The following is a 44,546-nucleotide window of genomic DNA, read 5'->3' on the forward strand; positions in this document are numbered from 1 at the left end:
GGTGAGCTGGCTGCTGCGCATGTGGCCGGGCTGTGGTCGCTGGAGGATGCGGCTCTGCTGGTGGCTGCTCGTGGTCGGCTGATGCAGGCGCTGCCCGCCGGTGGTGCGATGGCCGCCGTGCAGGCCACCGAGGACGAGGTCCGTGCGGTGCTCGGCGACGGTGTCGGTATCGCTGCCGTCAATGGGCCGACGTCGGTCGTCGTGTCGGGTGCCGAGGCTGCCGTCGAGGCCGTCGTTGCGCACTTCGCGGAGGCCGGTCGGAAGACCAAGCGGCTGGTGGTGAGCCACGCGTTCCATTCGCCGCTGATGGAGCCGATGCTCGCCGAGTTCCGGCAGTTCGCCCAGCTCCTGGACTACGGGCCGCTGCGGATCCCCGTCGTCTCCACGTTGACCGGGCAGTCGGCCTCGTACGAGGAGCTGTCCGACCCCGAGTACTGGGTGCGGCACGTGCGGGAGGCCGTGCGGTTCGCCGACGCCGTCACCGTCCTGGAAGACCAGGGCCACACCACCTTCCTCGAACTCGGCCCCGACGCGGTGCTCACCGCCATGGCCGCCGAGTCCGCCGCCGACGCGGTGGCGCTGCCCGCGCTGCGCCGGGGCCACGAGGAGCCCCGTACGCTCCTCACCGCGCTCGCCACCCTGCACACGCGGGGCGTCCCGGTCGACTGGGCCGCGCTGCTCGGCGGGCCGGGCGCTGTCGTCGACCTGCCCACGTACCCCTTCCAGCGCAAGCGCTACTGGATCGACGCCGGCACCGCAGGCGTGGACGCCGACTCCCTCGGCATCACCGCCGCCGCGCACCCGCTGCTCGGCGCGGCCGTGTCCGTGGCCGGGTCGGAGCGGCTCGTCCTGACCGGCCGGCTGTCGCTGCGCACCCACCCCTGGCTCGCCGACCACGCCGTGGGCGACACCGTCATCCTGCCGGGCACCGGCTTCGTCGAACTGGCCCTGGCCGCCGGTGAGCAGGCGGGCTGCGAGGTGCTTGAGGAGCTGACGCTCCAGGCGCCGTTGGTGGTGGACCGCACCGCCAGCACCGAGTTCCAGATCGTGGTGGAGGGCCCGGAGGCCGACGGCCGCCGTACCCTGACCGTCCACTCGCGGACCGTGGACGCCGACTGGACCCGGCACGCCGAGGGCGTCCTGCGCTCCGGCGCACCGGCCGGCGCCACGGCCGACCCGGTGTGGCCGCCGCAGGGCGCCACCGCCCTGCCGGTCGACGCCGAGAGCGCGTACGCCCGTATGCGGGACCGGGGCTACGGCTACGGGCCCGCCTTCCAGGGCCTGCGGGCCGCCTGGCGGCGCGGGGCCGAGCTGTTCGCCGAGGTCGCCCTGCCGGAGGGCGTCGAGCCCGCCGGGTACGGGCTGCACCCGGCCCTGCTGGACGCCGCCCTGCACGTCATCGGCCTGGACGAGGACGCCGCCGGCCCCGAACTGCCCTTCGCCTGGGGCGAGGTCGCCCTGCACGCCACCGGTGCCACCGCGCTGCGGGTCCGCGTCACCCCCACCGCCTCGGGCGTCACGCTGAACCTCAGCGACCCCGCCGGCAGCCCGGTCGCCACCGTGGGCTCGCTCGTCCTGCGGCCGCTCGCGGGCGGCCGGGTCGCCGCAGCCGCGGGGCTGCCGCTGCACCACGTCGAGTGGGCCGGGCTGCCCGGGAGCGGGAGCGAGGCCGCGGGTGTGGCTGCCGGTGCCGTGTACGACGTACCGCAAGCCGATGCGGCCTTGGCGGTGCTCGGTCGGATCCGGGAGTGGCTGGCGGACGAGTCCGCGTCGCACGGGGCCGGGCCGCTGGTGGTCCGGACCCGGGGTGCGGTGGCGGTGCGGGCCGGTGAGGACATCGCCGAGCCGGAGACCGCTGCGGTGTGGGGCCTGGTGCGTTCCGCGCAGGCCGAGCACCCGGGGCACTTCGTCCTCCTCGACGCCGACGCCGACGACGATGCCGATGCCGATGCCGATGAGCTTCCCCTGCTGCCCGCCGACGAACCCGAACTCGCCCTCCGGGGCGGTGTCTTCTACGGGGCACGGCTGACGCGTACCGCGCCGGCCGAGGTCGAGAGGGCTACGGCGCCGGTGTTCCGGGAGGGCGGGACCGTCCTGATCACCGGTGGTACCGGTGGGCTGGGTGCGCTGACCGCGCGGCACCTGGTGGCCGAGCACGGGGTGCGGAGCCTGGTGCTGGTCGGGCGTCGGGGCGCCGAGGCTCCGGGGGCCCGTGAGCTGGCTGCGGAGCTCGAGGCCGCGGGGGCGTCGTCCGTGGTGCTGGCGGCCTGTGACGTGGCCGACCGGGATGCCGTCGCGGCGCTGCTCGCGCAGTATCCGGTGACGGCGGTCGTCCACACCGCCGGTGTCCTCGCCGATGCGACCGTGGAGTCGTTGACCGCGGAGCAGCTGGCGGCCGTATGGGCTCCGAAGGCTGCGGCGGCGCGGCACCTGCACGAGCTGACCGCCGGGCAGGAGCTCGACGCGTTCGTGCTCTACTCCTCCGCCGCCGGCACCTTCGACGGCATCGGCCAGGCCAACTACGCCGCCGCCAACGCCTACCTCGACGCCCTCGCCACCCACCGCCGCGCCCACGGCCTGCCCGGGCTGTCCCTGGCCTGGGGCCTGTGGCACCCCGACGCGGGCGGCATGGGCGCCGGCCTCACCACCGCCGACGTGCAGCGCACCGCCCGCGCCGGCACCCCCGCCCACACCGCCGAGCAGGGCCTCGCCTTCCTCGACGCCGCCCTGCGCGCGGAGCGCCCGCACCTGCTCGCGCTGCGCCTGGACTCCGCGGCCCTCGGCCGCCGGGCCCGCGCCGAGGGCGTACCGGCCCTGCTGCGCTCCCTGGTCCGGGTCCCGGCCCGGCGCGCCGCCGCGGGCTCCGCCGGCGGCGGGGACACCCTGGGCGCGCAGTTGGCGGCCCTCTCCCCCGCCGACCAGGACCGCCACCTGCTGACGCTGGTCCGCACCCACGTCGCGACCGCCCTCGGCCACAACGGCCCCGAGGCCGTCGACCCGACACGCGGCTTCGGCAGCCTCGGCTTCGACTCGCTGGCCGCCGTCGACCTGCGCAACCGGCTCGGCGCCGCGACCGGCCTGCGCCTGCCGGCCACGCTCACCTTCGACTACCCCGACGCCCAGTCCCTGGCCCGCTACCTGCGGGACCAGCTCGTCGGCGACACCACCGCCGCGGCGAACGCCGCCCCGGGTACCGGGGTTGCGGGCGCAGGCGCGGGTGCGGCCGATGCGGACGAGCCGATCGCCATCGTCGGCATGGCCTGCCGGTTCCCCGGCGGAGTCACCTCCCCCGAGGGCCTGTGGGAGCTACTGGCCGGCGGCCGCGACGCCATCGGACCCTTCCCCGACAACCGCGGACCGATCTGGGCCGCCTCGTACGACCCCGACCCGGACGCGGTGGGCATGTCGTACTCCGACCAGGGCGCCTTCCTGTACGACGCGGACCGCTTCGACGCCGACTTCTTCGGCATCAGCCCGCGCGAGGCCCTCGCCACCGACCCGCAGCAGCGCCTGCTCCTGGAGACCTCCTGGGAGGCCTTCGAGCGCGCGGGCATCGACCCCTCGGCGCTGCGCGGCGCTCCCGTGGGCGTGTTCGCGGGCGTCATGTACCACGACTTCGCGCCGCGGCTGCGCGAGGTGCCCGAGGAGCTCGCCGGGTACCTCGGCAACGGCGGCCTGGGCAGTGTCGTGTCCGGCCGGGTCTCGTACGCCCTGGGCCTCGAGGGCCCGGCACTGACGGTCGACACCGCGTGCTCCTCGTCGCTCGTGGCCGTGCACCTGGCCGGGCAGGCGCTGCGCAACGGTGAGTGCTCGCTCGCCCTGGCGGGCGGTGTGACCGTGATGTCGACTCCGGACACGTTCGTGGACTTCAGCCGGCAGCGGGGCCTTGCCGCCGACGGCCGCTGCAAGCCGTACGCGGAGGCCGCGGACGGCACCGGCTGGGGCGAAGGCGTCGGTGTCCTCGTCCTTGAGAAGCTCTCCGACGCCCGGAGGAACGGCCACCGCGTGCTGGCGCTCGTCAGCGGCTCCGCCATCAACCAGGACGGCGCCAGCAGCCAGCTCACCGCGCCCAACGGGCCCGCGCAGCAGCGGGTCATCCGGCAGGCTCTGGCCTCCGCCCACCTCACCGCGGCCGATGTGGACGCGGTGGAGGGCCACGGCACCGGTACGCGGCTCGGTGACCCGATCGAGGCGCAGGCGCTGCTCGCCACGTACGGCCAGGACCGGCCGGAAGGCGGCCAGCCGCTGTGGCTCGGGTCGGTGAAGTCCAACCTGGGCCACACCCAGGCAGCCGCCGGTGTCGCGGGCATCATCAAGATGGTCGAGGCCCTGCGCCACGAGACCCTGCCGATGACCCTCGGCGTCGACGCCCCCAGCAGCCACGTCGACTGGAGCGAGGGCGAGGTCTCCCTGCTGACCGAGGCCCGGCCCTGGCCGGCCGGTGAGCGGACCCGCCGCGCGGGCATCTCCTCCTTCGGCATCAGCGGTACGAACGCCCACGTCATCGTGGAGGAAGCCCCGGCCGAGGAGCCCATCGAGCCGGTGCAGGCGCTGCCGGTGGTCCCACTGCTGGTGTCGGCCAAGACGGCGGACGGCGTACGCGACCAGGCGGCCCGCCTGCGGGAGTTCCTCGCCGCGCACCCGGAGGCGGACCTGACCACGGTCGCGTTCGCCCTGGCCACGCAGCGGTCCGCGTTCGCCCACCGGGCGGCCGTGGTGGCCGCCGACCGCGACGGCGCACTGACCGGCCTGGAGGCTCCGGCCCTGACGGGCACGGCCGCGGGCGGCCTGACGGCCTTCCTGTTCACGGGGCAGGGCAGCCAGCGGGCGGGCATGGGGCGCGAGCTGTACACCCAGTCCCCCACTTTTGCCGCCGCCCTGGACGAGGTCTGCGCGGCCTTCGACGAGCACCTTGAGCGGCCGCTCAAGGACGTGCTGTTCGACGAGGACCCGGCTGATCTGAACCGGACCGAGTACACCCAGCCTGCGCTGTTCGCCATCGAAGTCGCCCTGTACCGGCTGGTCGAGGCCTGGGGTGTGCGTGCTGACGCGCTTGCCGGGCACTCCATCGGTGAGCTGGCTGCTGCGCACGTGGCCGGGCTGTGGTCCCTTGAGGACGCGGCTCTGCTGGTGGCTGCTCGTGGTCGGCTGATGCAGGCGCTGCCCGCCGGTGGGGCCATGGCCGCCGTCCAGGCCACCGAGGAGGAAGTGCGCGCCGTCCTGACCGACGGAGTCGGGATCGCCGCCGTCAACGGGCCGACCTCGCTCGTCGTCTCCGGTACGGAGGCCGCCGTTGAGACGGTCGTCGCCCACTTCGCAGAGGCCGGTCGGAAGACCAAGCGGCTCGTCGTCAGCCACGCCTTCCACTCGCCGCTGATGGAGCCGATGCTCGCCGAGTTCGGGGAGATCGCCGCCGGACTCGCCTACGACGAGCCCCGGCTGCCGATCGTGTCCACGCTGACCGGCAAGCCGGCCTCGTACGAGGAGCTCTCCGACCCGCAGTACTGGGTGCGGCACGTCCGCGAGGCCGTCCGCTTCGCCGATGCCGTGAACACACTGCAGGGCCAGGGCGTCACCACCTTCTTCGAGCTCGGCCCGGACGCGGTCCTCACCGCAATGGCCGCCGAGTCCCTCGACGCGGAGTCCGTGGCGATCCCCGCGGTCCGCCGCGACCGGCCCGAGGCGCAGGCCCTGACCGAGGCCGTCGCCCGGCTCCACCTGCACGGCACCGCCGTCGACTGGGCCGCGTTCTTCGGCGCGGCCCGTACCGGAGTCGTGGACCTGCCCACGTACGCCTTCCAGCACGCGGGCTACTGGCTCGCGGACCGGACCCTCGCGGGCTCCGGCCGGGCCGAGGAGTTCGGGCAGCAGGACACCGGGCATGCGGTCCTGGGTGCCGCGGTCGAGCTGCCCGAGGGCGACGGGGTGCTGTTCACGGGCCGGCTGTCGCTGCGCAGCCACCCCTGGCTCGCCGACCACGCCGTCGCCGGGACCGTCATCGTCCCCGGCGCCGCCCTCGTGGACATCGCCGTCCGCGCCGGCGACCACCTCGGCGCGGGGGTCCTCCAGGACCTCACCCTGCACGCCCCGCTGGTCGTGCCGGCCGAAGGCGCCGTGGACCTGCGCGTGCAGGTCGGCGGCGGGGAGCCGTACGCCCTCACCGTGTTCTCGCGGGCCGAGGGCGCCGAGGACGAGCCGTGGGTGCGGCACGCCGACGGGGTGCTCGTCGCGCAGGACGCGGTGGCCGGGACCTCGCTGGAGGTCTGGCCTCCGGCCGGGGCGGAGCCCGTCGACGTCAGCTCGCTGTACGAGGACCTCGCGGCGAGCGGGCTGGAGTACGGGCCGGTGTTCCAGGGCCTGCACGCCGCCTGGCGACTCGGCGAGGACGTGTACGCCGAAGTCGCCCTGCCCGAGGGCAGCGACACCGGCGGCTTCGGCCTCCACCCGGCCCTGCTCGACGCCGCCCTGCACGCCATCGGGCTGGGCGCGGCGGCGAAGGACACGGCCGAAATGCCGTTCGCGTGGAGCGACGTCGTGCTGCACGCCGTCGGCGCCACCGCCCTGCGCGTCCGGGTGACCCCGGCCGCCTCCGGGTACGGGCTGCACCTCGCGGATGCCGCGGGTGCGCCGGTGGCCACGGTCGGCGCTCTCGCGCTGCGGCCGGTGGCTGCGGACGACCTGCGGTCCTCGGCCGCGGTGCGGGACCTGTACGAGGTGCGGTGGAGCGAGCCGGCCCCGGAGGCGGCCGGTGCCGCCTTCGAGGAGGCGCCGGTGGTGCTGGAGGTGCCGGCGGGCGGCGAGCCGGGCCCGGTGCTGGACGGCGTACTGGAGTGGCTGCGGGCGCAGCTGCCGGGGACCGCGCCGCTGCTGGTCGTGACGCGGGGGGCCGTGGCCGCCTCGGACGGCGAGGACGTGGCCGACCTGGCGCAGGCCGCCGTGTGGGGGCTGGTGCGCGCGGCGCAGGCCGAGCACCCAGGGCGGATCGTGCTGCTGGACGCCGACACCGAAGCCCCTGACCTGTCGGCGATCGGCGAGGCGGAGCCGGAGCTGCTGCTGCGCGACGGCCGGCTGCGCGTGCCGCGGCTGGCGCCGGCCTCGGCTCCGGCCGGGGACGCCGCCGGGGCGCCGGTGTTCCGGGAGGGCGGCACCGTCCTCGTCACCGGCGGCACCGGCGGGCTGGGCGCGCTGACCGCCCGGCACCTGGTCGCGGAGCACGGCGTACGGAGCCTGGTGCTGACCAGCCGCCGCGGGGCCGAGGCGCCGGGTGCGGCCGAGTTGGCCGCGGAGCTCCAGGCCGCGGGCGCCTCCGTGGTACTGGTCGCCTGCGACGTCGCCGACCGGGATGCGGTGGCGGCGCTGCTGGCCGCGCATCCGGTGACGGCCGTCATCCACACCGCCGGTGTGCTGGCCGACGCCACCGTGGAGTCGTTGACCGCCGAGCAGCTGCGCACCGTATGGGCTCCCAAGGCCGAAGCGGCGCGCCACCTGCACGAACTGACCGCCGGGCAGGGGGATCTGGACGCCTTCGTCCTGTTCTCCTCCACGGCCGCCACGTTCGACGGCTCCGGCCAGGGCAACTACGCCGCCGCCAACGCCTACCTCGACGCTCTCGCGGCGCACCGCCGGGCCCAGGGGCTGCCCGCCATCTCCCTGGCGTGGGGCCTGTGGCACCCGGAGGCCGGCGGCATGAGCAGCACCCTCAGCCAGGCCGACGTGGACCGGGTGGCCCGGACCGGCCCGGCGGCGCTCGGCCGCGAGCACGGGCTCGCGCTGTTCGACGCGGCGCTGGCGAGCGGGGCGGCGCGGCTGCTGCCGGTGCCGTTCGATGCGAAGGCGCTGGCCGAGCGGGCGCGGGTGCAGGGCCTGCCGGCCGTGCTGCGCTCCCTGGTCCGGCCGGTCGGCGTACGGCGCTCCGTCGCCGGGGCGGCGGGTGCGGCCGGGGCCGGGGCGGCCGGGCAGAGCCTCAAGGAGCGGCTGCTCGCGCTGCCCGCGGGTCAGCGCGAGGAGCTCGTACTGGACCTGGTGCGCTCCCAGGCGGCCGCCGTCCTGGGGCACGCGGGAGCGGATGCGGTCGACCCCGAGCGCGGCTTCGGCCAGCTCGGCTTCGACTCGCTCGCGGCGGTCGAGTTCCGCAACCGGCTCGCGCCGGCGACCGGACTGCGGCTGCCGGCCACCTTGACCTTCGACTACCCGACGTCGCGGGCGCTGGCGGGCTACATCCGCGAGGAGCTCGCCCCGGACGAGACCGGAGCCGCCGCCCTGCGGGCGGTGGAGGGCGAACTGGCCCTGCTGGAGGACCGGCTGATGCTGGCCGCCGGCGAGGTCGTGGACGGTACGGACCACAGCCGGGTCGGTGAGCGGCTGCGGGCGCTGGCCGCCCGCTGGGCGGCGCTGAACGCGCCGGCCGGCATCGAGGAGGAGGCCGCCGCGCTCGCGGACGCCGACGCCGACGAACTCTTCGGGATCCTCGACGGCGAATTCGAACTGGGCTGACACAGGCGGGCAGCCACCCGCAGGCACGCATTGACGCATGCACGCACGCAAAGACGACGACGCACGCACGACACGTACGGCACGTACGAGACGTATGAGGAGATCCGATCATGGTTGCTGCTCTGGATACGGCCACGGCCACGGCTCCGGCCACGGCTCCGGCTCCGGCTCCCGCCAGACGCAAGGAGACCGACCTGTGGCTGCTGGAACGGCTGGTCCCTGGGGCGGGCGTCAACAACCTCTCCCTGACCTTCGACGTGGACGGCCCGCTGGACCGGGCCGCCCTCGGGCGGGCGCTGACCCTGGTCGTGCGCAAGCACGACATCCTGCGGACGGTCTTCCGGGCCGGTGAGACCGAGCTGGTCCGCGAGGTGCTGGACCCCGCGGCGGTCACCGTGGAGGTGGAGGAGTTCCGGCCGGACCCGGCCCCGGAGCGGGTGCAGGCGGAGGTCGAGGCGTTCGTCGCAGCGCCGTTCGCCCTCGACGGCTCGCCGCTGCTGCGCGCGGCGCTGTTCACCACGGGCAGCGGAGGCTCGGTGGTCAGCGTGGCGCTGCACCACCTGGTCTTCGACGCGATGTCGACGGTCACCCTGCTGGGCGAGCTGATCAGCGCGTACGAGGCGCCCGACGGCTACGCCACACTGCCGGCGGTCGCCGCGGCCGAGGAGCCCGAGCCGGGCGCGGCCAGTGTGGAGTTCTGGCGCGAGCAGCTGCGCGGCTACCGGGCGCCCGAGGGCGGCCTGTGGTTCGGCAACCCGCCGTCGGAGGCGCCCGACCTGGCGGGCGGCAGCACCTGGTACGCGCTGTCGGCCGAGGCCCGCGCCGTGGTGGCCCGGCTGCAGCGCGAGCTGCGGGCGCCGCAGGCGGTGGTCCTGCTGGCCGCGTACGCGCTGCTGCTGTCGCGGCACGGCGCCGGGCAGGACATCGTCGTCGGCTCGCCGGTCAGCGTCCGCCCGGCCGGGCAGGAGGGCGCGATGGGCTACCACGTCAACGTGCTGCCGCTGCGGGTGAAGGTGGATCCGGCGAAGCCGTTCAAGCGGCTGGTCAACCGGGCGCGTTCGGTGTTCCTGGAGGGCCTCGGCCATTCGGGCGTGCCGGCCGAGTCGGTCCTGGACGAGGTCCGCGACAGCGGCGGCTCCGGCTGGCGCAACTCGCTGTGCACGCACCTGTTCAACTACGTGCCCGGCGGTACGTCCGCCGAGTTCGCGGTGGCCGGGCACCCGGCCCGGATCCGCGGCGTGGAGAACGGTTTCAGCAAGTTCGACCTCGAGTTCTTCTTCATGCCGGAGGGCGAGGACGAGCACGCCGAGACCCGGATCCGCGCCGTCTACCGCACCCAGGCGTTCGGCCCGCACGAGGTGGACCTGCTGCTGGCCCGCTACGACGCCCTGCTGGTCCGGCTCGGCGAGGCCGCGCCCACCACGGCGGTCGGCGAGATCGCCGCCTGGGGCGCCGAGGACACCGCGGCCGTGGAGGCCGGCCACCGCGGCGGACTCCCGCAGGCGTACGCGGCCTCCCCCGCGGTGGCCCGGTTCTCCCGGTACGCCCGCGGTGAGCTGAGCGGCGTACGGGCGTACGTGGCGGGCCCGGACGGCCAGGAGCTCCCCCTCCTCGTCCGCGGCGAACTGCACCTGACGGGCCCGGACGGCGAGCCGGCCCCCACGGCCGAGCTGGCCCGCTGGCTGCCCGACGGCCGCCTCGAGCTCCTGGGCCGCAAGGACCGCCGGGTCACCGTCCAGGGCACGACGGTGCCGCTGGACGACATCGACGGGGTGCTGCTGGCCCACCCGGACGTCGTGAACGCCGCGACGGTCGCGGTACCGGCGGCGGCCGGCGCCGATCCCGTCCTGGTCTCCTTCGTGGCCACGACGGCGGCCGCGGACCTGGCGGACCGGCTCCTGAAGCAGATCCGCGCGGACCTGCCCGGCGCCGCCGAACCGCACCAGGTGGTGATCACGGACGCCCTGCCCGAGGTCGCGGGCCTGCCCGACCTGGAGGGCCTGGCCCTGCGCGCCGAACGCCTCCTGCGCGAGGAGCCGGCCGCGCCGGAGGCCGACGGCATGGACGCCGAGGAGCTCGCCGACCGCCTGCTGCTGCTGTGGCGCGAGTACCTCAAGCGGGACGACCTGACGGTCCGCTCCGGCTTCTTCGCCAGCGGCGGCCACTCCCTGCTGGGCATCCAGCTCCTGCAGCGGGTGAAGCGCAACATGCACCTGACGGTCCGGGTGAAGCTGGCGGACCTGTTCGCCCACCCGACCCCGGAAAAGCTGGCCACCCACATAGCCCGCACGGCGGCCTGAGGCAGCGCAGCCCAGCACAGCACAGCAGCAGCACAGCACACGAACCGAACGCACGAACCGAACGGGAGACGGCCGGTGGGCCGGGGCACCAGCCCCGGCCCACCGGCCGTTCCGCATCCCCCCGGCCGGGCCCCGTGGGCCGATTGGCGGCATGGAGGTGCGGCGCCGCGACACCGTGGTGAGCATGGGACGGGCGCTCCTTCCGGCCCGTTGCCGGCGCAACACCGGTCTGGTCGACCGGCGGCCGGTACGAAACCCGCGGAACGCCCTTCCCAGACCCCACCGCCCAGACGTACCCGCCTCCCCGAGCCGCGGCCGAGTCGAGCACGCGGCTCCGGTGCGCCGTGCACCTGGGCGCCGTCCGACCCCGAGGAGAAGACATGCGCGTCCTCATCCAGATGCGGCCCGAGCGCGATCTCGTGGAGGCCGTGGTGAACCCGCAGCTCACCGCGACGACCGAAGACGTCGCAGGGCGTCTGTCCGGCATCGAGCTGGACCAATCGTTCACCCCGGTGGCGGTGCCCAGACCGGTACCGACCATGACGGACGGGGATCCACTGTCCCTGGACCAGCCACTCAGGTTCTCCATGGAGCCACAGGACGCCACCGTTCTGGTCCGCGGGGAGATCCACGACTACGACACCGCCGACCGGATCGCGATGCTCTCCCTCGCCCACCCGGAGATCGTCGGGATCTCCGCCGACCCGGTCATCGAGGGGGTGCCCACGTGTGGCGGGGACTCCCCCGTCGGCGACTGGCAGGACGTGCGGGACCTCCTCGCCGAGCTGGGGGCGGACAACCTCGACGGCAGCGGCGTCGCCCTGGCGATCACCGACACCGGCATCAACACCCAGCACCTGAGCGACGAACTGGACCGCCCGATCACGGTCGACGCGGCACGCAGCTGGAACCCCCCGGGCGTGGTCGGCCAACCGGGGAAGTTCCCGGTCCACCACGGCACCATGTGCGCGTTCGACGCCCTCATCGCCGCGCCGAAGGCGACCCTGCTCGACATCCCCGTGCTGCTCTCCCGGCGCCCCGGGCCGACCGTCATGAGCGGGCTGCTCTCGGACGCGGTCGCCGCCTACGCCCACCTGCTGGGCGTGCTCGCGGCGATGCCGCAGGACAAGAGGGCGCTCGTGGTCAGCAACAGCTGGGGCTCCTTCTCGCCCCGGTGGGACTTCCCGCCCGGCCACCCCGGCAACTACTCGGACAACCGCGCCCACCCCTTCAACCTGATGGTGACCGCCCTGGAGGCCGCGGGCGCGGACATCCTGTTCGCGGCCGGCAACTGCGGCCGCGACTGCCCGGACGGGCGGTGCGAGTTCACCAGCCGTCCCATCTGCGGCGCCAACTCCCACCCGCGTGTCCTGTCGATCGGCGGCGTCGACACCCGGGGAGACCGGGTCGGCTACTCCTCCCAGGGCCCCGGACGGCTCAGCAGCGACAAGCCGGACCTCTGCGCGTACACGCACTTCGAGGGCTCGCACGCCTTCGGCGCGCACAAGCCGGACTCCGGTACCTCGGCGGCCTGCCCGGTCGCCGCGGGCGTCGTCGCCGCCATCCGCACGCACTGGCCGGTCAGCGCCATCAAGCCGGCCGAGCTCCGTACGCTGCTGCGCCGCACCGCCGACGACCTCGGCACCGCGGGGTTCGACTTCGACACCGGCTTCGGCGTGATCAACCCGTCGGCCATCATGGACGCGCTGCGCCGCCGCCAGAAGAACGGCCACCGCAGCCGCAGCCGCAGCCGCAGGTAGTCGGCGATGGCCCCCGACACGCCCACCACCCTCATCACGGTCGAGCTCCCGCCGGGGGCCACACTCGACGACGCCGTACAGAAGCTCGGCCTCACCCCCGAGGAGGTCGACACCGCCTACGGCCTCATCGACCTGCACAACGGCACGTACGCCCTCCTCGTCACCGAAGCAGCGGCCGAACGCGTAAGCGGCACACCGGGCATGAAGGGCCCGTACGCCAACCCGAAGATCGAACCCTTCGGCCCGCCCCAACCCGCCCCTGACGAGAAGTAGCGCAGAACAGCACACGGGCCGGCCCGCCACCGTGGCGGGCCGGCCCTTTCGGGGCCTCAGCCCGCCTTCGCACATGCGGCACGCAGTGCGGCACCCCGCGTAAGGAACGCAACGCGAATGACGGGCACCATGCAGACGACCTGCATCAAGGCGTACCAGGGCGGACACACCCCGGGGATCACATCAACGCCGATGATGGCGATCGGCATGACGACGGCGAGGCCGCGCAACCGCTCGAAGGCCCGTCGCGACCCCCGGGAAGCGGACACGACCACCCGGTGCACCACCAGGGCGACCACGGGCAGCAGAACCGCCCGCACCCACATGAACCCGTTGACCATGTGCCCGCTGCCCGCCACCGCAATGACGGCGAGCAGTCCGAGGACGCTGAGTGCGCCGTACGCTGTGATGCTTTTCCTCGCCGTGTCGAAGGCCCGTCGGATGTCGGTTTCCCTGCTGGTTTCCATGCCACCGACGCTACGGAGCGACCGCCGTCCCCCCTATCCGTCTGGCCCCACACTCGGGTGGGTCCAGCCCCACTACCACCCTGACCAGGGCGTCGGCGGCAACGGCAGGGGTGCACAGTAGGAGCACCAAGGGGAAAGAAGACCGAGGGGGGACCATGAGACATCTGGGTCTATGGCTGAAGCGGGCCGGCACGGGGGCCTTACGGGCGTGCACCGTGGCGGCGGTCACCATGGCGGTTCCGGCGGTGTGGGCCGCCGCCGTGGCGCTCGGCATCCGGTGGGGCGCGGGCAACCCGTGGTCGTGGCTGGGCCCGTTCGTCCTCACCACCGTGGGCACGCTCGCCCTGCCCCGCCCGGTCTGCCGGACGGTCCGCTTCCTCGTCGCGAGGTGGACGGACACAGTGATCCCCGCGGGCTACCGCCAGGCCCCACCCGTCACCCAACTCTCCACCGGCTACTGGTGGAACGGCTTCGGCTACGAACGCACCCGTCGCGACGCGCTCATGGACCAGCGGCGGCGGATCCGCTGGAACGATCCCGCGAACTGGCGCGACCTCCGTTTCACGGCCATCGCCCCCTTCACCGCGGGCCTGGTCGCGTGCGTCCCGCCGGCGGGGGCAGCCGCAGCCGTCCTCGGCCTCACCCGGCCGGAGCTCCTGGGCCGCGCCGTGGGCGTCCTGGCCCTGATGGTGGCCGTAGCCTCGTCCCCGTACGCCTGGCGCTGTCTGGTCCCGGTAGCCGTCCACTTCTTGCGCCCCTCGCCCTCGATGGTGCTGGCGGACCGGGTGGAGGAGCTGACCGCCCAGCGCGCGGAGGCAACGGTCGCCCAGGCCGCCGAGATCCGCCGCATCGAGCGGGACCTGCACGACGGCGCACAGGCCCGCCTGGTCTCCCTGGGCCTCTCCCTCGCAATCGCCGAAAAGCTGATGGAAACCGACCCCGACCAGGCCAGAACCCTCATGCGGGAAGCCCGCGCCGGCGCCACCGCCTCCCTCACCGAACTCCGCGAACTGGTCAGGGGCATCAACCCGCCCGTCCTGAACGACCGAGGCCTGGTCGACGCCGTCCGCGCCCTGGCCCTGGACAGCCCCCTGGAAACAACAGTCACCGCAGCCCTCGACGACTGCGCCCTCGACCCCCCGATCGAGTCCGCCCTGTACTTCGCCACGGCCGAACTCCTCACGAACGCAACGAAGCACGCCCACGCAACCCAGGCCCGCATCTCCCTCACCCGCACCACCACCTCCGTGCTCATCCAGGTGGAGGACAACGGCCGGGGCGGCGCCGACATCACCCCCGGCGGCGGCCTTGCAGGCCTCCGCCGCCGCTTGTCCGCCTTCGACGGCACCCTGGAGCTCACGAGCCCGACGGGCGGCCCGACCCTCGCAACCCTGGTGGTGCCATGCGCATAGTCGTAGCCGAAGACCTCTACCTCCTCCGAGACGGAATGGTCCGCCTCCTCGAGGCGTACGGCCACCAGGTAGTAGCCACGGCAACAACCGGCCCCGAAACCCTGGAGGCCCTCCTCACCCACCACCCGGACGTCGCCGTCGTCGACGTCCGCATGCCCCCGACCCAATCGGACGAAGGCCTCCAGGCGGCCCTGGCAGCCCGCCGTGCACACCCGGGCCTGCCGATCCTGATCCTGTCCCAGTACGTGGAGCAGCTCTACGCCCGCGAACTCCTGGCCGACGGCTCCGGCGGCATCGGCTACTTCCTCAAGGACAGCGTGTTCGACGCGGACCAGTTCAACGACGCCCTGGAACGCGTGGCCGCCGGCGGAACCGCAATGGACCCCACGGTCATCGCGAAGCTCCTCTCCAACGGCCCTTCAACCCGCCGCCTGGACCACCTCACCGACCGCGAACACCAGGTCCTCACCCTGATGGCCGAAGGCCTCTCCAACCAGGCGATAGCCCAACGCCTCTTCCTGAGCGAGGGCGCCATCAGCAAGTACACGACGTCCCTCTTCACGAAGCTGGACATCACCACCTCCGACCACACCAACCGCCGCGTCCTGGCCGTCCTCACGTACCTCAACAACCCGTAAAAGCGGGGCTGTTACCGTGACCAAATGCCCTCGATCAAGCAGTTCCAGGTCACCTTCGACTGCGCGGAACCCGAGCGCCTCGCCCGCTTCTGGTGCGAGGTGCTGGGCTACGTCATACCGCCGCCGCCGAAGGGCTTCGCCACCTGGGACGCATACAAGCACGCGCAGCCACCCGAGGAACAGGATTCCTGGTTCGCCTGCGTCGACCCCTCAGGCGTGGGCCCGCGCCTGTACTTCCAGCGCGTCCCGGAAGGCAAGGCCGCCAAGAACCGGCTGCACCTCGACGTACGGGTCGCCACGGGCCTCGTGGGCGAAGAACGCCTCGCCGCCCTCGAGGCCGAATGCGCCCGCCTACTCCCCCTCGGAGCCGTACACGTCCAAACCCTGTACGACGGCAACGACGCCTGCATCCCCATGCAGGACATAGAAGGCAACGATTTCTGCCTCGACTGACCGCCGCCAAGCCATGCCGCCCGACCCGCGTCAGTTGGATCGCCTTGAAGAGGTAGAGAAAGCTTGGGCGCATCCCGCTTCGGCGATACGCCGTGCCTGTCGGCTGGTCGTCCGGCTGGAGTGTGGTCGGAGCCTCGGGCTGGCAGGTGGTGGCCGGTGGCCATCGGGGGCCATCACCGTTCGGCTGATGCTGGGCGGCGTGGTGGGGGTACCGTCTGAGTGTCGCCGCAGAACGGAGTTCGCCGTGCCGGAGAGCATCGAGGAGCACGCCGGCGCCCGGATCGCCCGCATCCGGAAACAGCGCGGCCTGACTCAGCAGGGGCTGGCAATGCGGGCTCACCTGTCGAAGTCGCTGTTGTCCAAGGTGGAGTGCGGGCAGAAGCCCGCCTCTCCGGCCCTTGTTGCTGCTTGTGCCCGCGCGCTGGGGGTTTCCACATCGGACCTGTTGGGGCAGCCGTACGCCGAGGAGCTGCGTCGGGACCGGATGGACGCGTTGATCCAACCGATTCGTGAGGGGCTGGAGAACTGGGACATCGCTCTGGACTGGGAGACGGGGCCCCGTCCGGTTGCCTTGATTCAGGCCGATGTTCAGCGTGCCCTCGTACAGCGTCGTCAGGCGCAGTACACGGACATGGTGCGCGACCTTCCTGCGCTGATCGACGAGTCGGTACAGGCAGTGCACACCAGCACTGGGGAGGAGCAGCGGCTGGCGCACGAATGCCTGGCGGGGGCCTTCCGGTGTGTGTTCACCGTGGCGTGGAACTTCGGCTACATCGACCTGGCGACTGTCGCGCTGGACCGTCTGGCGTGGGCCGCGCCGCGCGCAGACGAGCCGGGCCTGGCCGCCATGCACGCTTACCTCCGTGCGCAGACCACGATGTCGTCGGGCCGGTATGACGTGGGCATCCGCGTGATCGACCGGGCGCTGCGCGATCTCGACGGTCAGGATGCGCGCCATCCGTCAGGTGTGGAGGCGATGCGGGGCGTGATGCAGTTGCGGGCTGCGGTGATCGCGGGCCGGATGAAGGACCGGTACCATGCCGACGCCCGCCTGGCCGAAGCCCGGGCCCTCGCGCGGACCACGGGTGAACTGCCCGACTTCGGCGTCACCTGGGGGCCGACCAACGTCGGTGTGCACGCGGTGGCCATCGCCTCCGAGATGGACGACTTCGGGCGTGCGATCGAGCTCGCCGAGGACGTACGCATTCCGCGGGGCTGGACCCGTTCCAGAGCCGGGCACCACTGGATGGACCTCGGCCGGGCCCACGCTTGGGCGAGCCATCCGGAGCAGGCGCTGGACTGCCTGCTCCAGGCCCGGCGTATCGCCCCCCAGCAGACTCGCTACCACCCAACCGTGCGAGAGACGGTACTCGCATTGAGACGGCAGGAGCGGATGCGTAGCAATGCGCTGGCGCAATACGCGGAGTGGGTCGGGATATAGCAGATCCCGGCCAAGGGACGTTGCACATCTTGGTGCAACCTCCGCGCATCGCCGATCGGCAGGCTGACCTCTCGTCAGGACCTCCGCGACCGGGTGAACGGTCCGGGGGCATGGCCAACGCTGACAAGGAGCGTCGACGTGCCGCACTGTACCGTCCGCATCTTCGAGCCGCTGCTGCGGCTGCTGTGGCCCGTATCGGGCTGCCATCGCGGACCAGATCAGCGATCCGCCGGCCACTGCGTGAAGGCGCCGATCGCGTGTCCCTCCCGCGCATCGGCTAGCCCGGTATTGCGCGGTGCGGAGACCGAGCTGGTTCGCCCGTACCTGGTCACGCACGAGCGCCGGAGGCAACAGCGCCAGTGGGCACGGCCACGCGTGGTCCGGCGGGCCGTGCACGGCCTCAATGCACCGCTGGTCAGCGGAGTGGCGGTACAAGCATGGTGAGCCCGGCGGGTCAGCTGCGTCTGCTGCCCTGGGCCGGGCAAGACGGCAAGCCGTCCTATCTCGCGGGCGACGGAACCGGGTACCTGTCACGGCTCGCGGACAACATGGAGTCCGCCCAGCTCGGTCTGGCCGGTGAACTCCTCCGTGAAGCGAAGCGCGTTCTGGACAGCCGCCAGTGGACGCAAGGTGAATTGCACCTGCTGGCGCTCCAGTTGACCGAAGCACTGACCAATGTGCAGCGGATCGCGGTCAGCCGAGGCGAACGCCTGTCCACACCCGCCGACGACGATCTCGACACTGTGGATGACCTGGAGGACGACGAAGACGAGTAGCACCTCGCCCCCAGCCGTCTGCTGCTGACTACTGGCGTCAGGCGCCCCCGTACACGCGAGCGGCCCCACCAAAATGATCCCATTGGGGCCGCTCGCTTTCCATTCCTGTTCAGCATCAGGCGGCTGATGCAACACCACGGTAGTAATCGGCGGCTTGCTTCAGCGCGAGAGCCAACGACGGCAATCCTTCAGAGTGGCGCCACTCACGAGTTCCCTCTTGGCAAGCTCTCCACACACGGACATATTCGTCATCGAGTTCTGATGACCGAACGATCATTTCATCGAACTCGGAATCCGAGAATTTCCGCTATATTCGATCCAGAAAACGCTCGTTAAGCTCTTCGCGCGCCACGAGAAGTTCACCAACTCGACGAAGGTGCAAACCACCAACAATCGGGCTGGTAATAATCTCCGCCAACACTCTGGTGTACTGCGACGGGCCGCCCACCTGACTCACCCTCTGTTCATCCTTCCTCGTAGCACGGCCATTCAACGACGCCTTCAGGGAGGTCGACCCCGCCAGCCCGCAGGATGTCGACACAATAGGTCACACAGCTATTATCAAACCCGTCATACCCGCCAAGGTTCGCACCAATGGCACTCTCCGAGCCTCGCGGCAGCTTCTGCGTCGGGGAAGTCGAAAGTGAGCTACCTTGCGTTAGGGCCAAGATCACCATCGATCGCATCCGAGCATGTGGTCGCGCAGCCACTAAGCCCCCCTGCCTGGCGGGAGGCCCGTTGATAAACTGCTCAGTGAGTTCGCGGCGCGTCCAGTAGGCGGAGCATCGGGATCGTAGAAAACGGTAGTGGCACCAATGCAGTGGTGAACTAGGACCGGCGTGGCCCCCACCAGCACATGGTACGCGTACGTACTGAAGTGCTGTCATCATGCTCTCGCAGGTCGGCAGAATTCTGCTAGTCCGCGGACATGAGGGGGAGTGCCCTGCTGTCCTCCACTGTTCCGTCGGGGTTGCCGTCAGACGGCACGCACGCGAGGGGCCCTGTTCGGGTTGGGTCGAACAGGGTCAGGGGGCCGTGTGCTGGCTTGCCCTGAAGCCCCCGTCAAGGCTCGCTTGACGGGGGCTTCAGTTCGCTATCCTGAGCAGTTTCCAGCAGGTAAAACCTTGAGGAATTCGCGCAGGAACAGCGTGCTAGTGGTCACCCTAGAAACCTGTCTAGCTCGATCTAGCCGCTAATGCTATCACTCTACCCTATTTCCCCCTGGGGCTCGACAGTCGCAGGCGGCAGATTGCACTCGTCTTGCTGGATTTCATCCCAACGCCTAACCGAGTGCCACCTCTCTTGGTCGTACTCTTGATGCCCCCACCACGGAGAAACCAACGAACAGAGCGAGTTCCACGAGAGAATTACCTTCCAGCGGACTAGCTCCTGAGGCCCAGCATCCGCCTCAGGGAAGGACAGGCAATGCTGGAGTGTAACAACGTGATGCTGAAGGGCATTCTCGACAGAGCGCACCATTTTACGCTCAGCAGATCCCCGATCAGCCCGCGGGAGCCGGTCGGTTTGGGCCTTCATGAATGCCTCGAGGCGCTCCACATCGCGAAGGGTGACCTCCTTGCCGTAGCGAAGAACCTGCGCCTCCTGGGCCACCTCATTCTCACCCTGCGAATGTGTCACAACCTCTCCCAAATCGGCTCATCCCAATCAAAGTCGATATCCCCCGTCTCGGCGTCTCTCTTCCAGATGCGAGTCACATGCTCCCAGGGGATTCCCCCCTCAAATACCACTTCAGCTTCATGGGCATTCGGATTCACTCCCGGCCCGAGCCTAGCGTTCACGTCGATACCGCCCGGAGCTTTAATCTCGTACACGTATAGTCCGCGGTCAGGGCCGGCAGGAAAAGTTTGCGCCGTGTTGGCATGCTTGGAAGCACCGACGAAATTACTGGGGGTGTTGTTGACCACATAGTCCCAGAGGGTGGTATTCGAACCAGGGGCCTTGGGCGCAAAACCTCCGGCTGCCTCGATTACATCAGGCGCCCGCGAGTCGCCCCGATAGACCGTATCGCAGTTGTGAACGAGGACAGGAGCCGACCCGGCCAGCACATAGTACGTGTGGAAGTTGTTGATGGTGAGGTTGTGGGTGGTGACGGCGTAGGGGTAGTTGTGCTTGGTTTTGACGGTGAGGGTGGTGCCGTCGAGGCGGCGGAGTTGGTCGCCCGAGTTGAATTCGCCCGCGTCGACCCACTGGCGGCGGGTCTCGTTCCAGTGCGGGTGGTGGAGGGTGGAAGTGAGCTGGACGGGCGGGGCGCGGGGGTTGGAGTCGTCGGTGAGGGTGAGGTCCGTGAAGTCCTTGTCGTCCGGGGTGGTGATGGTGGCCGTCACCTGCTGGGGACGGGTCTCGCCGGTCTGGGGGTCGGTGGCCAGGACGGTGTCACCGACGCGGACGTCTTGGATCTCCTTGGTGGTGCCATCGGCCATCTGGACGCGGGTGCCGGTCGGGAAGCTGTTGCGCTTGAGGCACGCCGTCCCCGCGCCTGCCTCCCCACCGCCGCTGCTGTGGGATTCGGAAGAGCCTGCGCTGGTTTCGGCGTCGGATGTCTCTCGGGTGCTTCTCGCTTCCGTGCCGGCGCTGTCCGTTGCGGTTTCCTTGCCGGCTTTCTCCGCTCCTGACTGGACTGCCTTGACTTCGGCGTCGCGGGCTTCCTTGACGGCCGTCTTGGCCTTGGTCATGGCCGCGGCCGCGCGGGAGACTCCGCGTTCGGCTTCGTGGACGGCGTCGTAGGCCTTGTTGATTTCCTTGTAGATCTTGAAGGCCTTGATGCCGACCTTGATGGCCTTGGCGATCTTGCCCCACGGGACGGCGCTCAGGGCCGTGTTGATGCAGGCCATGACGTCGCCCTTGGTGAAGCAGTCGCGGGCGTCGTTGTAGCCGATCAGGTCGCCGATGAGGTCCACGACCTCGTGGATGAGGTGGTCCCGCCTCTGCTTGGCCTGGTGGAGTCGGGTCTTGGCCGGCTCGAGATCGTCGTCGACCCTCCCCTTGTGGTCCTCCATGGTCTGGGTCTTGATCCAGCTGCTTCCGCCGCATTCACCCTGCTCGCACTTGTACGCGAGGCCGCTGGGGTCCGACTTGTTGATCGGGTCGTTGTTGGAGTACGCGTACGCGTTCCACTGCTGAGGGTCGCCTGCGTCGAGGATCGGGTCCGGGCTGATGAAGCGGCCCGTCGTCGGGTCGTACTCCCGTGCTCCCAGGAGCGTGAAGCCGGTGGCGTTCTCCTTCGTGCCGCCGACGAAGCCCTTGTCGCCGGCCCAGGATCCGGGGGTCGGCGGGGTGCCGCGGTCGTTGCCGAAGGGGTCCGAGGCGCGGCGTACGTGGGCGAGGTCGGCGGCGTTGAACTGGACGCCGCCCGTGCCGTGGTGGTCGGAGCTCTGGTACGTGAGGTTGCTGGAGGTGCTGCTGGTGGTGGTGCGGGTGATGGACAGGCCGCCGGGGGCCGCGTAGGTGCGGACGTCGGTCACCTTGCCGGTGGTGGCGTTGAGGGTGATCTGGTCGGTGCCGAGGTTGAGGGTGGTGCCGTCCGGGTCGCGGCGGATGAGCTGGTTGCCGCCGGTGTCGTACAGGTAGCTGGTGCCGGCGCTCTCGCCGGTGCCGGTGATCTTGTCGAGCTTGCCCTGGTCGTTCCAGGTCAGGGTCCTGGTGCCCGGTGTGCTGGTGATGCTTGTGGTGTTGCCGCCCGCGTCGTACGTGTACGACACAGCCTTGGTGCCGGACGGGCCGGTTTCCGTGGAGGTCATCAGGGCGTGCGGGCCGCCCGTGCCGCCGCCGGTCTTCGGGTCCGTGGACGGGGTGTTCTGGCGGCCGCCGAAGGTCTGGGTGACCGTCGTGTCCTTGGCCGCGTCGCCCGTGACGTCCTTGCGGACCAGCTTCTTGCGGTTGCCGAGCAGGTCGTACTCGTACTGCTGCCAGTACGGCGCCGGCCCGCCCACGCTGGGCTTGCCCGCGGCGTCGACCGCCGGACCGCCGGCGTTGGCGCAGCCGCCGAGGCCGCGGACGCTGGGCTGCGGGGCGGTGGTCTGCGTGCCGGTGTCGGTCCAGGCTTGGGTCAGCCGGCCCAGGTAGTCGTGCGTGAAGCACTGCAGGTCGCGCTTGGCTCCGTCCTGCGTGTCGCCGATCGAGGTCAGCTGCCCGACCTGGTTGTAGGTGTAGTCGACCACGTCGACGCTCGCCGTCGCCGCGGTCTGCTTGTCGAGCGTGGAGCGGATCTGCCGCCCCGTTGCGACGTCGTAGTCGACGGTCGAGACGATCTGCTTGCCGGTCTTGCCGACCGTCGAGCGGATGACTTGGCCGTAGGGGTCACGCTGCAGATCGACGACGTACGGGGATCGCGTCGTGCCGATCATGCCGTCGAAGGCCACCAGGTTGCCCGCGGTGTCCGTGGAGAACGTCAGCGTCTCCGCGCCCAGGCCCGACTGCGGGACGGCCGGCAGGACGGTGGTGGCCAGTCGCCCCTGGGTGTCATAGGTGTTCTTGGACTCGTAGGTGCCCGCGAGCCCCTTCTCGACCGCGGGGATCGTGATTTTCGTGCCGAGAGGGCGGTAGCCGGCGTCGTAACCCGTGACTTCGGAGACGTAAGCGCTGCCGCCGGCTCCGCCGACGTAGCGGGTGCTCGAGGCCGGCTTGCCCAGGGCCTTGGTGTCGTAGGTGAAGCCGCCCACCTGCTTGGCCGGGTCGACGGCCTTGCCCTCGTACGTGGCGACGGCGCGGCCGAGGAGGTCGGTGACGGTGGTGGCGCTCTTGTTCCTGCCGTCGGTGACCGTCGTGAGGTTCTTGCTGTCGTCGTAGACGGTGGTGCTGCTACCGGCGTCCGGGTCCGTGGTCTGCACCACGCGGCCGAGGAGGTCGTAGGCGAACGTCCACTCGTTGCCCGCGGCGTCCTTGCGCCGCAGTTCCTTGCCCTGCGTGTTCCTCTCGTACGTCGTCTCGTCATACGGGCCCGTGGGGGTGTTCGACTTGTACTGGCGCAGCAGCGAGGTGGTCCCGTTGGTGATGGCCGCCGTCGCGTAGCCGCCGTTGGGCGGGATGGTGCGGGTCTCGTCGGCGCCCGGGTACTCCGTCCGCGTGCGCCACTGCTCCACGCCGTAGGACTGGAAGACGGACGCCGTGGTCCGGCCCAGGCCGTCGAAGACCGAGACGGTCTGCGCGGGGAGCTTGCTGTCGGGGTTGACCCCGCCGTTGGGCAGGAAGAGGGCCCCCGAGGGGCTTCCCTCGTCGTTGTAGTACGCGGCGCTGGTTTTCACCTGCCAGCCGTGCGAGTCGAACAGGGCGTCCGTGATCAGTCGCCCGGTGGTCCCGGAGGCCGGGTTGGCCTGCGTCTGGCGGATGCGGCCCAGGCCGTCGTAGATGGTGTAGCTGGTCGTGTACGAGTCGTCGTTCATGAGCGCCTGGCTCAGAACGCTGGACGCCGCATTGGTGCCGTTCATCGCGTACGAGTACTTGCGCACCGGCAGGGCGCCGTTGGCCCGTTCCTGCCCGGGCTGCCAGATGGAGACGACACGGCCGAAGGCGTCGTACTCGCGTTCGGCGACGTGCTTGTTCTCGTCGGTGGTCTTCAGCGGCAGCGAGCGGCCGGTGTCGAGGGTGGTGGTGGTCTTCCAACCCAGCGGGTTGGTGTGGGTGACCTCGGAGGGCAGGGCGCCGGTGGCCGGGTTGTACTCCGTGGTGGTCACCGCACCGTCGGGGTGGGCGGCGTCCTTGCGGGTCTTGTTGGTGTTGCTGGTGACGCGGCCGTACGCGTCGTACGTCGAGGTGGCGTTGAGGCGGTAGACCGGCTTGCCGGCGTCGTCGTACTTCTCCAGGACCGCCACACCGGTCTGGTCCGCGGTGGCGCCGGTCCGGCCGGCCGGCTGGTTGTCGAAGTACGCGAGGGTGTCGCCGACGGTGTTCGCGGCCGTGGGCGTCTGCCCGCAGGCTGCCGAGAGGATCAGGGTGCGGGAGACCAGCTGGGTCAGGGCGCCGCCGGGACCGGCCGCGTACTCGAAGGCGGTGCACAGCCGCTGCTCCGGGCGCGCCAGGTCCTTCTTGTCGTCGACCTTGGTCGGGCGCGACAGCAGGGTGTCGTCGTACTCGGAGGTGCGCTCGCTGGTGCGCCAGGTGCCGTCCGCCAGCTTGGCCCGGCTCGTGACCTGGGCCGTGTTCTGGGCGCGGGCGGTGATGGCGGGCATGCCGCCGGACTGGGCGCGGGTGGCGGTGACGTTCTTGCCGAGCCACGGGGTGGTGACCTCGTCGGCGACGACGGTGCCGCCGTCGCGGTCGTAGGTCTCGGTCTGGCGGACCCGTCCGGCCAGCACGTTCTCGTCCTTGATGTGGCCGCCCTGCGCGTCGTCGATCGTGACGCTGCGCGTGCTGCCGTTGGCGAGGACGTCTCCGTCCATGCCGCGCAGGTACGTGGCGACGCTCTTGGTGCGCGGGGCCTCGGCGGCATTGCCGTTGCCGGTGCGGGTGGTGACCGTGGCGAAGCCGCGGAACTGGTCCCAGGTGCGGGTCTTGGGGTCGGTGAACTCGGAGTCGTTGCGGTGCCAGGCGATGCCGCCGCCGTACTCGTACTCGGTGACGGTGGAGACCTGGCCGGCGACCATGTCCTGCTGGGTGACGGACTGGACGACGACCTTGTTGAACCAGTCGTTGACCGGGTCCGCGTAGGACTGCTTGGGCAGGTACCACTTGACCGGCATGCAGGCCATCGTGTTGGCGTCCTCGGAGGACGGCATCGTGCCCTTGACCCGGGAGCACTCCGGTGCCTTGTAGACGACGTTGATCAGGCCGCCGGTCTCGGTGGTGATCTTCTGGATGCGCGGGCGGTTGTAGCGGGGGGCGGAGGCCTCCGTACCGTCCGGGCGCTTGACGATGCCGTCGACGCGGTTGGGGATCTGCAGGGGCTCGAACGAGACGAGCGGGAGTTTCAGCTCCGGCTTGCCGTTGGACGCCCGGCGCTCGATGGAGTCGAGCCAGAGGGTGGGTGACGATCCGTCGCCCGGGTCCTGGAAGGACTGGTTGAGGACGTAGGTGTCCACCGGGCGGTAGCTGCTTCCCGCCAGCACCTCAGTTTTGATCCTGGTGATGCGCTTGGTGCTGAAGTACGTCGGGGAGAGGTTCAGGCACTGGCCGGTGGCCGCGCACTCCTGGTCGACGGGCGTGTCGGGCCAGGACTTCGCGTTGGTCTTGGTGCGCTGGGACGGGTCACAGGTGATGGTGCCGGCGGCGAAGCAGCGCTCCGCCGTGTCCAGCCACACTTGGGCGGCGGGCTTGAGCGTGCCCTTCGCGGCGATCTGCTCGGGCAGGCGCTGGCCGTAGCCGATCCAGACCGGGTAGCTGTCACGCTGGTAGCGCGTGGAGGTGCCGGTGCCGTTGTTCTGGCCGCCGCCGCGCCCGTAGTAGTTGTCCTCCTGCTCGTAGCGGTAGCTGGTGAGGTTCTGGTGCGGGTCGACGACGTAGTCGAGGTTCCACTGCCAGCCCAGCTGCTGCCAGGTGCCGTTGGCCGGGGTCTGCGCGCCCAGGCACTTGTCCTGGCCGCTGTTGAAGTAGACCGGCACCGTCGAGACGGACTTGGCCTCGGGGTCGGTTCCGTCACCGCCGGGCAGGCGGTTGGCGCCGAAGTAGTACTGCGTGCCGTCCGTGGTGGTGACCTTGAAGGCCTCGCCCTTCCAAGCAGCATTGCGCTGGCCCGTCAGCCGCTCGACCGTCGTGCCGTCGTCGTTCTGCAGGCGGTACACGCAGGTGGCGTCGTCGCGGACGATCTGGCCGGAATGCCCGGCCAGGTTCAGCGAGAGGATGTCGCCGGCCCAGCACTCGTCGCCCGAGTCCTTGATGCCGGCGTCCTTGCAGCCCTTGTACGAGCGGGAGATCGAGCCGGGGCTCCAGTCCCAGCCCTCACCGAAGGGGCCCGCCTGCGCGTTCGTGGACGCCGTGCGGCCGTCCACGGAGGACGAGTCGTAGCCGAGCGAGATGCCCGGACCCGCGCCGGCGATGCCGTTGGGCACCTCGACGGTGTAGCCGTAGGTGAAGTTGGCGGCGTTGGCCCCGGCCTGCCACGAGGCGGACGGCTGCAACGGGGTGGCCGTGTAGTCGCCGCTGGCGCCGTTCGGGCCCGCCTCGACGGCGATCGCCACGTCCTGGGCGGCCAGCATCTTCGGGACTGATGCAGAGCCCGCCTTGGCTCCGCCGGACCGATCCTTCCCGGACAGCACGGACGCAGCAGGGCTCGCGGGCAGGTCGACCTGCGCGACCAGACGTCCGGAAGCGTCCCGGTGCGAGGCCAGGGGTGTACGGGTCGTGCAACCGGCAGCGCCGGGAGTGGTCAGAGCACAGGTGGGCAGCCGCACCAGATAAGCGCGGTCGGCCCAGTTGGCGCCGGCCGACTTGGCCCACGGCGAGATGTCGAGAGCGACCTCGACCTTGCCCGGCGTGCCAGTGCCAGCCGCCGCATCGCCGAGGGCGACGAGCGCGCCGTTGACCCCCGCAGCGCGGGCTTTGGCAGCGTCCTTGACCTCGACCCGCAGGGTGCTGTCCTGGCCGGAACTGCTCGCCGAACCACCGGTGGCGCGGCTGGAAAACTCCCCTGATTGATTCACGCCATTTACAGGTGCGATCCAGACAGGAAGTTTACCGGCCTGGATCGCACCTGCTCCATCAGCCTTACGGGCGCCGCTTTCGAGGCCCACGGCGATCTCCGCCGCGCCCGACGGGATCTTGTTGTTCGAATCCAGGACCCATTTCCGGCCAGACGCCGCCTGTTTCGCCGAGCGTTTCGCGTCAGCACCCTTCACGGGTTTCGCATCAGGCAGCGGTGTATTGGGTGGGACCCATACCTTGGGTGGTTTCTCCGCCGCCTGCACAGCAGGTAGACCCAGGCCAGATAAGACAACCGCGAACGCCGCGACGACCGCGACGCGCGAGCGCCCGGGGCGCGAGCGCACGAAGAAACCACGCCTACGAGACAACCGAATCCCCCCACAGGACACAGGAAAAACGCCAACTCGGGCCACCGGGCCCAGAACAAGCGCACCCTACGAAGCGTTCGTTCGATTTATCACCGGAGTCTCAGATTCCCCTCGCGTGACTCATGTCACGCGACGGACAGCTCGGACGTTCGCCGCCCAAAACGGACACCAACTTGCCATAAAACGTTGACACGATTGCAGTCGTGAATAAAGAGTGCCGTTGACTTCTGTCCGTCTCACAGCTCAGGGGGGCCATACGTGAGGCCGTACTTCCTTGCACCGCGGACACCAAGGCCGGGGGGCCGCAGACGAGGTGCGCTGCGCGCCTCGATGCTGCCCGTCGCCAGTGCCGCCGTGCTCTCGTTCGGAGCAGGCCTCATCGCGGCTCCGCCGGCCGTGGCCGATGGCGGCGCCCGTGGTCACGGACCCGGGCAGAGCGCCTGGCCCGCGCCACCGCCCAAACCCGCCCCGAGCGCAGAGGCGACGGCCGTCAGCAAGGCTCTCGCCGAGGCCAGGAGCAGCGGGAAGCGGGTGGCTATCGCCGACCTGACGACCGCTGCCTCACAAACCTTCGCCAATCCGGGCGGCACGCTCACCACGGACACGGCTCCGGTACCGGAGCGCCTCAAGGGGCCGGACGGGCAGTGGCGCCCGCTCGACGCCACGCTGCGCACGGCACCGGACGGAAGCATCGTCCCTGCTGCGGTCCCCTCGAAGCTCAGTTTCTCGGGCGGCGGTACCGGCCCCATGGCTGCCATGGCCACCGCCGACGGCAAGAAGCTGGCCTTCAAGGCCCCGTTCGCGCTGCCCAAGCCGACCCTTCTGGGGGACAGCGCCCTCTACCGTGAGGTGCTCCCGAACGTGGACCTGCGGCTGACCGCCAACCGGCAGGGCGGCTGGAGCCAGGTCCTGATCGTGCGCACCGCGCAGGCGGCCGCCAACCCGGTGGTCAGGAAGCTACGGCTGGACGTGGAGGCCGACGGCCTGACCGTCACCGGCGACTCGGCCGGCAACCTCGACGTCAAGGACGCCCAGGGCAGAACCCGCTTCACCAGCCCGACTTCGTTCATGTGGGATTCGGCCGGCACCGCAGCTGCGCCCGCAGCCTCCGCCTCCCGCCTGGGGAAGTCGGCCGGCGCCGACGCCCCGCACTCCGCCCCGGCCGCCGAGCAGCCGCCCGCGGCCTCCACCGCGGACGGCCCGGGCGCGGGCGCGGCCGTCAAGCCGGTGCGGACGGCCGCCGACGCCAAGGGCATCGAGCTCGTTCCCGACCCGGAGCTGCTGAGCAAGGGAACCGGACCCTGGTTCATCGACCCGGGGTACAACCCCACGATCAACAACGGCAACCAGGCCTGGGCCCAGGTCCAGGAGGCCTACCCGAGCACCAACGAGTTCAACGGCACCGAGAACGGCCAGGACAAGCCGGCCACCGGCTACTGCGGCTACAACGTCGGCAACCCGCCCTGCACCGGCATCGGCCGCACGCGCGCCTACTTCCAGATCGGCGTCGACTCCAGGCTGTACAACACCGAGATCATCAACGCGACGTTCTCCGCCACCGTGATCTCCTCCTCCAGCCCCAGCACGCCCACACCGATGGGCCTGTACTCCACCAACCCCATCGGCAGCCCGACCAGCTGGAACAGGCAGCCCTGCGGCACCGGCTCCACCATGCAGGGCTGCAGCCAGGTCGGACACACCAGCATGTCGGGGACCGGCCAGATCGACTTCAACGTCACCGACCTCGTGAAGAACGCCGCCCGGTACCAGTGGCCGACCATCACCGTCGGCCTCGCACCGGATGACGAGTACAACAAGTACTACCGCCAGCGCTACGACAACGCCCCGCACATCAGCGTCGAGTACGACATCACGCCCACCGTCTGGTGGCCCCGTACCCGGCCCACACCCGGCTTCGCCGACACCGCCTCGTACGCCGACTGCCGCACGCCCGGCGCCGCCAACCCCTGGGACAACCCGGGCTGGGTCGGCGCCAACACCAACACCACCCTGACCACCGCCACCTACTCGGCCACCAAGCGCCAGCTCCAGACCACCTTCCAGTACTGGGACGACGACACCGGCAAGACCGAGTACGCCCAGACCGGCTGGAACGGCGACTACGGCGACGCGACCGTCGACATCGGCCTGCTGACCGACGGCCACCAGTACGGCTGGACGGCCCGCACCACGGACAGCACCCTGACCAGCACTGCCACCGACTGGTGCTTCTTCCGGGTCGACCGCACTCCGCCCACCGCGGCCGTCGCCTCCACCGACTTCCCCGCCTCCGGCACCCTCGACGCCCACCCCAAGCGCGCGGGCGAGGAGGGCACCTTCACCCTCAGCGGTACGGACCCCGCCCCGCCCGGCGGCGGCCGCAGCTCCGGGATGGCCTGCGCCCGCTGGACGACCGACCCCGTCAAGGCGACGGCCGTCAACTGGAAGTGCACGGACACCGAAGCCGGCATCACCAAGCTCACCGACGGCAAGGCCACCATCAAGATCACCCCGCAGCACTGGGGCACCAACCACCTCTTCCTGCAGACCCAGGACAACGCCGGCAACCTCTCCCAGCCCGTCGCCTACAGCTACTACGCCCCCGCCGACCCCAACAGCCCGGCACCGGTCTTCGGTGACGTCACCGGCGACCGGAAGGCCGACGTCCTCCTGCCCGACAGCTCGGGCGCGCTGCGTGTGATCGGCGGCGGCACCGACCCGGCCGCCGCGCCGAACGCACGCCCGCAGCTCGCCCCCGGGTGGAACGGCTGGAACGGCATCCAGACCACCCACCGCGGCAGCCTCGGCGACAAGAACGTCGACGATCTCTTCGCCCACCAGCCGGGCCAGCCCAACCTGTACCTCTACATCAACAACGCAGCCGGCGGCCGCCTGGACGGCGCAGCGCCCGCCAAGGTGGCCAAACCCGGCACCTGCGTGACGGCTTCCAGCACGCCGATCGACTGCACTGCCTACGGATACGGAGCCGACTGGTCCAAGACGACCCAGATCGCAGCGTTCGGTTCCCTGGGCGGGGACAGTGCCAAGGAGGGGGCGCTCGAGCGCACCTCCCTGCTGTTCGTCGAGAACGGACGGCTCTGGCTCGCCGTGGCGGGCACGGCCAACCAGCTCGCTCCCCAGGCGATGCTGCTCTCCGCCAACGACACCCGCTGGGACGGCTACGACCTGATCACCCCCGGCCACGCCCAGGGAACGGACTTCCCCACCCTGTGGGCACGCTCGAAGGCCGACGGCAGCCTGCACGCCTTCTCCGTCAAGGGCACCGCCCAGGCACCCGACCTCACCGGATTCACCGACCCCGCAGCGGGCCTGATCTCCGGCAAGGTGGACCCGAAGGCGTACCCGCGGGTCGGATCCGACGGCGACCTCACGGGTGACGGCATCCCCGACCTGTGGGCCGTCGACACCCGTCAGCAGCTCGTCGCCTTCAACGGCACCGGCACCGCCCCCAACGGCTCCACCGTCCCTTACCCGACCGCCACCGGCATCGCCCCGGCCACCGTCGCCCTCGGCAACCTCACCGTGCCCACGGCTCGCTGGCCCCTGGCCGGCGCGAACGGCACCACCACCCCCGACGCGGTAGGCACCAACCACGCCACGACCGCGAACATCACGTTCCCCGCGAACGAGACCGTCGACGGCCGCCCCACCCCGTACGCCGCGTTCAACGGCCCCGGCTCCACCATCACCGCCACCGGCCCGGCCGTGGACACCCGCAAGAGCTTCACGCTCAGCACGTGGGCCAAGCCCGACGCCAACGGCGGCATCATCGCCAGCCAGGACGGCAACCGGGCCAGCTCCTTCATCCTCTTCGCCGACCCCGACACGACACGCTGGCACTTCGCCGTCGCCTACGCCGACGTCGACGGCTGGCCGCTCGACGCCACCGGCATCACCAACGACAGCGCCCGGTTCACGCCCGGTGCCTGGACCCACCTCACCGCCGTCTACAACGCCGACTCCGGACTCATGAGCCTCTACGTCAACGGCGTCCTCGCGGGCAGCGGCCACCACCAGGCGTCCACGAGTCCCGCCCCCACCGGTCCCCTCGTCCTCGGCCGCTTCCGGGCCGAAGCAGGCAACCGCGGCCAGCTCAAGGGCGGCATCAGCAACTTCACCGTCTACCCGTACGCAGTCTCCCCCACGGCCCCGGACGCCGTGAGCCCGATCTCCCTGACCTCTTCGGCCGCCAACTGCATCGACAACGACTTCAACCGCCCCGACGACGGCAACAGGATCCAGATCGCCGGCTGCAACGGCACCGACGCCCAGAAGTTCCAGATCCGCGGCGACGGCACCATCCGCACCCAGGGCAAGTGCCTGAACGCAGCCAACGGCGGCACCGCGAACACCACCCCCATCGAGCTCCGGACCTGCGACGGGGCAGCCCCGAGCCAGCGCTTCCTGCCCCGGGCTGACGGCAGCATCCACCACCCCGTCTCCGGCCGCTGCCTCGACCTCGGCAACCTGAACACCGCCCCCGGGACCCAGCTCTGGCTGTGGGACTGCAACAGCGGCCCCGCCCAGCGCTGGACCGTCCCCACCCTCGCCACCGCCCCGCTCCCCGTCCCCCAACCCTCCTCCTAGCCCAGGACCCCGAACACAGCGGCGGCCGCCACCTCCAAGGGCGAGGTGGCGGCCGTTCGTGCGATGTGGGGGATGCGCCGATCCCCGCGCCGGCGGGGGACGTCCGGGCGGGGATCGGCGGGGTGCGGGGGGTCAGGAGTGTTCGGTGAGCCAGGTCCGCATGACGTGGTCGAAGCGGGCGGGCTCCTCCACGTGCGGCATGTGGCTGGACTCCTCGAACAGCTCCCAGCGCACCTGGGGGATGTGGTCCAGGAAGGGCTGCACCGTGAGCGGTGTCGCCTCGTCGTACGCGCCCGAGATGACGAGGGTGGGGGCCTCGATGGCGCTCAGGCGGTCGACGATGCTCCAGTCCTTCAGCGTCCCGATGACGTGGAAGTCCGTCGGGCCGTTCATGGTGCCGTAGACCGTGGGGTCGCTCTCCAGCGCCAGGAAGGTCGTGGCGACCTCCGCCGGCGGCGGGTCGACCCGGCAGACGTGGCGCCGGTAGAACTCCAGCGCCGCCTGCTGGTACTCGGGGTGGTGGAAGTCGCCGGTCGCCTCGTGGCGGCGCAGCGCGTCGCGCACCTCGGCCGGCGCCTCGTCCTTGAGCCGTTCGCACTCGGCCCGCCACAGCGGCATCGCGGCCGGCGAGTTGGCGATGACCAGCCCCCGCAGCCCGGCCGGCCGGCGCACCGCGTGCTCGGCGCCGAGCATGCCGCCCCAGGACTGGCCGAAGAGCAGGTAGTCGTCGGCGATGCCGAGGTGGGCGAGGAGGTTGTCGAGCTCGTCCAGGAAGAGCTCGACGGTCCAGAAGTCCGCCCCGGCGTCCGGCAGGCGGGTGGAGTTGCCGTTGCCGAGCTGGTCGTAGTGGACGACGGGGCGTCCGTCCGCGGCCAGCTCGGTCATCCGCAGCAGGTAGTCGTGCGTGGACCCGGGGCCGCCGTGGGCGACGACCAGGGGGGTCAGGCCGCTGTGCAGGTCGCCGGTGACCCGGTACCAGGTGTGGTGCCCCCTGAACGGGGCGAGTGCCTTGCGGCTGGGTGACAGGAACATGGCCCCCCTTTCTCCTCCCTCGGCCTCAGGCGCGGACGGCCTCGCGCCGGTAGCTGCGGACGACGGCGCCCGACAGCAGCAGCGTCCACGCGAGCAGCACGGCGCCGGCGATCCAGGCCCGGGTGTCGTGGAGCAGCGCCCCGTGGCCGATGTCGGCGAGCCAGTAGCTCGGCATGATCTTCACGATGGCGACGAGCCAGTCGGGGAACCCGGTGGTCGGCAGGAGCAGGCCGCCGAGGAAGCCGAACAGGATGATCAGGCCCTGGAGGTACATCTGCTGCTGCTCGGGGGCCACATACAGGCCGATGACGAGGCCGAGGACGGCGCAGGGCAGCGAGGCGATCCAGATGCCGAGGGTGATCTGCAGCCAGCCCGAGGTGGACATGTGCACGTCCTGCACGAGCCAGCCGAAGAGGGCGACGAACGCCGGGCCGGGCAGCGCCACGATCATCGCGACGAGCACCTTGGTGAGCAGGTACGTACGCGGCAGCAGCGGCGTCAGCCGCAGCTGGCGGTGCCAGCCGACGGCCCGCTCGTGGGAGACACGGGCGGTGGTGTGCATGGAGGAGGTGAACGCGCTGTACGCGGCGAGGCTGCACATCAGCCAGGCGCTGTAGGTGATGCCGTTCGACCCGGGGATGGTCTGGTTCTTGTAGAGCATGCACTCCAGCAGGTACATGACGACGGGAACGACGAACGCGAAGATCAGGAAGCGGGGGCCGCGCAGCATCCGCTTGATCTCGATGGCCAGGTAGCCGGTCATGCAGCTTCCTCCAGGGTGTCGGCCGCGTCCGCCGTGTCGGCGGCGGTCAGGGAGAGGAAGGCCTCTTCCAGGCCGGTGGCGCTGATCTCGATGTCGTGGGCCTCGGGGAAGGAGGCGATGAGGGCGCGGACGGCCTGGTCGGAGTCCTCGCAGTGCAGTTCGGCCTGGCCCAGGCGCAGGGTGGCGCCGTTCACGCCGGGGAGCTTCGCCAGCTCCTCGGCGGTCGCGCCGGGCACGGCGGCGCGCAGCATGCGGCCGGCGACGAGGGCGCGGATCTGGGCGACGGTGCCGTCGGCGGCGATCTGCCCGGAGCGCATCAGGACGACGCGGTCGGCGAACTCCTCGGCCTCGTCCAGGTAGTGGGTGGCGAAAACGACGGTGCGGCCGGTGTCGGTGAACTGGCGCATCGACTCCCAGAACTTGCGCCGGCTGCCCACGTCCATGGCGGAGGTCGGCTCGTCGAGCAGCAGCAGCTGCGGGTTGCCGATCAGGGCGCAGGCGAAGCGGGCGCGCTGGCGCTGGCCGCCGGAGAGCTTGGTGCCGCGGCGGTCGACGATGTCCTCGATGTTGGCGCGGCGCAGCACCTCGTCCATCGGGAGCGGGTTCTTGTACAGCGAGGAGATCATCCCGAGGGTCTCGCGCACCGACAGGTCGTCGATGAGGGAGCCCTCCTGCAGGACGGCGCTCGCCAGGCCCTCGCGGACGGCGATGTACGGGTCCTTGCCGAACAGGGTGACGGAGCCCGAGGTCGGCTTCGACAGGCCCAGGATCATGTCGACGGTGGTGGACTTGCCGGCCCCGTTGGGGCCGAGGAGGGCGACGACCTCGCCGGGGGCGATGGTCAGGTCGAGCCCCTTGACGGCCTGGACCTCGCCGTAGCTCTTGCGCAGTCCGGTCAGCCGGATGGCGGCCTCGGCGGCCGGGACGGCTGCCGCAGCAGGCGCTGCAGCAGGAGCCGCACCGGGGGCCGCAGCGGCAGTCGCAGCGGCAGCCGGAGCGGCGGTCCGCACGGCCGCGGGGGCCGGGGACGCGGTCTTCTCTCGGGTCTTCATGTCACATCCGGATGTGTCGGGCGAGGTCCTGGGCGGTCAGCAGCTCGGCGAGGGCCCGTGCGGCGCTCTCGTCGCGCAGGAGGTCCTTGTGCTCGCAGTCGAAGCGAAGTTCGCGGGCGACCAGGTCGCGGGCCGCCTCCTCCTGGCCGGCGTTGCGCAGCCGGTTCAGGCCGCTGTGCGGGCTCGCCGAGCTGAAGGCGACGGCGCGGGCCCAGCCGTCGGTGGAGCGGAACTCCCCGGCGGCCACCACGTACGCGACGAACGCGGTGAAGGAGTCGGTGAACTCCGCGCGGGTCTCCTCGTCGAGGTCGAGGATGTCGAAGGCGGCACCGCTGACCTCGCGGAACAGCGAGATCAGGGCCGCGCCCAGGACCTCGAGGTCCTCGGTGGACTCCAGCACCTCGTGTCCGGCGGCCGTGGCCCGGCCGATCTCCTCGGCGCCCACGATCGACTCGAACAGGTTGAGGGAGAGGTGGAACTGCCAGTAGAGCCCCAGTGCGTTGGCCTGCTCGGGGTCGAACAGGATCAGTTGCGGGGCGTGCTCCTGCCACTGCGTGATGCGGTCCGCCAGCGCGGTGGCGTAGGTGGCGCCGGCGCAGAAGCCGAGGACGGCGCTGACGGGACGGCCGCTGGCGCGGACCGTCTCGAACCAGCGGTCCAGGTAGGTGGCGGATCCGGTCCCGAGGTCCGTGGCAATGGCCTGGGGAAGCGTCTCCCATGCCGGGCGGCCGGTCGCGGCCAGCTCCAGCAGGTCGGCGAACCGGGCGTCGGGACGGCCGGTGGCCGTGAAGTCGACGGCGAGCACCAGTCCTTGCGAGCTGTTCCCGCCGATGTCGAGCCACGCGTCGTTCGTCTGCACCGGCTTCCCCTGTCTTTCCTGGCTGCGGGCGTCTGGGCGATTTGATGCTAGGAGCGGGCCCAAGTCCTGGGATCCCCTACGTCCACCCCTAGCGCCCCTTGTCCCAGGGCCCCTTGCGCCCCTCCCGTCACACGGTTCGCACCACGCACGGAAGGGGCGCCCCGGTGGTCCGGGACGCCCCTTTGCCGTCCTTTGCCGCGGCCCAACCGTGCCGCAAGCGGCAGGTGGTAAGGCGCGCAGCCGGGCGGTACTACGCGGCGTCGGCAGCCGCCTCCGCAGCCGCCTCCGCAGCCTCGGCCGCTTCGTCGAGTTCCTCCTCCAGGAACTCCACGACCTCCTCCGGCGTGGCGTACTCGTACACGAGCGCCGCCGGCAGCTTCAGCCCCAGCGCCCGCCCGATCCGGTCCCGGAACTCCACCGCGACCAGCGAGGAGAAGCCCTGGTCGATGAAGTCCCCGTCCGCCGGGACCTCCTCCGCCGAGTCGTGGCCGAGGACGGCCGCGGCCTCGCTGCGGACCAGCTCCAGCAGCAGCGCGGCGCGCTCCGCCCCGGCAGCCGTGCGCAGCGCCGCCCGCAGCACCTCCCCGGCGTCGGCGGCGGCGTCCTCCTCCTCACCGGGTACGGACACGGGTACGTGTACGGAGTCGGCCGCCCCCGGTGCGGTGCGCCCGGCCGCCGCCAGCCAGTAGTGCCGGTGCCGGAACGCGTACAGCGGCAGCGGGATCCGCCGGGCGCCGGGCAGCAGCCCCGCCCAGTCGACCGGCGCACCGCGCAACGCGAGCCGGGCCAGCGCCTCGACGGCGGCGAGCGGGCCGCTGCGGTCGGCGCGCTGGGCCGGGATGACGGCGGCGCGCTCGGGGGCGGCGAGGCAGTCGGCGAGGAGCCCGGACAGGACCGCGTCGGGGCCGAGTTCCACGAAGGTGTCCGCGCCCTCGGCCTCCAGGGCGGCGACCGCGTCGGCGAAGCGGACGGTCTCGCGGACGTGGCGCACCCAGTAGCGCGGGTCGGCGAGCTCCTCCGGGGCCGCGGCCTTCCCGGTCAGGGTGGACACCACGGGGATGCGGGTCGGCCCGTACGAGAGGGAGGCGGCGACCCGGTGGAACTCCTCCAGCATCGGGTCGAGGAGGGAGGAGTGGAAGGCGTGGCTGACGGCCAGCAGCTTCGTCTTGTGGCCCTGCTCCTTGAAGCGGGCGGCGAGCTCCTCGACCGCGGCGGCCGGCCCGGAGACGACCACGGCCCGCGGCCCGTTGACGGCGGCGAGGTCGAGCCCGTCCCCCAGGTGCGGCCGTACGTCGTCCTCGGCGGCGGCGATCGCGGCCATGGCCCCGCCGGCCGGCAGGGCCTGCATGAGCCGGCCGCGGGCGGCCACCAGGCGGGCCGCGTCGGGCAGCGACCACAGGCCGGCGACGTGGGCTGCGGCCAGCTCGCCGATGGAGTGCCCGGCCAGCAGGTCGGGAGCGGCGCCCCAGGACTCCAGCAGCCGGAAGAGGGCCACTTCGAGGGCGAACAGGGCGGGCTGGGCGTACCCGGTGGTGTCGAGGGCGGCGGCGTCCTCGGCGGTGTCGCCGAAGAGCACCTCGCGCAGCGGGCGCGCCGGGGCCAGGTGCTCGTCGAGGGCGGCGCACACCTCGTCCAGCGCGGCGGCGAACACCGGCTGGGCGGCGTACAGTTCGCGGCCCATGCCGGGGCGCTGGCTGCCCTGCCCGGTGAACAGGAACGCGGTCCGGCCGCCGCCCGGGGCCTCCTGCACCAGGCCGGGGGCGGAGCGGCCCTCGGCGAGCGCGCCCAGGGCGCGGTGCAGGCCCTCGGCGTCGGCGGCCACCGCGGCGGCCCGCTGGGGCAGGGCGCTGCGAGTGGTGGCGAGGGAGAACGCCACGTCCGCGGGGTCGGCGTCGGCGGCCGGGTCGGCGAGCAGCCGGGCGGCCTGGGCGCGCAGCGCCTCCGGAGTCCGCCCGGACAGCAGCCACGGCACGGCGGGCGGCGCGGGCCGGTCCCCGGCCGCGGCGTCGGCCTCCTCCACGTCGGGAGCCTGCTCCAGGATGACGTGGACGTTGGTGCCGCTGATGCCGAACGCCGAGACGGCGGCCCGGCGCGGCCGGTCCACCGCCGGCCAGGGCCGGTTCTCGGTCAGCAGGGAGACCCGGCCCGCGGACCAGTCGACGTGCGGGGTTGCCTCGTCGATGTGCAGGGAGCGCGGCAGCAGCCCGTGGCGCAGCGCCTGCACGGTCTTGATGACGCCGGCGGCCCCGGCGGCGGCCTGGGTGTGACCCAGGTTGGACTTGACCGAGCCCAGCCACAGCGGCCGGTCCCCGTCCCGGTCCTGGCCGTACGTCGCCAGCAGCGCCTGCGCTTCGATGGGGTCGCCGAGCTTCGTGCCGGTGCCGTGCGCCTCGACCGCGTCCACGTCGCCGGTGGACAGCCCGGCGGCGGCCAGCGCCTCCAGGATGACCTGCTGCTGGGCGGGGCCGCTGGGGGCGGTGAGCCCGTTGCTGGCGCCGTCCTGGCTGATGGCGGAGCCGCGGACCACGGCCAGGACGCGGTGTCCGTTGCGCCGGGCGTCGGAAAGCCGCTCCAGCAGCAGGACGCCGACGCCCTCGGACCAGCCGGTGCCGTCGGCGGCGGCCGCGAACGGCTTGCAGCGGCCGTCGGGGGCGAGGCCGCGCTGCCGGCTGAAGTCCACGAAGGTGTCGGGGGTGGCCATCACGGTGACACCGCCGGCCAGCGCGAGCGAGCACTCGCCGCCGCGCAGCGCCTGCACGGCGAGGTGCAGGGTGACCAGCGACGAGGAGCAGGCGGTGTCGACGGTGACGGCCGGGCCCTGCAGGCCGAGCGCGTAACTGATCCGGCCGGACAGGACGCTGCCCGCGGTGCCGGTGCCGAGGAAGCCCTCGACGCCGTCGGGGATGGCGGCCCGGTCGGAGCCGTAGTCGTGGTACATGATCCCCGCGTATACGCCGGTACGGGTGCCGCGCACGGTGGCGGGGTCGATCCCGGCGTCCTCGAAGGCCTCCCACGCCGACTCCAGCAGCAGCCGCTGCTGCGGGTCCATGGCGAGGGCCTCGCGCGGGCTGATCCCGAAGAAGCCGGCGTCGAAGAAGCCGGCCCCGTCGAGGAAGCCGCCCTCGCGGGCGTAGCTCTTGCCGAGCGCCTCGGGGTCGGGGTCGTAGAGGTTGTCCAGGTCCCAGCCGCGGTCCTCGGGGAAGCCGCGGATGCCGTCGCGGCCGTTCTCCAGCAGCTCCCACAGCTCGTCGGGGGTGGTGACCCCGCCGGGGAAGCGGCAGGCCATGCCGACGATCGCGATGGGCTCGCGGACCCGGTCCTCCAGTTCCTGGATCCGGTGGCGGGCGGCCACAAGGTCGGCGGCGGCCCGCTTGAGGTAGTCGCGCAGCTTCTGCTCGCGCTCCGCGTCAGGGGTGTGCGTCGCGGTCATGAAGGTCAGCTCCTTGTCTCGCCGTCGAGGAGGGCGAACAGTTCGTCGTCGGAGGCGGCGGCGAGGTCGGGGGCGTCGGGCAGGCCGCCCGGCTCGGCGGCACCGGCCGCGGACCCGGCGCGTTCGGCATCGGCCCAGCGCGCGGCCAGGGCCTGGAGCCGGACGGTGACCTTGGTCCGGGTCAGCTTGTCCAGGCCGTCCGCGGCCAGCAGCGGCTCCAGCGCGTCCAGGCCGGTGAGCAGGGCGGTGGCCGGGTCGTCGGCGGCCGGGGCGAGGGTGCGGTGCAGGTGGACGGCGAGCTCGTACGGGCTCGGGTGGTCGAAGACGAGGGTGGCGGGCAGCCGTACCCCGGTGAGGGTGGAGAGGGTGTTGCGGAACTCGACGGCGGTGAGAGAGTCGAACCCGAAGTCCTTGAACGGCTTGTTCACCTCGACCTGCTGTCCGGGCGCGAAGCCGAGGACGGCGGCGACCTGCCCGCACACCAGGTCCACGAGATATTGGGCGCGGTCGGCGGGCGTCGCCAGCGCGGCGAGCCTCGCGGCGAGGCCCTCGCCCGCGGTCCCGGCCCCGTCCCCGGCGCCGGCGGCGGTGCGCCGGACAGGGGTCCGCACGAGGCCGCGCAGCAGGCCCGGGACGTGCTCGCCGAGGGAGCGGGCCAGGGCCGGCAGGTCGAGGCGGACCGGTACGGCCAGGGCCCGCGGGCCGGCGGTGGCAGCGTCGAACAGGGCGAGGCCCTCCTCGGCGTCCAGCGCCCGGACCCCCGTACGGGCCATGCGGTCCAGGTCGGCGCCGGTCAGCGCGGCGCCCATGCCGCCGGCCTCCGGGTGCCACAGGCCCCAGGCCAGCGAGGTGGCGGGCAGCCCCTGGGCCCGGCGGTGCGCGGCGAGGGCGTCGAGGTAGGCGTTGGCCGCGGCGTAGTTGCCCTGGCCGGGCCCGCCGAGGACGCCGGCGGCGGAGGAGAACAGCACGAAGGCGTCCAGCTCCAGGTCGGCGGTCAGCTCGTGCAGGTGGCGGGCGGCCTCGGCCTTGGCGGCGAGGACCCGGGCCACCTGGCCGGGGGTGAGGGAGGCGATCGTGCCGTCGTCGACGACGCCCGCGGCATGGACCACACCGGTGACGGGGTGCGCGGCGAGCAGTGCGGCCACGGCATCCCGGTCGGCGACGTCACAGGCCGCCAGCACCACGGACGACGCCCCCGCAGCCTCGAGCTCCGCAGCCAGCTCACGGGCCCCCGGAGCCTCCGCGCCCCGACGTCCGACGAGCACCAGGCTCCGCACCCCGTGCTCGGCCACCAGGTGCCGCGCGGTCAGCGCACCGAGCCCACCGGTACCACCGGTGATCAGGACGGTCCCGTCCTCCCGGAACACCGGCGCCTGGGCGTCGGCGTCCGGGACGGCGCGCACCAGCCGCGGCGCGGACAGCACGCCGTCCCTCAGGACGAGTTCGCTCTCGTCGCCGTCCAGTACGGAGGCGGGCACCGGGCTGTCGTCGCGGTCCAGGAGCAGGATCCGGCCGGGGTGCTCCGCCTGGGCGGTGCGCACCAGGCCGGTGACGGCCGCCTGCGCCGGGTCGGCGACGTCCTCGCCGGGCAGGGCGAGGGCGCCGCGGGTGGCCACGAGGAGCCGCTGCTCGTCGTGGGCCGGGTCGTCGAGCCAGCCCTGCAGGGCCTCCAGCGCGGCGGTGGCCGCCTCGGTCGGGGTGGTCGCGCCGCTGCCGGGGATGTACGCGGACCAGCCGGGGGCGGGGCTGCTCATCGCGGGCCCTTCGCCGAGCGGCAGGGCCTGCGGGCGGGCCCCGGTGGGGGCGGGCAGGGCGGTCCAGTCGATCCCGTACAGGCTCTGCGGGCCGACGGTGCGGGCGCCGAGGGCGGACAGCGGGATCGGGCGCAGGGTGAGGGCGTCGATGCCGAGGACCGGCAGCCCGGCCGGGTCGGCGGCCTCGACGGCGACGGTGCCGGGCGTCCTGCCCGGGGTCAGCCGCACCCGCAGGGCGGTGGCGCCCTCGGCGTGCAGGGCGACTCCGGACCAGGCGAACGGCAGCCAGGCGGATCCCGGTTCGGGGTCGGGCAGCAGCCCGCCGAGGCCGAGGGCGTGCAGGGCGGCGTCGAGCAGGGCCGGGTGCACGGTGTGGCCGGCGGTGTCGGTGTCGCCGGGCAGGGCCACCTCGGCGAGGACGGCGTCACCGGAGCGCCAGGCCCCGGTCAGGCCCTGGAAGACGGGCCCGTACTCCAGGCCGCCGGCGGCGAGCTGCGCGTACAGGGCGGTGGTGTCGAGCGGCACGGCCCCGGCGGGCGGCCAGACGGCGTCCGCAGCGCCCCCGGCCGACACCGCCGTCGGGGCCGCGGTCAGGACGCCCTCGGCGTGCAGGGTCCACGGCGCCCCGTCGGCGGCGGCCTCCTCGGCCCGGGAATGCACGGTGACGCTGCGCCCGCCGTCCGCCGAGGGGCCCGGCTCCCCGAGCCGCACCCGCAGCTGGACGCCGTCCCCCTCGGGGATCACCAGCGGTGCGTGCAGGGTGAGTTCCTCCAGCAGGCCGCAGCCCGCCCCGTCCCCGGCCCGTACGGCGAGGTCCACCAGGGCCGCACCGGGCAGGACGACGGTCCCGGCGACCGCGTGGTCGGCGAGCCAGGGCTGCCGGGCGAGCGAGAGCCGGCCGGTGAACAGCAGCTCGTCCGAGCCGGGCGCGTGGACGGCGGCACCGAGCAGCGGGTGCCCGGCGGCGGCGAGCCCGAGGTCGCCGGGCTCGCCGGCGGGCTGGGAGGCGGCGCTGTACCAGTACGAGCGGTGCTGGAAGGGGTAGGTGGGCAGGTCCAGGATCCCGGTGCGGGAAGCACCGAACAGCACGGGCCAGTCGACGCCGGTGCCGTGGGTGTGCAGGCGGGCGAGGGCCTCGGTGAGGGCCTGCGGCTCGGGCCGGTCGCTGCGGACCGCGGGGATGGCCACGGACTCCTCACCGAGGGATTCGGCGGCCATCGCGGTGAGCACCGCGTCCGGACCGAGCTCCAGGAAGGTGGTGACGCCCTGCTCCTGGAGGGCGGCGACGGCATCCGCGAAGCGCACGGCCTCCCGCACGTGCCGCACCCAGTACTCGGGGTCCGACAGCTCCTCGTACGAGGCCGGCCGGCCGGTCAGCGTGGAGACGAGCGGGGTCTTCAGCGGCTTGTACTCCAGGAACCGGGCGAACTGCCGGAAGTCCTCGAGCATCGGCTCCATCAGCGGCGAGTGGAACGCATGGCTGACCACGAGCCGCTTGGTCTTCCGCCCGGCCTCCGCGAAGTGCGCGACAACGGCCTCGACGGCAGCCTCGGCCCCCGAGACGACCACCGAGGTCGGCCCGTTGACGGCGGCGATACCGACGCCCTCGCCCAGCAGCGCCCGCACCTCCTCCTCGGTGGCCTGCACGGCAGCCATCGCACCACCGGCGGGCAGCGCCTGCATCAGCCGACCACGGGCAGCCACCAGCAGAGCCGCATCCTCCAGCGACCACAGCCCGGCCACGTACGCAGCAGCCAGCTCACCGATCGAATGCCCGGCCACGGCCTGCGGGCGGATCCCGAAGGACTCCACGAGCCGGTACAGGGCGACTTCGAGCGCGAACAGGGCGGGCTGGGTGAAGCCGGTCCGGTCGAGGTCGACGGGGTCCTCGTCGAACAGGACCTCCTTCAGGGGGCGCCCCAGGTGCTCGTCGAGCGCGGCGCACACCTCGTCGAGGGCGGCGGCGAACACCGGGTAGCGGGCGTACAGTTCGCGGCCCGCACCGGCCCGCTGGCTGCCCTGGCCGGTGAACAGGAAGGCCGGGCGGCTGCCGTCGGCGGCGGCCCGGAAGGTGCCGGGGGCGCTCGCGCCGGCGGCCAGGGCGTCGAGCCCGGCCAGCAGGCCGTCCCGGTCGGCGGCCACGACGGCCGCCCGGTGGGCGAAGGGAGCGCGCTGCGTGGCCAGGGCCAGCCCGACGGCGGCCGGGTCGAGCTCCGGCCGGTCGGCGGCGAACTCCCGCAGCCGGGCGGCGTGCTCGCGCAGCGCGTCGGCGGTCTTGGCGGAGACCAGCCAGGGCACGGCGGGCAGCGCGGCGAGCCCGCCCTCGGCCTGCGGGGCGTCAGCACCCTCTCCGTCGGCCTCCGGCTCCTCGGCCGGCGCCTCCTCCACGATGACGTGCGCGTTGGTCCCGCTGATCCCGAACGAGGAGACACCGGCCCTGCGGACCCGCTCCCCGGCCGGCCACGGCCGGGCCTCGGTCAGCAGCGAGACGGCGCCCGCCTCCCAGTCCACGTGGCTGCTCGGGGCGTCCACGCCCAGCGTCATCGGCAGCGTCTCGTTGCGCAGCGCCTCGACCATCTTGATGACGCCCGCCACACCGGCGGCGCCCTGCGTGTGCCCGAGGTTGGACTTCACGGAACCCAGCCACAGGGGCCGGTCCTCGGGCCGGTTCTGTCCGTACGCGGCGAGCAGCGCGCCCGCCTCGATCGGATCGCCGAGCTTGGTGCCGGTGCCGTGCGCCTCGACGGCGTCGACCTCGGCCGGGGCCAGCCGGGCGGCGGCAAGGGCCTGGCGGATGACCCGCTGCTGGGAGGGACCGTTGGGGGCGGTCAGGCCGTTGCTGGCGCCGTCCTGGTTGATTGCCGACCCGCGTACGACGGCCAGCACCCGGTGCCCGTTCCTGCGCGCGTCGGACAGCTTCTCCAGCACCAGGACGCCGACGCCCTCGGAGAGCCCGGTGCCGTCCGCGGCCTCCGCGAAGGCCTTGCAGCGGCCGTCTGCGGCCAGCCCGTCGGCGCGGCTGAACTCCAGGAACGTACCGGCCGAGCCCATGACGGTGACCCCGCCGGCCAGTGCGAGCGAGCACTCGCCGCTGCGCAGGGCCTGCCCGGCCAGGTGCACGGCCACCAGCGAGGACGAGCAGGCGGTGTCGACGGTGACGGCCGGGCCCTCGAGGCCGAGGGCGTACGAGACGCGGCCGGACAGCACGCTGGAGGCGACGCCGGTCATCATGTGCCCGGCGATGGCGTCCGGCATACGGGCGAGGCCGCGCAGGTAGTCGTTGCTGCTCACGCCCGCGTACACGGCGGTCGGGGTGCCGGCGAGGGTGCCGGGGTCGATGCCGGCCCGCTCCAGCGCCTCCCAGCAGGTCTCCAGCAGGACCCGCTGCTGGGGGTCCATCGCGAGGGCCTCGCGGGGGCTGATCCCGAAGAACTCCGCGTCGAAGTCGGCGGCGCCCTGCAGGAATCCGGCGCGGCGCTCCGCCGCGGCCTGCTCGCCGACGCGCTCGCGCTCGCTGTCGGCGAGCTGGCCGAGGGTCCAGCCGCGGTCGGTGGGGAACGCGGACATGCCGTCGCGGCCGTCGGCGACGAGCTGCCACAGTTGCTCGGGGGAGGCGACGCCGCCGGGGAAGCGGCAGGCCATGCCGACGATGGCGATCGGCTCGTGGTCCTTGTCCTGGGCCTCCCGCAGCCGTCGACGGGTGTCGTGCAGGTCGGCGGCGACCCGCTTGAGCGTGTCGACCAGCTGCTTCTGATCAGCCATGGCTCTCTCTTTCCGTATCCGGTCCCCGGCTGCGCCGCCGCAGACCGGCGGGGGGTGCGGTGAAGCGGTATCGCGCCCCGCCTGTGCGCCGTTGAAGCCCGGCCGAAGCCGCGCCTTAGCGACCGCTGCGCGGAGCCATCTCCCCGCCCCGCCCTTTCGCCGTATCCGCCTCAATCGCCGGCGCGGCTCAAAGATTCGGGGGCTCCGCCCCCGGCCCCCCGCGCCTCAAACGCCGGCGGGGCTGAATTTTGCCGCTGCGCGGCAAATCCAGCCCGCGCGGCGTTTGAGCGCACCGGGCGCGAAGCGCCCGGGT

The 44,546-nt window shown here is 72.2% G+C and carries 18 protein-coding genes; 10 read left to right on the top strand and 8 right to left on the bottom strand.

Features of this window, described 5'->3' with window-relative positions:
- The first annotated feature begins 6 nt into the window (after positions 1-6).
- The 4 genes from ABZ924_RS25170 (at position 7) to ABZ924_RS25185 (ending at position 12,826) form a co-directional block, all read left to right on the top strand.
- Complete coding sequence (locus ABZ924_RS25170; protein WP_361913982.1) at positions 7-8,493, top strand: SDR family NAD(P)-dependent oxidoreductase; 8,487 nt, start codon at positions 7-9, stop codon at positions 8,491-8,493.
- Positions 8,494-8,603: 110 nt separating this feature from the next.
- Complete coding sequence (locus tag ABZ924_RS25175; RefSeq protein WP_361913932.1) at positions 8,604-10,793, top strand: condensation domain-containing protein; 2,190 nt, start codon at positions 8,604-8,606, stop codon at positions 10,791-10,793.
- Between the two features lie 380 nt (positions 10,794-11,173).
- Positions 11,174-12,553: a S8 family serine peptidase gene (locus ABZ924_RS25180; protein WP_361913935.1), complete on the top strand. Its 1,380-nt coding sequence runs from the start codon at positions 11,174-11,176 to the stop codon at positions 12,551-12,553.
- 6 nt (positions 12,554-12,559) lie between these two features.
- The gene (locus ABZ924_RS25185) at positions 12,560-12,826 is read left to right on the top strand and encodes a hypothetical protein (protein WP_361913938.1); all 267 of its coding nucleotides are present in this window, start codon (positions 12,560-12,562) and stop codon (positions 12,824-12,826) included.
- Positions 12,827-12,882: 56 nt separating this feature from the next.
- Here the strand turns inward: ABZ924_RS25185 and ABZ924_RS25190 are convergent, their stop codons facing one another.
- Positions 12,883-13,293 (bottom strand): hypothetical protein, encoded by a 411-nt coding sequence (locus ABZ924_RS25190; RefSeq protein WP_361913941.1) that lies wholly within the window; start codon positions 13,291-13,293, stop codon positions 12,883-12,885.
- Positions 13,294-13,448: 155 nt separating this feature from the next.
- Here ABZ924_RS25190 and ABZ924_RS25195 point away from each other — a divergent pair, with 155 nt between their 5' ends.
- The 5 genes from ABZ924_RS25195 (at position 13,449) to ABZ924_RS25215 (ending at position 18,013) form a co-directional block, all read left to right on the top strand.
- Positions 13,449-14,705 carry a histidine kinase gene (locus ABZ924_RS25195; protein ID WP_361913944.1) on the top strand — a complete coding sequence of 419 codons (1,257 nt, stop codon included), beginning with the start codon at positions 13,449-13,451 and terminating at the stop codon, positions 14,703-14,705.
- Entirely contained in the window at positions 14,696-15,343 is a 648-nt protein-coding gene (locus ABZ924_RS25200) for a response regulator transcription factor (RefSeq protein ID WP_361913947.1), read from the top strand. The genes ABZ924_RS25195 and ABZ924_RS25200 overlap by 10 nt, the downstream gene beginning before the upstream one ends.
- A 24-nt stretch (positions 15,344-15,367) precedes the next feature.
- Positions 15,368-15,796: a VOC family protein gene (locus tag ABZ924_RS25205; RefSeq protein WP_361913950.1), complete on the top strand. Its 429-nt coding sequence runs from the start codon at positions 15,368-15,370 to the stop codon at positions 15,794-15,796.
- Between the two features lie 244 nt (positions 15,797-16,040).
- On the top strand, positions 16,041-17,237 hold the full coding sequence (locus ABZ924_RS25210; RefSeq protein WP_361913953.1) for a helix-turn-helix transcriptional regulator: 1,197 nt from the start codon (positions 16,041-16,043) through the stop codon (positions 17,235-17,237).
- A gap of 437 nt (positions 17,238-17,674) precedes the next feature.
- Positions 17,675-18,013, top strand: coding sequence for a hypothetical protein (locus ABZ924_RS25215; protein WP_361913956.1), 339 nt, complete (start codon positions 17,675-17,677; stop codon positions 18,011-18,013).
- A gap of 1,634 nt (positions 18,014-19,647) precedes the next feature.
- Here the strand turns inward: ABZ924_RS25215 and ABZ924_RS25220 are convergent.
- Entirely contained in the window at positions 19,648-26,604 is a 6,957-nt protein-coding gene (locus ABZ924_RS25220) for an RHS repeat-associated core domain-containing protein (protein WP_361913959.1), read from the bottom strand.
- A gap of 900 nt (positions 26,605-27,504) precedes the next feature.
- Here ABZ924_RS25220 and ABZ924_RS25225 point away from each other — a divergent pair.
- Complete coding sequence (locus ABZ924_RS25225; RefSeq protein WP_361913962.1) at positions 27,505-31,581, top strand: ricin-type beta-trefoil lectin domain protein; 4,077 nt, start codon at positions 27,505-27,507, stop codon at positions 31,579-31,581.
- 132 nt (positions 31,582-31,713) lie between these two features.
- Here the strand turns inward: ABZ924_RS25225 and ABZ924_RS25230 are convergent, their stop codons facing one another.
- The 6 genes from ABZ924_RS25230 to ABZ924_RS25255 form a co-directional block, all read right to left on the bottom strand.
- On the bottom strand, positions 31,714-32,613 hold the full coding sequence (locus ABZ924_RS25230; RefSeq protein WP_361913965.1) for a proline iminopeptidase-family hydrolase: 900 nt from the start codon (positions 32,611-32,613) through the stop codon (positions 31,714-31,716).
- A gap of 25 nt (positions 32,614-32,638) precedes the next feature.
- On the bottom strand, positions 32,639-33,376 hold the full coding sequence (locus ABZ924_RS25235) for an ABC transporter permease (RefSeq protein WP_361913968.1): 738 nt from the start codon (positions 33,374-33,376) through the stop codon (positions 32,639-32,641).
- Positions 33,373-34,428 carry an ABC transporter ATP-binding protein gene (locus ABZ924_RS25240; protein ID WP_361913971.1) on the bottom strand — a complete coding sequence of 352 codons (1,056 nt, stop codon included), beginning with the start codon at positions 34,426-34,428 and terminating at the stop codon, positions 33,373-33,375. Before ABZ924_RS25240 ends, ABZ924_RS25235 begins: the two co-directional genes overlap by 4 nt.
- A gap of 1 nt (position 34,429) precedes the next feature.
- The gene (locus ABZ924_RS25245; RefSeq protein WP_361913974.1) at positions 34,430-35,287 is read right to left on the bottom strand and encodes a hypothetical protein; all 858 of its coding nucleotides are present in this window, start codon (positions 35,285-35,287) and stop codon (positions 34,430-34,432) included.
- Positions 35,288-35,537: 250 nt separating this feature from the next.
- A complete protein-coding gene (locus ABZ924_RS25250; protein WP_361913977.1) occupies positions 35,538-38,717 on the bottom strand; it encodes a type I polyketide synthase in 3,180 nt (1,059 codons plus the stop codon).
- Positions 38,718-38,722: 5 nt separating this feature from the next.
- The gene (locus tag ABZ924_RS25255) at positions 38,723-44,233 is read right to left on the bottom strand and encodes an SDR family NAD(P)-dependent oxidoreductase (protein ID WP_361913980.1); all 5,511 of its coding nucleotides are present in this window, start codon (positions 44,231-44,233) and stop codon (positions 38,723-38,725) included.
- Positions 44,234-44,546 lie beyond the last annotated feature (313 nt).

It is taken from the genome of Streptomyces sp. NPDC046876 (assembly GCF_040645035.1).
Classification (GTDB): Bacteria; Actinomycetota; Actinomycetes; order Streptomycetales; family Streptomycetaceae; genus Streptomyces.

Bases quoted from the DNA above. Each gene is read 5' to 3' on its own strand.
- ABZ924_RS25175 (WP_361913932.1), top strand. From the start codon at position 8,604: ATGGTTGCTGCTCTGGATACGGCCACGGCCACGGCTCCGGCCACGGCT.
- ABZ924_RS25180 (WP_361913935.1), top strand. From the start codon at position 11,174: ATGCGCGTCCTCATCCAGATGCGGCCCGAGCGCGATCTCGTGGAGGCC.
- ABZ924_RS25185 (WP_361913938.1), top strand. From the start codon at position 12,560: ATGGCCCCCGACACGCCCACCACCCTCATCACGGTCGAGCTCCCGCCG.
- ABZ924_RS25190 (WP_361913941.1), bottom strand. From the start codon at position 13,293: ATGGAAACCAGCAGGGAAACCGACATCCGACGGGCCTTCGACACGGCG.
- ABZ924_RS25195 (WP_361913944.1), top strand. From the start codon at position 13,449: ATGAGACATCTGGGTCTATGGCTGAAGCGGGCCGGCACGGGGGCCTTA.
- ABZ924_RS25200 (WP_361913947.1), top strand. From the start codon at position 14,696: ATGCGCATAGTCGTAGCCGAAGACCTCTACCTCCTCCGAGACGGAATG.
- ABZ924_RS25205 (WP_361913950.1), top strand. From the start codon at position 15,368: ATGCCCTCGATCAAGCAGTTCCAGGTCACCTTCGACTGCGCGGAACCC.
- ABZ924_RS25215 (WP_361913956.1), top strand. From the start codon at position 17,675: ATGGTGAGCCCGGCGGGTCAGCTGCGTCTGCTGCCCTGGGCCGGGCAA.
- ABZ924_RS25230 (WP_361913965.1), bottom strand. From the start codon at position 32,613: ATGTTCCTGTCACCCAGCCGCAAGGCACTCGCCCCGTTCAGGGGGCAC.
- ABZ924_RS25235 (WP_361913968.1), bottom strand. From the start codon at position 33,376: ATGACCGGCTACCTGGCCATCGAGATCAAGCGGATGCTGCGCGGCCCC.
- ABZ924_RS25240 (WP_361913971.1), bottom strand. From the start codon at position 34,428: ATGAAGACCCGAGAGAAGACCGCGTCCCCGGCCCCCGCGGCCGTGCGG.
- ABZ924_RS25250 (WP_361913977.1), bottom strand. From the start codon at position 38,717: ATGACCGCGACGCACACCCCTGACGCGGAGCGCGAGCAGAAGCTGCGC.
- ABZ924_RS25255 (WP_361913980.1), bottom strand. From the start codon at position 44,233: ATGGCTGATCAGAAGCAGCTGGTCGACACGCTCAAGCGGGTCGCCGCC.